Below are 57,671 nucleotides of genomic sequence, written 5' to 3' on the forward strand. Positions count from 1 at the left end.
TAAGAAGCGTCGTAAAATCAAGGTTAAAGACGCCTTAAAATTACTACAAGATGAAGAAGCAGGCAAGCTAGTTAATGAAGATGATATTAAGCTTAAAGCCATCGAAGCTGTTGAGCAAAATGGTATTGTATTTATTGATGAAATTGACAAGGTTTGTAAAAAGTCCGACCAACGCGGTGGAGATGTCTCACGCGAAGGTGTCCAGCGTGATTTATTGCCATTAGTCGAAGGTTCAACCGTCAGCACCAAATATGGCATGATCAAAACAGATCACGTGTTATTTATCGCCTCAGGCGCTTTCCATGTTGCCAAGCCATCAGATTTAATTCCTGAGTTACAAGGACGCTTGCCGATCCGTGTTGAGCTAAGATCACTTGAAGTTGAAGACTTTGTACGTATTCTCACAGAGCCTGATTATTCATTGATTAAACAGTATGTTGCTCTATTAGGCACCGAAGGTGTCGAGATCGTCTTTGAAGAAGAGGCCATTAGACGTATTGCTGAGATTTCATTCCGCGTTAATGAGGAAGTTGAAAACATCGGCGCACGACGCCTGCACACGGTACTTGAACGCTTATTGGAAGAAGTTTCTTTTGATGCTTCTGATCGCACTGAAAAAACCTTTAGCGTCAGCAGTGATTACGTCAATGAAAAACTGGGGAATTTGGTCAAGGATCGTGACTTAAGTCAGTACATTCTGTAGCGCATTTGTACACTTCAGAAAAATTCGTCAATAAACGTATGAAAACTCAAAAAATACAATTGACATTAGGGGTTTAGCCCTTATAATCTGATCCTGTTCTGCGGGAATAGCTCAGTGGTAGAGCACAACCTTGCCAAGGTTGGGGTCGCGAGTTCGAACCTCGTTTCCCGCTCCAGTTGGCTGGGTAGCAAAGTGGTTATGCAGAGGCCTGCAAAGCCTTGGACACCGGTTCGATTCCGGTCTCAGCCTCCAGAACAAGTCTTTGCCCGGGTGGTGAAATTGGTAGACACAAGGGACTTAAAATCCCTCGAGACTTAACTCTCGTGCCGGTTCGACTCCGGCCCCGGGCACCATCAAATTTTCCCAATGCAAAATATTAAAAATCAACATCTTGTTATATACATTTAGAGCATGATCTCATCGAGACAATAATTCATTTATATTTATCGGGACAAATTGAGATTGTAACAATCATTGTTAACTCTATATCACTATCTATCGCAACCTCTTTTGCGATAGATAGTGATCCAAAAAAGTCCTTAAGAAACTACGACTTAAAATAATACGGATAATACTTTGGCTCCCAAATCACTTGATCTATCTTACGCCAAATATCGTCAACATCTTGAGCGACACCATCCTCAATTGCCTGACGTGCAACAGCAAATGCCACCTGACGACTGACGCTGTATGCCTCACTTAGTTTTGGTAATAACGCATCATCTTGGGTTGAATAATTTGCTAGCGCCTTACATGCCGCCCATAACATATTATCTGTAAAGCGCTTCGCAGCGATCGCAACGATACCTAAACCAATACCTGGGAAGACCAAGGCATTATTTGATTGCGCAATACGATAAACTTTACCTTTATAACCAACATCATCAAATGGGCTACCTGTAGCAATCAGCGCGCGCCCTTCCGTCAAGCGAATGATATCCTGCGGCACACGCTCACAACGACTCGTTGGATTGGATAGGGTAAAGATAATCGGCCGATCATTATTCTCAGCCATAGATAAAATAACATCATCCGTGAAAGCATTAGCAACACCTGAGCAGCCAATCAAAGTTGTTGGTTTCGCTTGCTTGACCACTTCAGCAAGTGCAATGCGTCCTTGCTCATCCGCACTCCACCCTTTAACCGACTCACGTGTACAAGCATAAGGGCGTTGAAAATCCATCATATCCTGATCATCGATCAATAGACCATCTTTATCAATACACCAGAAGTGCTGATAAGCTTCTTCTTTTGTCAAACCTGAATGCACAAGGGCTGCAACAATCTCATCAGCAATACCCAGTCCTGCCGTTCCCGCACCAAAGATCACAAATTTCTGGCGATTAAACTTCAAGCCTGAGCGTTTTGATGCTGAGATCAAGCCCGCTAGCGCAACTGCAGCAGTTCCCTGCATATCATCGTTAAAACTGCAGATTTCACTTTGATACTTTAATAAATTTTTACGCGCATTATCACGTCCAAAGTCTTCCCAATGCAGGAATGTCTCAGGCATTTCTTCTTTAACCGCTTCAATAAATAACTGCACCATTTCATCATATTGCTCACCACGCACACGCTCATGACGCCAGCCAAGATACAAGGGATCTTCTAAAAGCTTTTTATTATTAGTTCCAGCATCTAGGAATACCGGCAAATAGCGCCCAGGATTAATGCCCGCACATAGTGTATACACCATAAGCTTAGCAACTGGTATCTCAATACCACCAACACCTTGGTCACCAATTCCTAACACACCTTCCGCATCACTAACCACAAGAATATCAACATCTGAGTTAGTGCGATTACGTAATATCTCACGCATTTTATAGCGATCTGGATAAGCAATATAAAGCCCTCGAGGTGATAGAAATTGCTCGCTATAGCGCATCACTGCCTCACCAACTGTTGGCGTATAGATAATCGGCAGCATTTCATTGAGATTATCGCGCACTAAACGATAAAACAATGTCTCATTGATATTATGCAAGTTCTTTAAAAAACTATAGCGCCCAATGTTGCTTCTAAAAGATTTATACTGCTGATAGGCACGCGTTTTTTGCTCTTCTAAAGATTCGATCTGGAAAGGCAATTTACCCAGCAAGCCAAATTCTTCACGCTCACGCTCGCTAAAGGCCGTACCTTTATTAAGAGATGCAAGTGTTAATAAACTCTTACCATGCAAACCAGTTTCAACCCACATTTCATTGCTTTCAGGGTTGCGTTTAAATTCAAATCTTTTTATTTTTTTCATCATTATGCTTCTATCATTATTTTTTATATTTATACCTTTCGGCTAAAACTAAATATTCATCCACAAGTACTGACCGTACTCTGAGCATCAGTCGAAGTGGGTAAGCTTAGGCAAATCACACTTCATGAAGGCTTCGACTTACGCTCAGCCGACGCTTACACAATCAAAGGGAGCAGGAATATGGTCATAGCCTATCTTTACTAACTTAAATTTCTAATCTCTAATTCATTTAGTCTTTAGCACCAAACTCACGCACGGCATCAACCATGACCTTAACTTTATCCGGTGAAATATCCGGATATACACCATGACCTAGATTAAAGACAAAGCGACTATATGGCGCTTGACTTGTAACAATGCTTTTTACCGAGTCGATAATACTTTGATCACCACCATAGAGGGCTGCAGGATCTAAATTGCCTTGCAACGCAAATTTATTGCCAACGGTTTGTCTTGCACGCGCTACATCAATACTCCAATCAATGCCAATACCATCACAGTCGGTTTTAATCAGCTGATCTAACCACAACCCACCGCCCTTGGTGAAAAGTGTCACCGGCACATGCGGATGACGTTTTTTAAGCTCAGTTGTGATCGTTTGCATATAGTTTAGTGAAAAGGCTGCATAATTGCTTTCTGCCAACATACCACCCCACGTATCAAAGATCATCACAGCATCAGCGCCTGCTTTGATCTGTTCATCCAGATAATCAATAATCACAATACTTAGATCAGACAATAATTTATGCAAAAGCTCTGGCGCGCTATAAAGCATCTTACGCAATTGCGTAAACTGTTTTGAGCCCTGTCCTTCAACCATGTAAGCCGCTAATGTCCAAGGACTACCAGTAAACCCAATTAATGGCACGCGATCTTTAATCGCCTTTTTAGTGGTTGAAACCGCATTAAACACATAATGCAATTTATCAATAGCACCTTGAGTATCTAAGCGCTCAACGTCTCTTAAAGTTGTCAATGGCGCGGAAAAAATTGGACCCTTACCACTGACAAATTTAAGATCCATCCCCATAGCTTCTGGAATGGTTAAAATATCTGAAAAAACAATGGATGCATCTAAATCATAGCGATCTAAAGGTTGCAAAGCCACTTCACAGCAAGCTTGAGCGTGACGGCACATCTGCATAAAATCACTAAACTTGGCGCGTGTCTGGCGATACTCTGGCAAATAGCGTCCAGCCTGGCGCATGATCCATAGTGGCGTTTGTGTCACCGGCCTGCCTTGTAAGGCATCTAAAAACAATGTTCTCATTTCTTATCCTTTTTATAATAATCGATCCCGTCAGGGTGATATTTAAATCGCTTGTATGTCCACTGATATTGCTCTGGATATTGGCGAATAATTTCTTCAAACCGCTTGGTAAAAGCGTAAGCTACTGGATCTTCAATGCCATCAATTGCTTGATAGCGCTTAATCAAAGGCTCCAAGTCCTCATTAAACAATGTCAAGCCTTTGCCATCAGCATTTCTAACGGCATAGCTTAACACAACCGCAGGCTTGTAGCGCTCATATAATTTCCCAGCAAAATTCATCGTCTTGGCAGGATTGCCAAAGAAATCAATATAATTACCGCCCGCATCAACCGGCACTTGATCGGTTAGCATCGCAATCACTTCCTTTCTTGCTATGGCTTTAAATAGCATTTTCACCCCTTTTTGATTGGCAGGTGACATGTTTTCGCATAAGCGTGAGCGCGCACGCAGAATAAGCTTATCCAGCGTTTTTATCTTAGGTGGTGTGTATAACATCGCCGAAGGATATTTACTTGAATAATACATCGAAGCAATTTCATAACTTCCTAAATGAGGTGCGACCACCATGACACCACGCCCTTCTTCATACAAGCGCTGTGAAACATCCCCGCCATGCACCACTTGAATTTGTTTCAATAGTTTTTGCGGATTTTTGAATAAGATTCCCGGCATTTCAGCCCCTGTCATGCAGGTTTGTTGCAAAGTTTTCTTAACCAGTTTACGTTTATGATAGTCACTTAACTCAGGAAAACATTTATCAATATTGATACGTGCTATGCGACGCATATCGCTTTTACAATAATAAAGCAATACCCCAATCATCGCACCAATGCGCTGCGCTGTTTTAAAACTTAACTTCCCCCACAGAAACAATATTAATATAAGGGCTTGAGCACCTATTTTCTTCATCGCATTTTACCGTTTTTTATTTTATTGCTGAAAGCGTTCAAATTTACGATAGCTTAATGCCTCTTGAATATGATGCTTTGCAATCATCTCTTGTGCTGCCAAATCAGCAATCGTCCGCGCAATTTTAACCACTCGGTGATACGCTCTTGCCGATAAACCGAGCTTTTCAATAGCATCTGCCAACAATAGCCGCTCATTATCCCCTAAAATGCAAAATTGATCAATTTCCTTGCCCTGAAGTTCGGCATTAATTTTCCCTTGGCGCTTGATTTGTAGATCTCGTGCGTTAATCACACGTGCTTTGACATCATGACTTGACTCGCCTTGCGCGCCAGAAATCAAATCATCATGCTCAACCTCAAGTACCTCAACTTGCAGATCAATGCGATCTAATAAGGGACCTGAGAGCTTTTGTTGATAACGCTTTATTTGCATATCCGTGTCTTTACACGCTTTGCGCTGTGAGCCTAAAAACCCACAAGGACAAGGGTTCATTGCCGCAATTAATTGAAATTTAGCCGGATATTCCACCTGTGCACTTGCCCTTGAGATCACAATCTTGCCAGACTCAAGTGGCTCACGTAAAACCTCTAATACTTTGCGATCAAACTCTGGCAACTCATCTAAAAATAACACACCATTATGCGCTAAAGAAATCTCTCCTGGTTTTGGGTTTGATCCACCACCAACAAGAGAGACCGCGGATGATGTATGGTGAGGGGCGCGAAATGGGCGCTGATAGAAATGCTCTGCAACATCCCGTGCACCTTTAATAGATGCAACCATTGCCGTTGCTAAAGCTTCATCCATCGAAAGTTTAGGTAAAATTGTATTAAAGCGCGATGCAAGCATCGTTTTACCTGTACCAGGGGGGCCGACAAACAAGAGATTATGCCCTCCTGCTGCGGCAATCTCTAATGCACGCTTAGCTTGAAACTGACCTTTGACATCGCTTAAATCTAATTCAAATGCATTATTTGGCATCACACCTTCAGCTTGTTGTGCCTCTTTGATAAATTGTGTTTTTGATAAGTGCAAAACAACATCCATCAAACTCTTAGCTGCATAAGCATGAAGATCTGGCAATAAGGCAACTTCACTTTCATTTTTCACCGCAATGATGAGATTACGTTGATGCTTTAGACTTTGAATGGCAAACGGCAAAATACCCTTTACCGGTCTTAATTTGCCACTTAGGGATAGCTCAGCAGCAAATTCGTAATCCTCAATATCGGGTGCGATAACTTGTTGAGATGCAATTAAAATACCAATAGCAATCGGCAAGTCATAACGCCCACCTTCTTTGGGCAAATCAGCAGGAGCGAGATTAATGGTGATGCGTTTACTTGGGAATTGAAACCCTGAATTAATAATCGCACTTCTAACGCGATCTTTACTTTCTTTAACAGCTGCTTCAGGTAATCCTACGATCGACAAGCTCGGCAATCCATGCGATAAATGCACTTCTACTGTTACTTGTGGTGCATTCACCCCCAATTGCGCGCGACTAAAGACCGTAGCTAGCGACATAACAGCTACTTACTTATTTCCTTGCTTAGCAATAAGCTCATCAACTTTCTTCTCAAGTGCCTCGAGCTTTAAACGTGTTTTTGCTAACACTTCTTTTTGGATATCAAACTCCTCACGCGTGACGAGATCTAGCTTCTCAAAGCTTGCTTTTAACACACTTTTACAGTTATTTTCAAATTCACTCGCCATTGTTTTGAAGCCACTTGGAATACCATTGGAAATCTTACTGGCAACATCATCGATTATTTTATTGTTTAGTTTCATGCTCAATCACTTAAATGCTTTACTAATAGATAGTGCATAATGTAGCATAGACAGCCAAATTGACAAATCAATTCGCGCATGAAGCTAATTACCGCCTACATCAAACCGCATCTACTTGACCGCACACGCGAGGCTCTGCTAAGCACTGGTGCAACTGGCATTACTATCACTGAAATCAAAGGCTTTGGGCGTCAACTTGGTCACACTGAGCTTTATCGCGGTGCTGAATATGCTGTTGATTTTTTGCCTAAGATTAAAATGGAAGTTATCTGCAAAGATGAGCAGCAACAAGATTTTATCAAGGCGATTATTGACACCAATAAAGCCGATAAAATTGGTGCCGGCAAAATCACCATCACCCACCTTGAAGAAGTCATTCGCATCCGCACGGGTGAAACTGATAATGAGGCAGTTTAAAATCATCCTTAGTCTTTAGTCCACGTGCCATGCCCAAATATCCCTGCTGGATCATAGGCATTTTGATTACACCATCCTTCATGCCCCGTACAGGTGTAAGTTACACCATTTCTGATGACTTTACTGCCTATGCGGTAGCTACCAATAGCATTTGACCATTCTGGCAAATCCGGTGTTGGTTCAGGTGAAACCTGTCCTTTATTCTCCAAAAGCCAAGTGTATTCAATATGATTACTCTGCTCGATCTCCGTATTGATATAAACGATATTAATGCCACCTTCAACCGGTTTAACCGTATCATCATCTTGCAAGACACCAATCACAACACCAAACGCCTGTAATTCATCATTTAATTTAGCAATATATTGTGACTTCCATGTCGCTAAATGATCAATCACCATAGGCACTTCGATTGCTTCTTCATAACCACCTAAACGCCCAGAATCAAAGACATCGCTACGCCATAATCTGAAGTTAAGCTGATCATTTTGTTTATAACTGTTCTCTGACTGAGCGCCAAAGACGGCACTACCCTCTTTACCTGCAAGTGGCGTCCACACACTTTCAATTGGTTCTGGCGTTACTGCATGATGTTCGATACGCCATTGATAATTTACTGGCGACGTTTTTGTCTGATAAACACTGTAACCTGAAGGTAGATTAGTTTCGATCTCTTTACCGTCACGACTAAGTACCCCAATTTGAACATCTTTGTGATCATGACTTTGGTTAAATTGCTGTGCTAGCTTTTGTTGCCACAATTTTGCGTCATTATCGGATTTAGGTTGATAAGAAGCTGTATAACACTGGCTATGCGCATCCACTGTACAGACGTCAACAGTCACCGTATCTTCTGGTTTAATATCTAGACTAGGCAAAGTACTTTCGCCAGAAAAACCATTTACTTTTTGCCATGCAACATCCTCAGGCGGTGTAGGAATATCACTTCCAACAACAACATCGGAACAAGAATAAAAAGCTTCCGCACTATCATCACGCTGCCACACCGCATAAATAATATGTTGACCTGCTTTGGACTCAGGAATCGTGCATGAAAAACTCTCAAAACCACCTAATCCTGGTGATTGCAAAGCTGATTCATTCGTATTCGGCACATAATGACAAATGGGCTTTTCTTCCAGATCATTCCAAGTCAACGCTTTATTAATTTGCCAATCATCACGCGTAATATAAATGTCTATATAGCCCTTACCATAAGTCTTATGTGGCGCGGTTACTGCATAAGTAAATTGATTCTCACCTGCTTCAAGCTTAACAGGATAGCGATTACCACCTTGGTCAATCGTCCACTGATCATTCTCTAGACTACGATATTTGTCTAAATTTGCAGAACAAATGGGCGCATCTTTGCCACCCATAATAGCAATATGCGCGCTACGTGGATCATTGAGATATGCTGGATCATTTGACCAACCTGCTGCCGCACCTTGAGCAACCCCACTCCAATCAGTAATTACCTGATTGATGCCTTCACCATGTAAATCAACGCTACATACATCCGCACCATTGTGACCATTCCACCACACACCATTATTAGGTGTCGCACCACCTGAGCAAAGCCATTGTCTACTATCAGGGAAAGATAATGCCCCGTGCCCAAAAACAGCACCTGAACTTAACACCAAACTCGATACTGAAAAAATAGCACGTAATTTCATCTATAACTCCTACAAAGTAATTTTGCAGTAGTGTATGAAATTCGCGCTAACATGTGAAATTGAAAGAGTTAATAGTACTATAAGAGATATTTATTCTCGCATTTTACAAATCCAGTTTACGTGAGTTAAAACATTAGAAGATATAAGAAATCCCCACTTGGAAAGTATTGACAGATAGTACTTTTGAGTTTGAGAAAAGGTGATCATATTCCAGATTTAAACCGATACCATTGGTAAATAGATAACCGACCTCGGCACCAATGCGCGGAGCAATGCTATTGCCGATACTGTTTGTCGCTTGACCAACCGGTGTTGATTGGCTGTTTTTAACATAAGCAACCCCTGCCTTGCCGGTGACATTAAATCCAGATTGGAATAGATATTTGGCTCTAAGCATCGCATTTATATCCCAGCTTTTATAATCCACTGAGTCTTTTGAAACTTTACCATCATAGTTATAACCAAACTCAAAACCAGCTAAGAAACCTTTGGTGAAATGCCAGTCATAACCGAGCTTTAAGCCACCTGAAGCTGAGTTACCTTTGCCACCAATATTGGACATCCCAACCGTGGCACCCATAAAGAATCCGGCAAATTCATAAGGCAAAATTCTTGGTGAAGGCGCGACTTTACTATAGTTAAACTGATCAGGGAAAGTCAAATCATAAATAAGCTTCTTCGTACGCGGGTTATAGATCTTAACATGCGTTGATGGCTGATTAATGACAACATAGCCTTGATCCCATGAAATAATCGGTGCATCGCCATCGCCCAACTGATCCACCAGAATCAATGGCATATTATTGCTTGTCACCGTTGGTGGAAATTTAATATAGGTTTTCCCTTGATCGACAAAGCCCAACATCGGTTTATAGGTCGAATCTGAAGAGACCGTTTTAACATCAAAATTAAAATTTGTCGAAGGGAGAGAGACATCATCAGCCAACGCCGCGCCCAAGCACGAAGTCATTAATAATGAAGTAACAATGCTTTTTTTCCACATAATTAAGATAGCTTCCATATCGCATAATTTTCTAGAGTATATACCCATCACAAACCATTTTACAGAATTTTTTGCTTTGTATTTTGCGTGCTTTTGGCAAGTTGAATTTTGACAATAGTCCTAGCTATTACCTGCAATCCAACTTGCCAAAATCTTCACAAACTATTTTGCAACTAGACACTGCAAAATGATCTATGATGGGTATGGACACAATAGATAATGAGCTCAAACGGATTATGCAGAATTTCTAGATTATTTAGTTTTATAAATTTGTTTTAATAGGCTTAAGCAGTACAACGAGGCAAGACCGATAATCACATAAGCGATTTTTTGCCACGTTGGTGAACTATGGAAAACGCTGGTAATAATATTGAAGTTAAAAACCGATGAAGTAAACCAGTTAAAGCCGCCGATAATCGTCAGCAACATCAGTAATGTGTTTAAAAAGCGCATAATATCTCCTTATGGCATTTATTAGTAAAAAACAAACAGGTTTTTGTTTTGAAAACAACCTAACCTGTTTGCGATTTTAGTTCAATTGATATATAAAAAACAGTGCTTCATTGCTTTAGCTGTAGAAGTTTATTGCGAATCCATCTTCAATCTTGCAAATAAATCATGCTCATTAGCAGCAAAAATCTCAACATTTACAAACACACCTTTGGCAATACCTTTGTGATCATTAACATCTTCAATAATGACAACACCATCAACTTCTGGCGCGTCGTATTGTGTGCGTGCCAATGCGATATTCTCATCATGACGGATCTCATCGATAATGACTTTCTGAATAGTTCCAACATGGCGTTGTAACCGTTTAGCGCTGATTTTTGATTGCACTGCCATAAAGCGTTCAAGGCGTTGTTGTTTAACCTCTTCTGACACAAGATTTGGCAAATCATTGGCTTTAGCGCCTTCAACTTCAGAATAAGTAAAGCAACCAACGCGATCAAGCTCCGCTTCTTCCAGAAAGTTTAATAGCGTCATAAAGTCTTCTTCGGTTTCCCCTGGAAAGCCGACGATAAATGTACTACGAATGGTAAGCTCTGGACAAATCGCACGCCAACGTTTGATGGCCTCAAGCGTGTTTGTCGCATTTGCAGGACGCTTCATCAGCTTTAAAATGCGTGGTGAGGCATGTTGAAAAGGAATATCCAAGTAGGGTGCAATTTTACCTTCAGCCATCAGTGAAATTACTTTATCAACATGCGGGTAAGGATAGACATAATGCATGCGAATCCAAACACCTAAGGTTGATAGGGCACGCGCTAAATCAATAAAACGACTCTGGTAAGTTTCATCATTCCATTTAGCCTCAGCATATTTGATATCAACACCATAGGCACTGGTATCTTGTGAGATAACTAGTAACTCTTTAACGCCTGCATTAACAAGACGTTTTGCTTCAAGCATCACATCATCAAGCTTTCGTGAGCTTAGCTTGCCACGAATATCGGGAATAATGCAGAAAGTGCAGCTGTTATTGCAGCCTTCAGAAATTTTAAGATAAGCATAGTGTCTTGGTGTTAATTTAATTCCCTGAGCAGGAACCAGTGAAGTAAAGGCATGATGTTCAATCGGCAGATTATCATGCACGGCTTTGACAAGATTTTCATAATCTTGAGGTCCTGAAATACCCAAAACATTGGGGTACTTCTCACGAATCATATCTGACTTTTTACCCAAGCAGCCCGTCACTAAGACTTTACCATTTTCATCAAGGGCTTCACCTATTGCCTCAAGCGACTCTTCAATAGCCGAGTTTAGAAAACCGCAGGTATTTACAACCACCAAATCAGCATGGCTATAATCGGCAGCTATCTCATAACCGTCGGTTTTTAATTTTGTAATAATACGTTCAGAATCAACTAAATTTTTAGGGCAGCCTAAGCTGACAAAGCCAATTTTTGGCATGGTTACCTGCATATAAATACCTTTAGGTTAATTTTACCTGCGGTATTGTAACTGGAATGGATTTTGATCAAAACAAATATTTTTAAAATATTTTGTATCAATCTCAGCATAGAGTAATTGCTCTCCCATTTCGATGCGTTGTGCAAGTTGTCCATTGTGATCGACAACCATACTATTGCCATGGAAAAGCAAATTGGCATCCTCATGAATGCCACTTTGATTGGCAGCAAGAATCATACTACTGTTTTCAAGCGCACGTGCTCTAAGAAGCGTCATCCAAGCATGCGCACCCATATCCTGAGTAAACGCCGCGCTCACTGCGAATATATCGGCACCTTGTTTCTTCAAATAGCGAAAAACTTCAGGCAAAAATAAATCATAAGTGGAAATTAGACCAATATTAGCAAATGGCGTTTTAATCACTTTAACCATTTCACCATACTCTTGATCTTGAAGTAAGCTGTGCGTCCATTGAAAGGCACAAGGCAAAGTGGGTGCCAAGTGATAATAGACTTCATACAAATCACCAGCGCTATTATAAACGACACTTGCTAAATAGTATTTTTCTTTGCTGTACTCAGACACAATGGGAATGCCGCTGGCGATAATCCAGATATTATTGTCACGGCTTAACTTCTGCAAATAATCTTGAATACGTCCTTCGCCTAAAATCTCTTTATTAATTTCATAGTCTGATGAGTTCATCGAAAACAGTGCGCAGCGATCAGGAAAGATAATCAGTTTGGCACCACTATCAGCTGCGCGCTCAATCATCCGTTTCAAGCAAAGCAAGTTAACGCCAACTGCCATGCATGCATTGATTTGAGCGATTGCAATCTTTGTCATCATATCCCTGCTGTCCTTAAAGCTATGGGGTTAGTATATAACTCAATCAAGCAACAATAAAGCAGTAGTTAAGCACGCATTAAGATATTTTTTTGTGAAAAAGTAAAAAAAGTAAAAAAGATAAAAAAGGGGGTTGCGTATTTTAATATGCTGCTATACTAAGGATAGGTAAGGTGTTAGCTGCGCTGGAAGCATAGGGCTAACGGCGGCGCAGGGCCATGCGGCTAACCAACAATAGGAGGATGCGCTATGACTACGTCAATCGATCAATTGTTTACCAAACAACAACGCATTCATTTCGACAGTTGCTGTCAGTATTTTGAATTAGCTTTATCTTATTTCGGCTATAACGTACAGGCGCAATGCTGTATTGATGACAAGAAAAAAGTTGTCCTTTATGCAGTGAATATCTTTTATCAAGGGCAACAACGTCAGGTGTTTACCGCATTGACGCTTGATGAATTCTACAAAAAAATGGAGTTAGTCTATCAGTTATACATGTACGCTAAAGACCATCAAACCGATCTTGATGAAGCCTTGGATTATTACCTTGACGAATATCAACAGTTTATTGCCGTTCAAGGTGAAATCGATGATTTACTTAACTGGCAAGATTTCATTGATGAAGAGCTCGGAAAAACCAATAGCTATAGTTACGATATGGTGCTAAGTAGTGAGAACAGAACGCTACATTAGAGTGTTGGCAATACATTAAATAACGTTAATATTTCAAGCAGGATCATCACGCCAGCGATTAGTAAAATAATACCAAGATAAGTTTTACTTAGGAGGTGGTTTTTATTTTGACGCGCACGAATAACCCAGGTCATTGCGGCAGGCAATCCAATTAATAAAATTGCAACAAAAATGCTGGCGTAGCCTAATGCCATAATGAAGCCCTGAGGATAAAAAACAGCAAATAAGAATGGAGGCAAGAACGTAATCACGAAAACAGCTATTTTATTGATATGTGTTGGTCTTTGCAGCCGATATGTATCACGGTTAAAATCAAACAGTCCCAAAGTGACACCCAAAAAGGAGGTGGTTATTGCAACTGATTCAAATAGATAGGCAAAGCTACCAATATGTGTACTGTGGTAGCTGCCAACAATCCCTGCCGAGGTATTGCCACTTTGAATGATGCTCTGGAAGCTTTCAGCACCATAGATAGGAATCGATCCAAGTGTGCATAATACCCATATAAGATAAATGACTAAGGGAATAAAACTGCCAAAAATAATGGCTTTACGTAAAGTTGCGCGATCAGAATTAAGATAACTGCGCAGTGTTGGAATGATATGATGAAAACCAAAGGAGGTGATTAAAATCGGGAATGTAATCCAGATAAAATTAAATGAACGTGTTTCAACATCAAGCAAAGTCTGCTGAATGCTTGGCACGATCGCAACAACAAAGGCAAAGAATGCCAGGAACTTAATAAGCATTAGCGCCTTGTTGGCATGATCAACGGCGCGCGTGCCAATATAGACAAAAAAACCAAGAATCAAAATAAAAAGCGCGCTATTTACTGCATCAGGTAAATATAGTCCCACTCTATTTAAGCCACTGGCAATAAGATTGCCACCACCTGCACTATAAGCAGCTGTTAATGAATAAAGTAATAATAGGTATGAAACCCATGTAATAAGCTGTCCCGCTTTACCTAAAGTCGCATGTGCCATACGGCTAAAGTTCGTCCCATTCGGCATGGCAAGATTAACTTCAGCTAACAGCAAGGCTGTGAGCATCATAACAAACCAAACAACAATCAATAGCAAACTTGCCAACCAAAAGCCGCAAGCAGCAACCGTAGCAGGAATAGCAAGCATCCCAGCGCCGACACTTGTGCCTGTGATAATCATAGCAGAGCCAAATCCGCGTGAAGATAACGACATAATTATTTCTAATGGATAATCTAAGGTTCAGGCATTGTAACGATGAATGAAAACTTCAGCAATGCTGTTAGTCAGTGATTAATTACTCGCGACAGAAACTGCAACGCCACTGGTGCTTAAACTACAACTTAAATCACCGCTGTCAGCAACCGTACAGTTAGAGACTGGAAACGAAAAGCTGATATTTGTTGTTGTGCTTGAGCTATTGGTGATTTGAGCATAAAGACGCGCCACTTGGTAATTCACAGCTGTCCCATTAAAAGTAAGGCTTGTTAATGAATAACTAGAGCTACCGCTCACCAGTTGATCACTGGTGATATTTGTCGTATTGCTTGACATGCTTAATGCCGAATTGCATGTCGTAAAATTGGAATTACAAAATTTAATTGAAGTGTACGTCGAGCTAGAGCCGCTTGAGTTACCAGTGATTTTAAGACTAACCGCATTACTGTCTGAGATGTTAGCAAAAGGATTAATAAACGCATTACCCTCTTTAGCAATGCCATAGCTGTAACTGCTATTGACTGAGCTAAAAGTCGCTTGGAACTTAGTGGATGTGCTAGGAAAGTATGATCCACCAGAATAGTTGTTGTAATTATTGCTATAAGGGTTGTTGTAATTGGATGAGCTACTACTTGTGCTGTCATTATTTTGACTTTTTGTTTGCGCATCATCATCTGCAGATTTGTCTTTGTTATTGTCAGTTGCTGCTTGAGCTAGCTGTTGCTGATTGTTATAGCGATCATTATACCCTTCTGGCATTGGCGCGCCACCTGGTAAGAAAATTGGGCTATTCATCGCCTCACGATCCATTGGTGAGGCTGTCTGCTCCGCTTTTTTAGGGACTACAGGAGTATCTTGTTGCCTTGATTTTTTAAGCGCTTGCACCTCACCTGTCAAACGATTAAGCGTTTGCTGATTTTGCATAAGAAGATCTTTAAGCAACGGCTTGATCGACAATGGATCATTTTTATCTAATGACTTGGATGAATCACCATTAGCAAATACGCCGTGGGTAATCGCTAGACTCAGCAACAAGATTAAATATTTTCTATTCATGGCAGCAATGCAGCAGATTTAAATTAAAAGTGATTGTATAAGAAAAACCCGACAGGTTAAAGTTTTGATGCCGATACACTTGTAAATAATAATGCAAACGATGAAACATAAATACTCTCAACAAAAGGATTATCCACTTTTTTGGTAAATTTTTTCACGCATAGCATCTGCTGTTTATGCAATGCAATCAAAGGCTTAAGCTGCTTTATTTGCGCCGCTGTCAGGTTTAAATTTTGTTTTAAAGTATGAATATATTGCATTAATTCATTCATTACTTGATGAAAGCTTTCTTTCGTAATTTGCGGTGTTAGCGTGCTATCCAAAATAATATTGCGTGAAAAATGTTTGCCGATCATCAATATGTGACGCAACAACTCATCGATGTGATTTAAAGTTTTGATTTGCTCTAGTTCATTAAACTGAAGTGCATGTGCTTTAAGTTTAGCAATGCCAAGGAAGCTCTCACTTAGATCCAATGAATCTTGATAATTACGCCCTTCAGCAATCGTTTGTAAGGCATAATCCAAGTCACTTGATAAACATTCTTGCAACGCATCAAACTCAAAACTCTGATACAAAACAGTTAGCAATGGATGGTCACGACGCTCCTTTAAATCGGTTAAAGCCTGTTGCCACCATTGTAGTTTTTGCAGACTAGGGTAGGGTTCTGAATATAGCTCAGATGCTTTAAGCCATTGATATTTTAACTGATCCAAGGCATAAAGAACTTTTGTCTTATCTTCCGAGCAATGGCGATAAGCATAATAATAAATAGATCCTGATTCTGGGTTTTTTTCGCTTAGACAAGCGTATAGATAATCCACTGGCGTAATTGCTCCAAGTTTGAAATTTTCAAATCATAGTCATCATCATTCATCGTATTTGCTTCATAACCATAATCCGCAAAAATGCGATAGCAATGTGCGTGTTTGGCAGCCAACATATCTGGCTTGGTATCCCCGATATAAGCTGCATGTTGCGGTATTTTATCAAGCGTTTTAAGCGCATGGATAATCGGCATAGGGTGTGGCTTTTTATAAGATAAATCATCCGCACAAATCACGATTTTAGCCTCCTGATATTGTGGTACTTTCGCAATCACAGCTTCAGTTAATTTACGCGTCTTACTGGTAACAATTCCCCAGCTAAGCTGTTGCTGATGTAAAGTATTCATTAACTCATGTGCGCCAACAAAGGAGTGTGTCATATCAGCGGCATGCTGTTGATAATGTACAAACGCATCATGCTTTAACGTATTCAATTGCTCACGAGTAAGCTGCTCATTAATTTTCTTTAGCAAAAATTCAACACCGCGACCAGCATGTTGCCTTAGTGTATCTGCGTTAAAGTCAATCTCTAGCTTATGCCGAATAAACGCATGCCTAATCGCATCAAAGATGCCATCGGATGAGTCAAGTAAGGTGCCGTCAAGATCAAATAACAACAAATCAAGTGGGTATTTAGGACTCCTTGGTAAATGCAGCGATGTAGTTAACATCAGCATTACCTCCTAAAGATAGGTTTTTAGTCAGGGGGTTATAATGCAAACCTTTGATTTTGGTGACTCGAAGACCATATTTTTTTGCAGCATTAATCAGCTCCAGTGGCTTAATATACTTACTGTATTCATGCGTGCCTTTAGGAATAAGTCCCATGACATATTCCGCCATGACAATGGATAATGCAAAAGATTTGAGATTGCGATTTAACGTTGAGAAAAACACCCAGCCACCTTCTTTACAGAGTTCTGCACATGAGCGAATCACACTCTCAGGATCAGGCACATGTTCAAGCATTTCCATACAGGTAACGATATCAAAGCTTTGCGGTTCATTTTGTGCGAGGTTTTCAACGGAATCTTTTAAATAACGAATAGAGAGATTTGACTCTAATAGATGAAGTTTGGCAACACTCAAAGAGGCTTCAGCAAGATCTAAGCCCGTAACATTTGCATTTTTCTGAGCCATTGCTTCTGTCAAAATGCCACCGCCAGAACCAATATCGGCAATACTTAATTGCGCCAAGTCGCCTGCACATTCTTCAATAAACTGCACACGCAAAGGATTGACTTGATGTAATGTGCGAAACTCACCATCCTCACACCACCATTGGTGCGCCAATGCACTAAATTTATTAATTTCAGCTTGATCAACATTCATGATAATTTATTGCTTCTATGTCGCTGTTTTAAAACTTATGCCATCATAACAAACCGCGCTATTGTTGCGATATAAAAAATTACCAAATCACCAAATAGCTTACAACGAGGAAATTAGCTATGTAGATGATAAAAAATAAAGTGGGATTCAATTACCCCTCACCCGCGCAGCTCACGCTGCACGACCTCTCCCGCATGGGGGAGAGGTAATCGTTGCTGCAACTTAATTTTTCGATTATTAGTATATATGAAATGTTCAGCTGATCGCTCGAAAAATAAATTATTAGCGCTATACTGGGAAAACGACACAGATAATGGTAGTTGATAGCGACAAGGATGACCGATTTTGAAGATATTTGAGAAACTCAAAAAAGCCAAAAAAGCTAAAAAAGCCAACAGAATGAGTGAAGCCCGCAAGGTTAATAAACTCATCGGTAAAAAAATATTTTGGCGTGTGTTGATCAGTACTATTATTTTGCTTACCCTCGCATCTTTAACCGTTTTTGTTTTGTCATTTTATCCTTTTTATCAACAAACACAGCGCACAATTAACCATTATTATGAAGAAGTATTAGACGGCTATAAAACAGAGATTCAATTGTCTTTATCAGAAGCGCGAAGCGTTGCATTACAGATAAGTAGCCGCACGCAAGCCGCATGGTTGACGGAAGAAATCGAGCGCAAATACCAATACGGTGATGCCATTATCGATGAGGTGAATGCCTTAAGGCAAATTTTGGCATCCGCCCTTGTCTCAAGTGCTGCTTTACAATCTATACAGCGTTTTGAAAGTAATGGACATTTATTGGTTGAAGTGGGCACCAAGCAACATCAACGATTTGATAAAAAAGCGCTTACATTTGCCATTGGCAATGATGGACTTACTGCAGTGCTAACCAGTCCAATTTATACACAAATTGGACAAGATCGAAAGATTATTGGTTATGATCGGCTCTATTTTGACTTAAGCAAGCTCTTGAATAAGTTTGAATCTGAAAGCCTGACACAAAAGCGTGACTTTTATTGGTTTATCAAGAGTGGTAGCTCGTGGCAAGCAATAAGCTCAGGTTTTGCCAACAATCTCACGACGTTGCCAAGCGAAGTATTAACGCAATTAAAAACGCAAGAACATTCCAATCTTTTGATCCAAGATAAAAAATACTATTTTGAGCGCATTAATGGACAACAAGTTTTAGCTTTAGGTGTAGATAAAAAAACAGTTGCTTCAAGCGTTTGGCGCAACTTATCACATATCCCACTAACAATCCTTGGATTTGTTATCATTTTTATCTTATTGATATACCTTTTGTTGCGTCCTATGCTCAATAAGGTCATGGTTGAGAACAATCAATTTTATCAATTATTGAACGAGGATGAGCATACTGCATTGCCAAGCCGCAGATACTTTGATACCGTGTTTGAAAAAATACTCATAGACGAATCCACCAACAATAAGAAGGTTGCCTTATTGCATATTGATATCGATCATTTTAAAAATATCAATGACAGCTTTGGCTACTATTTCGGTAATATTGTATTGCGTGAGATCGCCACACGTTTAAAGTCCAGTGTACGCAAAAGTGACTTTGTCGCACGTATTGGCGGTGACGAATTTGTCGTTGTCCTTAAAGATATTCGCACACTCGATGATGTTAAACTTGTGATCAATCACTTGTTTGCGGTTGTTCACCAGTCAATTTTAGTCAACGATTACCCGATTAGCCTTAAGGCAAGTATAGGTGCAGCAATATCGCCAGAGCATGCGAGTGATCGTGAGACATTAATGCAATATACCGATATGGCAATCAGAGATTGTAAAAAAGCCGGCGGCAATAGTTACTGTATCTTTAATGAAAATATTGGCGCACGTTATTTCCGTCAACTTGAGCTCGGTAAGCATTTAGCGAATGCGATAAAAAACAATGAATTTTACCTTATGTTTCAACCGATCATTCATTTGAATGATAAGCAACAAATGCATTTTGAAGTGTTGCTGCGTTGGCATAATCGTTATTTGGGCGAGGTCTCACCTGGTGAATTTATTCCTGTTGCTGAGGAGCTTAAGCTAATTGTTGAGCTAGGTGCTTGGGTTATTCGCCAAGCATTTTACCAACTTTATCAATGGCATGAAGATGAAACAATCATCCATAAACCAAGCATTTCAATCAATCTCTCCGCCGTACAAATCAATAACCCTTCGGTTTTATTGGCATTCTTAGAGCACTTAATGGCACAAATGACTATCCCCAGTGAGTATGTTACCTTTGAGGTCACCGAGACGGTGATTATGGAAAATTTAGACAATACATCGCAAGTGCTAAATACTCTTAAAAATATGGGTTTTAAAATATCCATTGATGATTTTGGTACGGGTTTTTGCTCGCTAAGCTATTTGATTCATGCACAGATTGATAACATTAAGATTGATAAAATTTTTATTGATGACATGTTAACCAATATCAACAGTAAGCTTATTGTTGAAAGCATTATCGATTTGAGTCATCGCTTAGGGAGTACTGTGGTTGCTGAAGGGGTTGAAACCATTGAGCAATATCAACTATTAAAGAAAGTGCACTGTGACTACATTCAAGGCTACTATTTCAGCGTGCCGTTGTCAGCCTATGATGCAACCCACTTTATCGAACACAAACCGCATCATCAATTGTTTTAATTCTCACTTAACAATGCTACGATAATTGCCTATATAAAAGCAGCTTTGGAAACCAGTAAATGGCAATCTCGCAGCAGGAATTAAAGCATATTCTCATGCTTTCAAAACTCAGCGCCAAGCCGGAAGAGTTGGCACAGTTTGAATATGATCTGAATAATATTTTTAATCTATTTGATAATCTTAAGTTGGTGGATACGCATGATATTAAACCAATGATTTCACCATTGTTAAGTCATTATCCAGCGCGTGAAGATGCGCCTCAAATGCAAAATCATACAGCCGACTTTGAGCGTATAGCACCTGAGTTTACTAATCAGCATTTCATTGTGCCAAAAGTGATTGAATAAGAGGAATTCTCGTGAGTATTTTAAAAACATTACGTCAAAAGCTTGATAACAAAAATATAAGTGCTGTTGAGTTAACAACAACGTATTTAAAAGAGATAAAACATAAAAACAACTCATTAAACGCCTTTATATCAGTCAATGAAACCAAGGCTTTAGCACATGCCAAAGAAATGGATGATTTAATTACCAAAGGCAAGGCAACACTGCTAACTGGAGTTCCTATCGCACACAAAGATAATCTGTGCACTGATATTCTGACCACCACTTGTGGCTCCAAGATATTAAGCAATTATCAATCCCCTTTTAATGCCACAGTAGTCGATAAGCTTAAAAATCAAGGCATGACACTGCTCGGTAAAACCAATATGGATGAGTTTGGTATGGGCTCAACCAATGAGCATAGTTTTTTTGGCGCGGTGAAAAATCCTTATGATTTAAACCACATCCCAGGCGGGTCATCTGGTGGCTCAGCCGCGGCAGTTGCCGCAGGGCTCACACCCTTTGCCACAGGCAGTGACACTGGTGGTTCGGTAAGGCAACCGGCAAGTTTTTGCGGTATCACGGGAATAAAACCAAGCTATGGCACGTTGTCACGCTATGGTTTAGTGGCGTATGCTTCATCCTTTGATCAGGTTGGCATATTGGCGCATTATGCTGAGGATTGCGCCTATTTACTGCAAGCGATGGCAGGTAAGGATGAGAAAGATGGCACAAGTATCGCAACCGATCCGGATTTTTTCACTAAATCACTACAGCAAGATTTGGCAAATCTGACCATTGGTGTTGATGGGCAGTTATTATCAAAGCTCTCAACTGAGGCACAAGCACTATTTCAAGAATGTATTGCCATTTATCAAAAGCAAGGTGCGAAGATTAAAGATATTCAACTACCTGATTTACAAGCTGCTGTGTCAAGCTATTATGTATTGGCACCGGCTGAAGCTGCCACGAACTTAGCACGCTTTGATGGAGTGCGTTATGGCTATCGCAGTCAGCATGCAAATACGTTAGATGAATTGTACATTAATAGTCGCACAGAAGGGTTTGGTGCCGAGGTCAAACGCCGCATTGTCATTGGCAACTACGTATTAGCCGCGAGTCAATACGATGCCTACTATCACAAAGCCCAACAGGTGCGCGCCAAATTAAAGCAAGATCTTGATATGATCTATCAAAGTGTTGATATGATTTTACTGCCAACAGCCGCAACGACTGCACCCAAACTTGGCGCACAAAAAGATCCTGTAACGACTTATTTGTCGGACATGTATACATTAATTGCCAATTTAACAGGGGCGCCTGCAATTTCATTTCCTATTGGACGAATTGCGCATATGCCGTTTGGCGCACAATTGATGGCAAATAATTTCCAAGATCATTTATTATTGCAAGCAGTCTGTGCATTTCAGCGTCAGACTACCTTTCACCTACCACAGCAATTATTACAAGGAGTCGGTGCATGAGTTATGAAATGGTCATTGGACTTGAGGTGCATGTCCAACTTAAAACACAAGCCAAAATCTTCTCAAATGCGGCGACCCTTTATGGTCAAGAGCCTAATACACAGGTGAGTTTTATTGACATTGCCTTACCAGGAACGCTGCCCGTTGTTAATAAGCAAGCCATCGATATGGCAGTGATGTTTGGTCTAGCGGTTGATGCAACAATTTCAAAAAACAGCTTTTTCGCGCGCAAGAATTATTTCTATCCAGACTTGCCCAAAGGCTATCAAATCAGTCAATCCAATAATCCAATTGTGCAAAACGGTCAGCTTGAGATTGCAACAAATAAGGGTATTAAAACCATTCGCATTGAACGCGCCCACCTTGAGGAAGATGCGGGTAAATCAGTGCATGATTTTATTGGCGATCAAACCGGTTTAGATTATAACCGTGCCGGCACACCACTATTGGAAATTGTGACACATCCTGATTTTCGTAGTGCCGAGGAGGTGATTTGTTATCTTAAAGACCTTCATCAACTGGTGCAGCATCTCGGGATTTGTGATGGCAATATGCAAGAAGGATCATTTCGCTGTGATGTTAATTTATCAATTCGCAAACCCGGTGAGGATCTTGGCACAAGAGCTGAGCTTAAGAATATCAACTCATTTCGTTTTATTGAAAGTGCCATTCATTATGAGTATCAGCGTCAAGTCAATGTCCTTGACAAAGGTGGCGTAATCACGCAAGAAACAAGGCTTTATGATCCAGATAATAATGAAACGCGAAGTATGCGCAGTAAGGAAAATGCCTTTGATTATCGTTATTTCCCTGATCCTGACTTATTGCCCATTATCTTATCTAATGAAGAAATTGAAAGCATACATGCACAGATGCCACCATTGCCAAAAGTGCGCCGTGAAACCTATGCCAAGGCGCTTAATGCTGATGAGGTCAATTTTCTAATGGATAACCCGACAGTCGCGGATTACTATGATACATTAACAAAAAGCATTCCGGCAAAAACCGCATATAACTGGGTTGCTGTTGAGTTGCAAGCCGTGTTTAATCGTGCGCAAAGCACATTTGATGCCAGATATGTGCCTGTTCATGTATTACTTGAGCTAATTGCATGCGTTGATAAGGATGAGATTTCTTTAAAATCGGCTAAAGCTGTATTGCAACACTATTATGATCAGCCGCAAGCGATACAAAGCATTATTGATCAATTAGGCGTGCGCCAAAGCAATGATCTTGGATTCGTTGAAAGCTTAGTTGATGAGATACTCGCGCAAAACCCACAACAAGTGCAAGATTACCATGCCGGAAACAAGAAACTCTTGAGCTTCTTTGTCGGTCAGATTATGAAGAACAGCAAAGGCAAAGCAAACCCTAAGCAGGTGAATGAAATATTGAATAAGAAGTTGAATGGATAACTTCCGTATTTAAGGATATAAATGTGCGTATAAAACACTGGATACTATTGATCTTAATCATCGTTTTATTTGTGGCATTGGTGCTATGATGCGTATTTTTTCTAAACTCATCCTACTTGTGATTTGTATTGTATTAGGAGCTAGTGGTGCTTGGTTTTATCAGCATTATAATACGAGTAATAATGCAAAGTTTTACCCAAGTGTCACCCAAGTCAAAACGATTAGCCAACTGGCGAGTCTGAGATTAGAACTTAGCCAGATTGAACAGTTTGAAGATAAAGGCTGGTTTGTTGATACTCGAGCATCTTATTATATTTATGCTTCGGTTTTATTGGGTGTTGATCTTGAACATCTACAAATAAATATCGATAAAACCCGCAAAATACTAACAATCAAACTACCTTTACCAACTGTATTGAGTATTGACATTAACCATCAACGCTCGCACTTGATCACCAAACAAGACTACACCTTTGGTGTCATTCCGCGTTTAGGGGTGATCAATACCGATCCTAAAGACCAAGTGCCGGATAAAGCCTATTTACTTGCGCAGCAATCAATGCGCCATTTGGCAATGAGTGATCAATATATCGCACAAGCGCAGACGCAAATCGCACAAATATTGAAGGATATGTATCAGCCATTTAATTGGCGGGTCGATATCACTTGGTGTCGAGGTAATATATGCTAATAAAACAAAGGCTCGTCAAACATCAAATTATCAAAACATTTATCATTTATGTCATTTTATATGGCTTGATTGCCGCATTAAGCGCGTGGATACCTTTTATGGGCTTTGGCGTGTTGCTTGGTGGTATCTCAATTGCAATCGCAGCAATTGTTGTAGCCACCTTGCGTGTTATTGATCACTATCATGCTAAAGACTATAGGATTGGAGTCAGGAAATTTGCTATTGCCATTGTGATCTTGGTGTTAATTGATGTTATATACACCCTGATTGTTACCATAAATTGGAGTTAATTTATAATGGACAAACAAACGATATTAATTACCGGCTGCTCACATGGCGGCATCGGTTATGCCACGGCGAAATACTTAAAAACACAAGGTTATCGTGTTTTTGCCTCCGCCAGAAAGCCAGAGGACGTTGAAAAACTCACTGCTGAAGGTTTTGAAACTTACTTGATTGATGTATTAGATGATGCGCAAATAGATGCAGCATTGGCTGACATTCTGCACAAAAGCGGCGGAACATTAGATGTGTTATTTAATAATGCCGGTTTTTCACAAGCAGGTGCCCTAGAGGATATTCCGACAAAACACGTCAAAGAGCAGTTTGATACGAATTTTTTTGCGCTTCACAATCTCACATGCAAGGCACTCAAAATTATGCGTAAGCAAGCTCATGGTAAGATTATTCAGCATGGCTCTGTCTTGGGATTAGTATCACTTAAATATCGAGGTGCTTATAATGCTAGCAAATATGCCATTGAAGGCTTGGTCGATACAATGCGTCAAGAATTAAGAGGTTCTAACATCCATATGACGATACTTAACACCGGACCGGTAACCAGTAAAATCCGAGAAAATTCGATGAAAACCGTTAAAAATATTGAGCTTAAAAATTCGGTGCATTTAAGTGACTATAAAAAACTGATGTCAGGTAACCATAAACCCGTACCATTTAACGAGGAAGCAATCGCTGTAGCCAAGGTTGTTGAGAAAATTCTTAAAGCAAAAAATCCCGCACCGCGCTATAGCATCACCAAGTTTACTAGTATTGCTAAACTCTTAAAATGGATGTTATCTAGTCGCGCACTTGAGCGTGTCTTAAGCAGATATTAATAAAGGAATACCATCAATGTCACCACAACGCGCTTTTTTGCTTAACTGTATACGTCACCCGAGTATTTTATATTTCTGTATTTTGCCGGTATATGTCCCTATTCGCGCATTAGCAGAAAGCATCTCCAGCTTTAACCAAGTTTTTAAAGATGACTTTGAACGTCTATATTTCTTCTCGGATATGCTGATTATTGGTGCGATTTTAGGACTCATTACTTGGCTTACCGTCATCCTGACTGAAAAACTTATCAAAGACGTCAAACAAAAATCAGACGCGCTGACAATGGTTGGTTTCTTCTGCCCATTTTTATTGATGTTAACCACCTATATTTTACTCTCCGGACGCTTTGGCGGTGGTACTTTGTACATGACGATGGGGGTACATTTCTTTTTACTATCGTATCTTGGCAATCAAGTCGTATTACATACTAAACGTTATCAACTTGTCGCAGAAAACTCACTTTCCAATGAGATCAAAAATAACCTAATGTCATTTATCGTCAACACCCTTGGCATTATCGTCACCATCTTGTTTGTTGGCTTTTCCTTTTTAAATCTGCTGTTACCTTTTACTTTGGCAACTTCAATTTGCGGCGCTATTTTTTATTACTTCCGTTTTGTGCGTGGCATTGAGTCCTTCAACATACAGGTGTTTTTAAAATGCTTATTATCCTTTGCCATAGGCGCATTATTAGCACTGTTGTGTGGTGCATTAATGTATCGTTGGCATAATATCGCTGACGCACTTGTCATTGTCATTATTGCTTTTCTAAGTATTGCCATTGCGATCAAAACCAAGCCACGCTATGTCATGCTCTGTATCAATGGCGCAAGTCAATACAGCATCGTTGTTTATGTGCTGATGTCATCGGTACTGTTGTTTTTATTCAACAATCAACTTGCACAAATCTATCAGGCGGTTTATCCATTAGAGCCTGTGTTTTCATTAATTGTCGTAATCATTGGCTTGCGTCTTATTTTGCGTAAGAAAAGCCAAACGACTGATGCAGCCATCCGCCAGAATATCTTTTTATTTGGTATGTTGATGTTGCCGCTATTGTGGTGCTTTTACACCATTGGCTCTGCCAATATAGCTTGGGTGTTGCTTGCCGTTATTGTATTTTTTGTTATTTATGCAATTGTTGAATATGTTGTGATGTTTAACCTAAGACAAATCATCTTTACCAATCAATATTCAAACCAAACAAATACCCTATTAAGCACATACCTTAATATCTTGTATCAAGGGTTTATTCCGGTGATTTATTTAAGTATTACCTCATTGCTACATCGCTACTCAATGATGGCTTTTAAAGAGGTATTGTTGTCTAGTTTGCTTATTCTTGTGCTATTGGTGATCATCTTTAATTTCATCACACAGCTATCTTTACGAAAGTGCTAATGCATGCGTTGACAATAGGCTTGATTTAGCCAGAATGAAATTGCTCTTAAAAATCTAAGGAATATTTATGAAAGAAGTCGTACAAACCAATAACGCACCACAAGCGATAGGTCCATATGTACAAGCAGTTAAGATCAATGGCATGCTCTATACCTCAGGACAAATTGCCTTAAATGCAAAAGGCGAATTAGTTCAAGGCGATATTAAAGTGCAAGCAAAACAAGTCATGCAAAACTTAAAAGCCGTTGTCGAAGCTGCCGGAAGTAGCATGGATAAACTGATCAAGACCACTTGTTTTATTAAAAACATGGATAACTTTGCTGCTTTTAATGAAGTTTATGCCTCATTTTTTCAAGGGATAACCCCACCAGCACGTTCATGTGTTGAAGTCGCACGCTTACCCAAAGATGTGTTAATTGAAGTTGAAGCAATTGCTGAGATTTAATCATTCGACTTTGTTTTTACCTCACTCAAGCCACCTAATATTCAATTAAAATCGCCCATATCTAGAATGCATTACAATCAATACCACGTATTTATTACGCGTCACTTGCTATTTGTTATACTCTATACTGCTCATGGAAAAATCAAGATAGGATATAGATATGCTAAATACGACGCTACAACCAAAATCACTTGCCCTAAGCATTCTCTTAAGCTTAGGTGCTTTTAGTTATGCAATGAGTACCCCGCAGCCAATTGACTGCATTAGCGCCAACATCAACATCGATCAACCCAATGTAACTGCATATTACAAAGCAGTTAAGATTCAATTTACCAATCACTGTGGTAAGCCAGTTAATCTCAAAAATGCGTTGGTACAATTTCAAGCTAATAGCACGGTACAAAATGTTTGGGGCACTTGGAATTTCGTAAACTCCGATTCAAATCCACCAAGTAATCACAACGGCTTAGTAAGTTTTACTATCGCTAAGAATAAAAATGAAAGCTTAAATATTAATCAATCATTTTCTGTTCAGTTTGGATTAAATTTCCCATTAGCCGAAATAGCTAAAATCACTGATGCACAGGTTTTTAGCAATGATGCCCCAGTAAGTGAAAATGGGAAAATACAGTTTACCTTTAAATCCAACGCCCAACTTCAAGGAACATCCAAAGTGACGCTTAGCCGTGCTGGGGAGCTGATCAAAACGCTAAATAATAGCAATTGGACAGCCGATCAAACCAGCTTAATTGATCATCTAGATTATGGTGACTACACTTTGAATGCCAACAAAATTGGCAATTGCACTGCAGTATTTTCACCAAGCAATGCGTTAAACATTAATAGTGACAATATCAACTCGCTAAGTTTAAGTTATCAATGTACAACGCCTAGCGAACAAGGAAGCATCAAAGTTTCTCTACCGCCAGCTCCTTTAAGTGGCATAGGTAGTGATACAACAGTAACGCTTACACACGATGGACAAGCACAAACTAAAGCACTTAACTGGAATAGCAATTATACTTTTCAATCGCTAAGTTATGGTGATTATACCTTACAATTTCAGTCCGTTAGCGATGGTAAAAATGTTGCCAATGCCGCTGATCAAAACATCAATATCAGCCAAGATCAAAAGCAGGTTAGCGTGACACCTCATTACCAAGTTTCGCCACTTGTTACAGTCATTACACCTTTTACGGTTACTAGCGATCATGAAACCACCTTAGAACTCACGCTCAAAGATAATAACTACAAAACGACGTTCAATTTCACGCGTCAAATCCCATCAGGCAACTCCACACAAACCCTTGAGCTTCCTGCCAATGACAGTTTTACTTTGTCAGTTAATGCTGCAAGTGGTACTGCTAGCACCGATAAAACCCAGTTCAATACCTCTTCAGGCACCCAACAAAATGCCTTTAATGTCAATATTGTCAATCAACAGTCAAACTACGGGAAACTCACCTATCACGTTGGTTTCCCAGTGAGTGATTATGCGCATAGTGCAGAATCAATTGAGCTTAGTGATCCTAAATTTGCACCACTGATATTATCTAATTACGTTGCCGGAGAGTTGCTAAATTATATGATAAAAGCACATTACCCACAGTGGTCTGTCGATAAGGATTATATTGCAGGATCTTTATTTGCACAGCTTCTACAGGAGAATATCAGTACTAGTAACTATCCCGGTGGATTGTTTATCAATAATGAAACAGCGAGAAAACAATTACTTAATGCAGGTCAAGGTGGCCCATATCAACTCAATGACTACTCTAAGCGCCTACCAAGCGTTGATGTCCCCGGATCCCTTGGGCTCATTAACTATACAGTTCTACAGAAATCTTTAGGCTATAGTATTGCATCACAAGACAATGGTACGCAAACTGGCTCAACAGGACCTGAAACACTCGATAATATCTATTTTGGTCCACTTGCAGCGGCTTATTTTCATTTAAATGATATAAATCGCATTGAGGTCAATAACAGCACAACGTGGGGACCACAGGCACATAGCTGGAGCAAATGTGTACAAGCATTAAATGCCAATCAATTTGCCTATTTTGATATGATTCTTAATGCCGCATATAATGCGGGGACTTACTCCGATATTCTAGGCACACTCATTGATCTTTGTGCGTATCCACAAGAATTAAGTCAATATTTGCCAAATCTAGCAAACTTCAGCTTAAATGACAGCGCATATATCAATGCTTTCCAACTACCTACGCTAGCAGATGGCTACAAACCAAAGAGCTTACCACAGTGGTATAAGGGCACGACATTCATTCTATATCCACGACAAGTGCAATACTACATTGATCAACTAACTAACAATAATCAAACGCTGGCACAATATGGCTTACAGGTGAATAACTCTTTCGCTTTTAGCATTGCACAATTACAAAAAGTCTTTGCGGAAAGTATGCACACATTAGCTTATGGTCAAACGGCAAGTAACTATCAATTTATCAGCATTGACAGCGCCAATGCAGCATTTGCAAAAAGTATGGAGCAAAATGGGCTATCAAGTGGCATAATTCTGAACTTAAACAACAGTAATGATCGCAAAGAAATGTATCAGCTGCTGAATGATGCTTTTGCCTCATTAGAGCAAACGCTAGGATTTAAGTTTAACGCCACAACAGAAGAAAACTTTAACCAAGTGTCATAATCCGCCCGCTATATGGTGATCTATAACCAAGTTGCAGCAGCCAATACCTCTCCCCTTGTGGGATTGCTCGTTCAGCTTAAGCTTAAGCTGCACGGGCGAGAGGGAATTAAAGCACGACTTACTCTTGATTCATGACTACCCATGCAGATTTGCCATTAAAATAATCTGCTTGCGTGCCAGCCATATGCCAAAGGTGACAATGCAGCCAAGAATAAAACTTAATAAAAACAACATCTCCCAACCGTAGCCTGCTTGAACATTGCCCGCTAATGGCCCTACTAATACACGTCCTAATGAGTCAATCGAGCTTAATACTGCAAACTGTGTCGCTGAGAAGCTTTTATTGACAAGGCTCATAATCATTGCCACTAATACGGCAGTACCCATTGCACCAACCATATATTCAACCGCAACGGAGATTACCATTAAATAATAATTCTTCCCTTCAAATGCTAACCACATATACATTAAGTTTGCCGCTGCCATCATAAAGCTAAATAGTAAAAACGTACGAAACAAACCAAATCCTTTGGCTAACATACCACCCAATACTAGACCAATAAAGGTAAATATTAAGGCATTGGTTTTATACGATACGGCAATCGTGACTTTATCAAAGCCAAGTTCAGCAAAGAAAACGGTATTAAGTGAAAATGCCAACGCATCACTAAACTTGTAGAAAACAATAATCAACAGCATAACAACAGCTACCGCAAAGCCGCGACGCGTAAAGAAATCATAAAATGGTAAAACAACCGCATCAGCAAAAGTTTTCGGGCGATTATCCACTGTGGTTTCCCGCGCTAGAAAGGTGCCGATCATTGCCACTGCAAAAAATGGAATCAATGCAAAAATACCGGTTTGCCAGTTATTATCAAAGTATTTAACCATGATTAATAGAAAGGCACCTGTGACCATCATTGCCACGCGATAACCTAATACTGAAATAGAACTACCTAATGCCCGTTCATCCTCATCTAACACTTCTGTTTGATAGGCATTAATCGCAATATCTTGCGTTGCCGAGAAAAAGCAAATTGCCAAGGCAATACCGGCGATAATTAACGGTGATTGCGCAGGTGAGAATTGACTCAATAAAAACACACAGACAATTAATAATAGCTGCATTAATAAAATCCAGCCCTTGCGTCTGCCAAAGTATTTAAAGCTTATGCGATCAATCACCGGTGACCATAGATATTTTACTGTATACGGCAATGCCACTAGTGTTAATAAGCCAATATCTTGAATGCTAACCCCTGCTTCGTGATACCAATAGGTTAATGATGATGCCGTAAGCATCAAGGGCAAGCCTGACGAGTAGCCTAAAATAAACATCACCAGCATTTTGCGACTTTTAAATAACCCGGCAATGCTGTCTATGGTTGCCGCTTTTAACTGTTGTGAAAAACCGCTCATTGTTATCCCTCCAAAATCTAATTTCACGTTGCACTAGCAAGCATGATAACTTCCTGCAATAAAGTCTTTTTTGCTTCCTGTTGTCGCTGAGAATGGTATTTTTATCTTATTGATATGGCAATAAGCAAACCACGCAAAGGCAATTGCTTCAATCCACGCTTCATCAACGCCCAAAGCATTAATTGCCTGCACGTTGATAGCTGGCAAATATTCTCGAAGCAAGTCCAATAAGAACTCATTACATGCGCCACCACCTGCGACATAAAGCGCTTTAGTATCTGCTTGATAAGCTAAAACAGCCTCCGCAATCGAGCGCGCTGTTAAATGATGCAGCGTTGCCTGCACATCTTGTATATGTTCATCGGTAGACAACTGATTCTCTAGCCACTTTAAATTAAAATACTCAAGCCCCGTACTTTTAGGAGCGCTTTGCGCAAAATAAGGATCTTGCATTAATTCATCTAACAACTCGGGCAACAATATACCACCGCGCCCCCACTGACCTGCTTGATCATAAGCTTCACCACGATGCTTATGAATCCATTGGTCGATCAAGGTATTGGCGGGACCCGTATCAAAACCAACAAGCGCTTTTTTAGGGTGTAGACAAGTAATATTAGCGATGCCGCCTAAGTTTAGAATGACTCGCGGCATATCTTTATCCGCAAAAAATGCTTGATGAAATGCCGGCACGAGAGGCGCGCCTTGCCCACCAAAAATCATATCTTTATTGCGAAAGTCATTGATAACAGGAATACCTGTCAGTGCTGTGAGCACATTACCACTGCCTAACTGAATACTGAATTTACGCATGCCCTGCGGCTGATGATAAACTGTCTGCCCATGGCAACCAATGGCAATAATATCTTTTGCATTGAGGTTATTTGCTATTAGCATTTGTTTAACGCACTGCGCATAACTTTCGGCTAATTGATAGTCTAAATCACCAAAATCGAATAATGATAATTGATAGCTGTGCGCAAAAATATTTTTAATTCTCGCCTTAATCTCAGCAGAATAGGCGAAGCTTTGCTGTGCTTTGAGACTAAATGAGTCACCTGTAAAATCAACGACAACACAATCAATCGCATCCATACTAGTGCCAGACATAATGCCAATATAATACTTAGCACTCATGATTTATTACGCTTCTTATCTTTTAGGTAATTAGCCAACGGTAGCGCAAACATACCAACAAACAATACAAGTGCAATAAAAAATAATAACTGCAACCACCAAGAAAAAGAGAGCATTACCTGCCACGCATGATTAAGCTGTGAGGCTGTATTTGCAAATACTTGTTTTTCTGTCGGCATATAACGTGCTGACACCATTGAAACCGATACCAGATAAAATAACGTCACGATATACAACAACCCATATTGCTTATAACGTTTGATCTTAAGATATTTTTTCTCGAGAAAGTAATTGATCTCATGATCATCATCACTGGCGCAACTTGAGGTTAAGGTTTTAATCCAGAAAAATGCCAACACAACAGCATAAATAACAAAAACAATCATCGATTTACCAACTTTTTGCAACGCTTTTTATAAACAAATCTACTTTCTGTTCATTCTCTGTCAACGCAGCACTATCGGCTTTTAAGGGGAGCAATGCACCACCACTGACTCTTGCTTGACCTGCTGCATTTTTATATACCACGACAGGCACTGAGTTGATTAACCCTTTTAGAATCGTCATATTGTGATTAAATTGCTCAATTTCTTTGCTTGTCGGATTGATCACTGGTGTGATACCACCTTCTTCCTCGGCATAATTAAAACCATTTTCATTTTGCTTTAATGCCTCAAGCGGTGATTTTGCACTTAAAATAGCCATTGTTTTTAACGGACTTGAACGTTTGATAATGCCAATAGGCACCCAACGAATCGCTAAATTGCCAGCCTCTACTTGCTTTTGAGTTGCCTCAAATAATGCATGGCAAAAAATACAATTAGGATCAAAGATCACATATATATTGCGCGCTGCCGTTTTTGCACCTTGCTCAATGAAATTTGCCGTTTGCAGTGCTTGGTATAATTCTTCAGCTGCTGGATCAGTTGAATTTAAATCCATCTTTTGTGCTTGGCTACTTCCTTTATCATGCGCACCAAAAAAGTAATAAGCACCACCCAAAATAATAATCAATGTAACCAATAGCAGTAATACACGTCTTGCCATAAATTCAGTCCATTTCATCCAATCAAAAGTAAGCTAAAGCCTAGCGAATTTCGTCAATTTTAGCCACTTTTTATTGCTAGATTTATTCTAAGCAAACCAATTGGCTATAAGCTAAATTTATTGATATAGTTAATTTCTTATTGAGAGTATAGGGTTAAGAGATGTTTTCTACTATTTTAAATGCGTTAATTCCCGTAGCATTTGTCATTTTTCTTGGGTGGTTAGCGGGCTTTTTTAAGATTATTGATAACAAGCACAGCAAAAGTTTTGCCACCTATGTAATGAACTTTAGTTTTCCGTGTTTGCTATTTATCATTACTGCAACTACCAAACTCGACACACTACTTAATATCAAATTTGTCATTGCTTTTTTTATTGGCTTAATGGGTATGTATCTTATTAGCTTTTGTACGCATAAGTTCTTATTAAAACGTTCGCCACAAACGGCTGCGCAAGGCGCCTTTGTCTGCTCATTCCCCGATATGGCGTTTATGGGCATTCCCATTTTTATCGAATTGATTGGCTCTAGCGTACTTGTCTCTATTGTGATTGGTAATATTATCTCCAGCGTTGTTATGATCCCAGTCACGGTGATCCTGCTTGAATTAAGATCTGGAAATAAAGCCAATTTATCTCAGCTTTTTATCAGCAATATCGTTGAAGTTCTTAAAAAACCTTTGGTTTTCGCGCCAATTCTAGGGATTATTTATGCTGTTATTGGTGTACCTTTACCTAAAATTATTGAAGATAGCCTTAAGCTCATTGGTAACACCACCTCGGGCGTATCCCTTTTTGCACTAGGTCTTATCATGTCCAGTTTTGTGATTAAATTCTCCAAAGGTGCTGTGATCAATATCTTCTTAAAGAATTTAATCCATCCACTTATTATGATCGCATTGGTCTATGGCTTTGGCATTACCGGCATTCTTGCGAAAGAAGTGATTCTACTTTGCGCGATGCCCACGGCAACAATGACAACAATGTTTGCATTAAGGTATAACACGCTCACTGAGGAAAGCACTAGCAGTACCATTCTGGGTACATTGATTGCAATAATTACACTACCTGTTTTTATGCTTTTCGTTGGTTTTTAAGCACGTGGCAGCTCGATAGTAAAGCATAGACCTGGATAGGTGTTTTTTACTGTCACTTTGCCTTTGTGAAAACGAATGATTTTCAGTGCAATTGCAAGCCCCAAGCCATAACCCGTACTATTACCTGCTTGATGAATGTTTTTAACTTGTGGTTCAAAAATGCTCTGTATTTTTGCCTCAGGCACACCTGGGCCTTGATCTGATATTTCAAGCACCACATGTTGACCTTGCTGATAGCAATGTATCGTACATCCTCCAGCATATTTCTCGGCATTATTACAAATATTTGCCAATGCACGATACAGAAGCCCTTCATTACCAGCAACAAGCAAATGCTCATCGGGATTCTCCATTACACTACACTGTGTTGATGATTCGGCTATCCGCTTAATCATTTTATTTACATCAACCCGCTGATCACCAGAGTTACCTTGATAATAAGTAACTGTTGAATCAATGATTTCATTAATCTCCATCAAATCTGAAGATAGCTTCTCAAGAAAGGGCGTTTCTTTTGGCATTACTTGCAGATAAAGCATCGTGCGCGTTAGCGGTGTTTTCACATCATGAAAAAGTGTTGATAATAGCATGACGCGCTCAGAAATAAGCTCTTCAATATTCGCCTTAAGTTGGTTGGAACTCTTGCGAAAAAAGAGTGATTGCAGCGGAAATTTATTGGGGGCATAAACGCTACGCATGGTTTTATCGATTAAAGTAAAGCCGTACATAATAATGCTAACCACCACCATAACGAGAATAAAGAAATCTAAGAGCATATATAAGATAAGTTCTTTATGCATAAAGAAAGTATGTTTTTCAAGACTAAAACACACCCCAAGCTGCGCTTTTTGATAATACTGGCAACTTGTCACACTATTTGCTTTATTAAATTCATTTAAGGCTTGCGTTAAAGTTAGTGGGCGGTATTGTGCCAACTGATCAGCTACTACACCTTCCTTTATCTCGGCAGACAAGAACTTTGATGCGGTTTTATTATAGTTGTCGACAAACTTCAGTAATGACGCATAATCAAATTGAGCGATGTTCTTTTGAGTATCGAGCATCGCCTCCAATACCTCCCCTTGCTGTTCATGACTTTTCACCGCATTATGCAACGAGCCAACATACACCCAAAACTGTATGGCAAATAATATAATTGTTAAGGTAATCGCAGCAATAATCATTTGCTTTTTTCGCTTGAGCGTCATTTCTTTTGTCACTTACAAGTACACCTCATTGGTTCAGTATAACCAAGCCATCAAAACAAAAACAGCGACTTAGGTCGCTGTTTCTGATATTTATCGATTTAACTTAGCGCAACATTGCCACATTAGTATCACCAAGTTGGTATGCATAGCAGACCATATTTTTTGGTGATAAGTGCGTAAATTGCGTACCTATCAGCTGTGTGCCCGTTAATAAATCCAATACAACTTGTAGTCTTGGCAAGGTGATTAATGACATTTGATCAACGCCTTGGTCAATTTGCGTAATTAAGTCATTTAACTCATCTGCTTGCGCCTGATAGGATGCATCAATCATCATATTATTTACTTTCATTTGTGCATCACTATAGTAGGCAACTGGCACCTCTGCACTAAAAGTAAATTTATTGTCTTTACAATTTAATGTGACATCACTAGGAACATGTAAGGCTGACCCAGGCGCCACCAACTTAAACTCCATAACACTTTGTAATAGTTTGTTTAATGCACCCTCAATCTCTTGGGACATACTTGCTTCTTCAGTTTTTTCCACATACTCACTCTCTTGCTGTGATCCCCCGCTTTTAATGAGTGTATCCAAGTGATCTAGCACGCTACCTAAACTGCAATTCTCATCTACCAATTGAGCTTTTTCTAATAGTGATTCATTACTTGTAATTCTCGCTTCATCAACATTGGTTTGCGGGTGGTAAATCTCAGCATATGAGCGTACATTAATATTGCCTGCCAGCTGAATTGGTTGATCCAATAGTAAGCGACTAATAATATCCGCAGCCCAAGATTCAACCTTATCCTCATCCGGAATCTCAACCATATATGCCGCAACCGTATATTTATCGGCGGCAACTAACGCTTCTCCATCACTATTTTCACGCTTCTCCGTCAATTTTCTCTCGAACTTAGACACCTTTTCTAAAACTTCATCAAAATACAAGCTAACTAAATAGTTATCACGATCATTGCTTTCACTATTTAGACCTCGTCTATCAATATAAGCGATAGTCATGGGCGCTACCGCAATCGGTGCCAATGGTGCTTCACTCATCCCTTTTGAAATTGATACACTACCTAGATCTTCTTGCTTAATCGTATTGTTCTTTACATCATAAAATAGCGCAAAAGCCTCCTCGTTATCATTGTTATAAGCCACTGTATGTTGAGCCGCAATAACTTCACCCATACTTAACAACTCTGAAGTTTTATCAATGCCGCGCTCTGGGCTAATCATATGCACAAAAGTTCCATCGTATGATTGGGCAATTAAAGTATCATTTTCTGACAGATCTAAACTAAAATACGCTGGGTAGCCATTCTCTAGTTCTTCTGGGTAATTAACCTCTATAACCCGATTGTTAGCAAGATCAAAATAGAACACACGCTTAAATCCCTCATGCATCAACTTTTTACCACTATATTTAACAAGCTGATGAACAATCGCAATATTTTGCCCAATTTTTGGCATGTCAATCAGACTAAAATCACCACCTTCAAGCGTCTTCCACTCAGACAATATGCCATTATGTACAAAAGCTAATCTCATTGAGTTGTCCTTTGTTATCATAATTGCATTTTGGGTTAGCTTAATATCGTTAGCGCCAGCAAGATCACCTAAATCAACTTTTGTGTGCGTTTGTGCATTTCTTTGATAGACACTGCTATTACTTCCTGTATCAATCACCACAAGATTTGACTCTTTGTCTGCCTTAAATTTCTCTTTGTTACCTGCTGAGAGCTCGGCAATATCCACGGCAAAATTCATTGGTTTTTGCGCTTGATCTAAGCCAACAAAATGCATTTTTTCATCTGTTGGATCAAAATAATAAAAACCACCTTGAGTCATCCATTGATCCAAAATTTCAATGCCTTTGCCTTGATCCAAGCATAGCCACTCACTGTCTTGAAATTTGTAGAAATAATTTTTCTCAGCTGCAGTTAACTCCTCGTATTGCTTGGTTTGGTCACTACCACCATTTTCAACCACCAGAATATATGAACCCATATTGTAGGTTTTAACAATCTTGCCAAATAACCCTGGGATAACTTCAACATTGACGGTTTTACTATTGATTACACCATCGCCACTAACTTCTAGCTGGTGCGTACCTACTGATACGGCTTTGCTTTTAGAGCCAGAGCCATCATTAGCAGCTAAAGCGAAGTCACAGCGATAATTATTAGCTGCATTTACTTCACATGTTTGCGTCGCAAAGCGATTAGCTTTATCTTCTGATTTGTCGCGAAGTGTTAAGGTGAAGCTATGACTCGCCCCTACCGCAAGCGCTTGTGGTGTTACCTGTGCAGTTAATGCGGTACTATTATCCGTTTGTGTAACAGTTGCTGCCGATAATTGCGCGCTACTAATCTCTGCTTGGACACCAACAGATTGCGGGCTGCCTTGTGGTGTACCCGGGGATGAGCTACACGCTGCCAATGTTGCAACCATCGCACTTAATGCACTTACTCTGTAGGCTAATGATAATTTATTGCTCATGGTACTATCTCCTCTTACATTAATCTTAACTTTGTCAGCAAATCCTGTTTTGCTGTTCTTGTGTTAAGTTTGACGCAAGCAATAAATAAAAACAGAGCCTTTGAGTAAACCATCAAATTGATATAGTATATGACCTTGGTCTATTGTCTCAGTCATTTACATTTCTGCCTTTTCATATACATAAGTGCCAAACAAAGACGACAATGAAGCCACTAAAAGTCTATAATGAGATCATATAAACATGCAAAATGGGGGTATCACATGCATTACAAAGTTTTATATGTCGAAGATGATTTAACAATTGCCGAAATTGTGAAATCATTTATGCAACAAAAGCTCATTGACATCAAACACTTCAACAAGGCACAACCAGCGCTTATTGATTTTGAGCAAAACAGCTATCAGCTTGTTATTCTTGATTTAAACTTACCTGATATCTACGGTTTAGATGTTTGTAAGCAAATGCGCCTATTAAGCCCGAAAACACCAATATTGATACTCTCTGCCAATATTGGCGAAACCAATCGCATCATCGGTTTAGAGTCTGGCGCTAATGACTATCTAGAGAAGCCTTTTAATCTGCATGAGCTATATGCGCGCATTAAAAACCTTATTCAATTCTCAAGCAAGGCACCCTCCCAAAAGAAATATCAATATGCCGTTTTTAATTGTTTACAATTTAATTTGAATCATAAAACGCTAAGTGATGAACAAAGCAAAAAAGATATTTCACTAACCAAAGCTGAGGCTTCAATTCTGGATTTACTGATCTCACGCCAAAATCAATTGATTAGTAAATACGATATTGCTGAGATATTAGGACTTACTGATCAAGCGGATAGTCGCAGTGTTGATCAGCTTATCGGACGTATCCGCAAAAAAATCAATGACCCGACAGGACAAATCATTCGCACCATTCGTGGTCATGGCTATATTTTCTTAGGCTCGATTCAGTTTAAATAGCTTTTGTCTTAGATACGCCTATGAACCTAAAGGTCTAACGCATATCCCAACTTGCTATTTATTTTTTATACGGCAAGATAGCGCCTAACATTTATAGCGCATTTAAATTTATGTCTTACGATAAAACACTGACGGTGTCGAAATTGACACTCATGAACATCACCGCAATCATTAGCCTAAGCTCCATCGCCTTTATGGCAACCATTGGACTGGGCTCTATTTTCTTTTATCTTTTAGCTGCGATCTTTTTTCTGATTCCGAGCGCTCTAGTCTGCGCTGAATTAGGCGGCATGTTAGTGAAAGATAATGGTGGCGTATACACTTGGGTGAAGCGCGCATTTGGTGAAAAAACCGGCTTAATCGCAATCTGGATGGAGTGGTTTAATAACGTTATAAGCTTCCCAGCCAGTCTCTCGGCAATTGCTGCCACGATTGTTTATATCGGCTTTGATCAGATCGAACATAGCAAGCTGACCCTGTGCCTTACTATGCTTGCCATTTTCTGGTTATTAACACTGTTTAACTGTTTACCGATGCGTCGCGTTGTCATTCTCAACGTAATTGGCGCACTCTTAGGCATGATTTTACCTGGGGTATTATTACTTGCTGGCGCGATTTATTTTCTAATCATGGGGCAAAACCATGCTCATTTTAGCAACTTCCATAATTGGTTGCCTGAATTATCATTTGTGACTTTCGCACTCTTTGTCAAAACTTTGGCGAGCTACTCAGGCATTCAAGCAACAAGCTTTCATGTTAAAAATGTGCAAAACCCCAAGCGCAGCATCCCTAAGGCAATGATCTTATCAATTGTGATTATTGTGCTACTGTCGATCATCTCAACACTTGCCTTAGTGATTATTACACCTCAAAACTCAATTAATCCGATGAGTGGATTAATTCAAGGAATTAGTGCTGTACTTAACCTTGCCGGTCTTGGTGAATTTCAAGGGCTTATTGCCTTACTTATCGTCATTGGTATGATCGCAGCCCTTAGCACTTGGATGTTGGGACCCGCTCGCGCCATGCAAGAGGTCGCTCAACAGAAACTTTTACCTCAAGCTTTTGCTAAGCTTAACAATAATCACATGCCAACCAATGTGCTTTTGATTCAAGGTGTTATTGGCAGTCTGCTATCCTTTGTATTTTTTTTTATGCCAACAATTCAATCTGCCTTTGCATTATTGATCGCATTAACATCACAGTTTACGGTTTTTATGTGGATCCTGGTGTTTGCTGCTGCCATGCGTTTGCGTTATAAAGAACCGCATATTGAGCGAATTTTTCATGTTGGATCAAAAAACAATCTACTTTTAAATATTATTTGTATTTTTGGTATCCTAGCTTGCTTGAGTGGCATTTTCTTAGGGATTTTTCCGCCCGCTTTTTCACACATCCAAAACATTTATGCTTATGTTACCATCATTATTATTGCTGACATTATCATTATTCTTATTCCCTTCTTGTGGATCTGGTTACGTAGGTATCAACCATAGCACTTCCTTGCATTAGAGCAGGTTTACACTATAGTGCTATAAGGAAGCATCAAGATAGCAAGGAAATCTCATGACAAACAAGAAACTTACTCGCAACATCTTAATCGGCATTGATCGTATTCTTGATATGGTCAGAACGGCTGTTAATGTCACAGGTGATGTTTCTGTGACTGCTGTTGTTGCCAATAGTGAAAAGCAGATTGATCGTGATATCTATTACCAATAGAGGATATTCTAATGCAAAGAAAGCTTGAACATATTCGTAGTATTGAGCAAATGAGAGCCCGTTACCATAAAAAAGTACCTAAGATGTTTGCGCAGTATTGCGATTCAGGCTCTTGGAGCCAAACTACTTATCATGCTAATGAAAAAGATTTTCAGAAATATTGCTTTAGACAACGCGTTCTTGTCGACATAAAAGAGCGTACACTTGCAACAAACATCCTTGGAAAAAACTACACAATGCCTGTCATTTTAGCCCCGACGGGGCTTTTAGGTATGCAGCATGCCGATGGCGAAATTCTAGCGGCAAAAGCAGCCGAGCGCTTTGGCATCCCTTATACGCTCTCCACGCTGTCCATTTGTTCTTTAGAGGATGTTGCCGAAAAAGTCAGCGCACCATTTTGGTTTCAATTATATGTCATGAAAGACAGAAACTTCACCCGTGAGCTCATCAATAGAGCCAAAGCAGTCGGGTGCTCAGCACTTGTTTTGACTGTTGATTTGCAAATGATTGGTGAGAGACATGCTGACTTTAAAAATGGTTTATCTATCCCCCCAAAACTTACTTGCAAAAACCTTCTCAATATGGCTACAAAATTTAGATGGTGGTCTAAGATGCTTACAACGTCTCGCAGAAATTTTGGCAATATAGTAGGGCATGTTAATAATCTTGATAATCTATCCTCTTTAAGCAGCTGGGTATCAGACCAATTTGATCTTTCTCTCAATTGGAACGATATAGCATGGATCAAAGATCAATGGCAGGGTCCAATTATTATTAAAGGCATTCTGGATGTTGATGATGCGCACAAAGCAGTTGCCTTTGGCGCTGATGCGATTGTTGTATCTAATCATGGTGGTCGCCAACTTGATGGCGCTCTATCATCTATATCTATGCTCAACACGATTAATCAAGCAGTTGGCAATAAGCTTGAAATTTTGCTTGATGGGGGCATTCGCTGTGGACAGGATTTATTAACAGCAAAAGCACTGGGCGCTCGCGCTGGAATGATTGGACGCGCTTTTATCTATGGGCTTGGCGCATATGGCGAAGATGGCGTTCGACGTGTTTTAGAAATTCTTTATGATGAGCTAGACAAAACCATGGCATTTTGTGGTCATACAAATATTAATTACATTAATCAAAATATCCTAGCCCAATCAACTTTTTAATCTCATTTTCTTGACTAAACGCCAAAGTTTTACTTTTTTTACTTATATGCAGTAAATTTATTAGTGATCGATTATTTTTTATGATATAAAAACGCCCTAATAAAAAACTAACTCGTTAATGGAGGCACACTATGCTGACAGAGAAAGAACTACTGAATATGCCTGAAGATGCATATATGAATGAAGAGCAGTTGGCTTTTTTCAAGGAACTATTACTTCAGCAAAAACAAGAGTTAAGTGAAGCAATTGATGATGCAAAGAAAAGCTTGGCTGAGTCTGAACGCAACACCGATTTAAATGATGTTGCTACTTCTCAGGAAATGCAACAGCTATACTTACGCACGGTTGATCGTCAAAGTAAATTACTGCGCAAAGTTAATGAGTCACTAAAGCATATTGAAAATGGTGAATACGGTTATTGTGAGCTAACTGGTGAGCCCATTGGCGTGCAGCGTTTACTTGCACGCCCAACAGCGACTTTATCGGTACAAGCAAAAGAAATTCAAGAACATCAAGAAAGGACGCAAGGCATTATCAAAGCCTAATTACGGTTATTTTTTATCAGGATGATCCCCTTTATTAGCTATATGATTTGGATCATCACTGATCTCTTTGTATTTTCCTTTTTCAATTTTATCATCGACATACAGTGTAAAGCGGTAACCAACATACATTGAAATCGCCAGCATAATTATAATTGTGATATACCACATAATGGTTCCTCTATTAACTTAGTAGAATGTATGATTGTTTTGCTCTAGGTCGCTTTTATCAAGCTTAGACTTACCGCGCCATGCAGCACTAAACCCCCAAAACTTATAAACAACAATCAATACCATAAAGGCAAACGTAATATACAGCATGCCCATTAAACTATATTCAGATGCTGATACATTCCAAATCGTTAAACTTTGGCTACCAAAACCGCCTGCGCCTACCCAGTTAGAAGGGACAACAAATGGAAACAAAGCAAATGCTGCAGAGCATAGAATTGCAGTAATAGCCAAAGCCGAGCACCAATAAGCGATAGTTTCATTTTTCTCTTTGGTAATGGCAGCGAGTAACAACATCACATAACATAAAACAGGGGCTAACCACATCCACGGATGAAGAGCGTAGTTATGTAGCCATCCACCCGTAACCACATCGACCTGTGTGTTAAACGCAAGACTTGCTGGCGTGTCCGTGATAATCATCCCAGGGATAACATATGCCAACATAATCAAGCCAATGGTAACAAGTAGTAAATTAATGAGGATAAACAGATTAGATAGACGGCGAAAACGCAAGCCTAACTCACCTGCCAAGCGACGATTTAAATGTAAGCAAGCATGCATCAACACCATGCTTAATGCTAATAGCGCACACAAAATGGCAAAAGGTGATAACACACTAGCAAATGCATTGCCGGCATATACCGATCTTAATAAAAAGTCATCATGATAAAACGGTAAACCATGAAATAGCGCGCCAAGCACTAGACCAAAGATAAGCACCGGAATAAAGCTACTGATAAAAAGTCCCCAATCCCAGAATTTACGCCAACCATCGCCATCGAGTTTACTGCGATAATCAAACCCAGGTGGACGCAGGAAAAAGGTAAATAGCACTAACAATAATGCCGGATATAATCCTGAGAAAATCGTGCCATAAACGGCTGGCCAGATACCAAATAAAGCACCACCACCAATAACAATCCACGTTTGATTGCCATCCCACGTAGGGGCGATAGTATTTAACGCCAAACGTCTCTCAACATCATTTTCTTTAAAGCCTTTATGCTTAGACATAAAGGGCATCATAATCGTCACTCCAAAGTCGCAACCTGCGGTTGTCGCATAAAGGATAAGAACCAGAAGAATAATTGCCCACCAGATAATTTGTAAGGTCATATAATCAAATAACATTATTGATGCTCCTTATAATCATAATTACCATTACCTAAAGACCGTGGTCCCTTGCGAGCAACCTTGAGCATAACAATTAATTCCACAACAAATAGTCCAACATATAGCAATGCAAAAAAAGCAAGGCTCACCACAATATTCCACGACGCCAAGGTCGATGCGCCCATACTTGTTGGCAATATACCGTGTACCACCCATGGTTGACGCCCCATTTCAGCGATAATCCAACCTGCTTCAGCCGCAATATACGGTAATGGAATGGCAAAAACTGCCAACCATAAAAACCAACGATATTTAAGTAATGTGCGACGCAATACATGAACAGCGCCAAAAACCATAACAAAAAACACCATTGCCCAACAAGCTAGCATCACTCTGAAGCTCCAATACACTGGCCAAACCTCTGGAATAGTATCCTTGACAGCCTTAGCAACTTCTGCCGCACTTGCATTATGTGGGTCTTTGGCATGCGCCTGCAATATAAAGGCATAACCAATATTGTCACGATACTTTTTTGTCTCTGGATTTTTCGGGTCAAAGATATCAAAATCATGCGCAGTTCCTTGACCTGATCTAATTTTTTCCAGAGCTTTTAACGCTACCAATCCATCGTAAATACGATCTTTATTTTCACGCATAATAGGCTTAAGCCCTTCAACTGTTGCAGATAAGCTGTGTCCTGCAATTAAGCTCAACATCCATGGAATTTGAATCTCAAAATAATTTTTCTCATGCTCCTGTGATGGAAAAGACACAGCAGACCAGGCAGCAGGTGCCTTTTGTGTCTCCCACTGCCCTTCAATTGCTGCCATTTTAGCGGGTTCATATTTATCAACGGCAAGACCATTAGCGTCCCCCAAAAAGAAAATAAAAATTGAGGAACATAAACCAAAGCCAAGACCTACCGCAAGCGAACGCATTGCAAATCCAGTATTTCTCTTGCGCAACAAATACCATGCGCTAATACCAACAACAAATGCAGCCGATATCAAATATCCAGCGAAAGCAACATGACCAATGCGAATTTGTGCCAACTCCTGCATATAGATTTGCACAAAGCTCGTTAACTGCATCTGCATTGTCTCAGGATTTAAAAACGTCGCTACCGGATGCTGCATCCAACTATTGGCTACTAGGATATTAACAATTGATAAATTTGTACCCAATGCCAAGAAAAAAGTAATCAATAAATGCGTTTTTTTACCCACTTTATTCCATGTAAAGAAAAACAAACCAAAAAGTGTGGCTTCCGTCATAAATGCCGTCAGTCCTTCAATGGCTAATATTGTGCCAAAACTTTCACCAACAAAGCGAGAGAAATACGCCCAGTTTAAGCCAAACTCAAACTCCATGGTAATCCCTGTGACAACGCCCATCGCAAAGTTAATTGCAAAAAGCTTGCCCCAAAATTTGGTCATATCTTTGTATACTTGTTTACCTGTTTTGACATAGGCCGCCTCCATAATAAATAGTATCCACGACAAACCAAGTGTTAATGGTACAAAGACAAAATGGAATAGAGCTGTAAATGCAAACTGACCGCGCGATAAATCGACAAATAATTGTGTCATATCCATGCGTGCACACTCCCAATGTGTTAATAAAATTTTATTGCTCGATTGTAGAGATTTACCCACCTATTGCAAGTTTAACAGCAGTTTAATTTCTTATGCATTAAATAAAATGAATTTATTGCCATCCATAACAAGCTAAGTTTATATCCTATTAATTCTAGTGAAATTTTCAGATTACAAGCTGTAGTACATCTGAAACTCAACTGGATGCGGCGTCATATTAAGCTTCTGCACTTCTTCCATTTTCAAATCGATATAGGCATTAATCATATCATCTGAGAACACGCCACCTGCGGTTAAGAACTCACGATCCTCATCCAAAGCAGCAAGTGCCTCTTCTAGCGAGCCTGCCACTGTTGGGATATCAACAAGTTCTTCAGGTGGTAAGTCATATAGGTTTTTATCCATTGCTTCACCCGGATGGATTTTATTTTTAATGCCATCGATCCCAGCCATGACCATGGCTGAGAACATTAAATAAGGGTTAGCTGTTGGATCACCAAAGCGCACCTCGATGCGACGTGCTTTTTCACTATTAACAAAAGGAATACGTATAGATGCTGAGCGGTTGCGTGCTGAATATGCCAAAAGCACTGGCGCTTCAAACCCTGGGACTAAGCGCTTATAGCTATTGGTTGATGGGTTGGCAAATGCATTTAACGCCTTAGCATGTTTGATAATGCCGCCGATATAGTAAAGCGCTTCTTCTGAAAGCCCAGCATAACCATTGCCTGCAAATAAGTTTTTGCCACCCTTTGAAAGTGATTGGTGTACATGCATACCTGAGCCATTATCCCCCGGAATCGGTTTTGGCATAAAAGTCGCACTTTTACCAAAGCCGTTAGCCACATTGTGCACTACATATTTAAAGACTTGTGTTTGATCGGCTTTATCCACCAAGGTAGAGAACTTAGTGCCAATTTCACACTGACCTGCCGTTGCTACTTCATGATGATGCACTTCGACTTCTTGCCCTAATTCTTCCAAAATAGAGCACATCTCTGAGCGAATATCTTGCAATGAATCCACTGGTGGCACAGGGAAATAACCACCTTTAACACCAGGTTTATGCCCGTTATTGCGACCGCCATGGAGATCATTAGTGCTCCACGCTGATTCATTACTTCTGATTTTATACTCAGAACCTTCCATATCTGACTTATACGTCACATCGTCAAAGATAAAAAACTCAGGCTCTGGACCAAAGAATGCCGTATCAGCAATACCCGTTGATTTGATATAAGTTTCACAACGCTTTGCGATTGAACGCGGATCACGATCATATGCCTGCATCGTTGCCGGCTCCAAAATATCACAACGGATAATCAATGTCGGCGCTTCAAAAAACGGATCAATCAACATACTTGATGCATCTGGCATCAAAATCATATCTGATTCATTAATTCCCTTCCAACCCTCAATAGAAGAACCATCAAACATTTTGCCATCTGTGAAGAAATCTTCATCAACAGCGCGCACAGGAATGGTTACATGTTGCTCTTTGCCTTTTGTATCGGTAAATCGAAGATCGACAAATTCGATTCCATATTCACTAACCATGGCTTGATAATGTGTAAAGTCAGACATACTAATAACGCTCCTTGAGATTTGGTTGATAGTTTTACCGCGATCTATTCTATCAGAGTTTTTTTGCAAAATTTAGCAAGATTTTCAAGGAAAAGTTACCTGCTTTACGGTATGCTAAACAGCAGGATAGTACTAGGTTTGGAAATGATCGTGATAGATCAAGAAGGTTTCAGAGCAAATGTGGCGATCATTATTATGAATGATCAAAACAAAGTGTTCTGGGGTCGTCGCGTCAACCAAAGTTCATGGCAGTTTCCACAAGGTGGTTTAAATTCCGGAGAAACGCCGATTGAAGCAATGTATCGAGAGCTCAAAGAAGAAGTAGGGCTTATGCCTTATGATGTTGAGGTGATTGCTGCAACAAGAACGTGGTTAAGATATCGACTTCCCAGGTCGCTAATTAGAAGAAATTGCCCATTGTGCATTGGTCAAAAACAAAAATGGTTTTTGTTGCGTTTAAAATCTGCCGATAGCGCAATTAATCTCAACGCTAATAAAAAGCCCGAGTTTGATGAATGGCGTTGGGTAAATTACTGGTACCCCGCAGGAAAAGTCGTTGCCTTTAAGCGCCATGTTTATCAAAAAGCACTTGAGCATTTTTTCCCTGTGCTTAAAGACTGGTCACGCGAGTAAATATCATGTTATGGCAGCCTTTAGTCAAAATCATTGAGCTTAAGCATGAGCTTGATGTCGTCTTATCAATGTTTGCTAAAGAAGCATGCAAAGTGCTTAGTGTCGATGCGTGCAGTGTTTTTATTTTGGATGAAACAGAGCACACCTACACACTAAGCGCGTCAACGCTAGTGCCAACACTGCGATCTGGGATGATCTACATCAGCGCCAAAGATGATCTTTTGGGCAAGGTTGCTTTACGTGAAGAAGCACTCATTATTACCGATATGTCTAAAGCTTCAAGCTATAGTGTGCTACAAACGCTTTCACGCAATCGCCTACAATCTTTATTAGCAGCGCCCGTTGTGCACAAGGGTGAAGTGATCGCTATTATTGCGCTACAACTTAATGATAAAGACAAAATTACTGAAAGCTTGCAAACCGATGTTGCGACGCTATGCGCTAACTTGTCACTACCATTAAATCGCGCCATTCATATTGAAGATGTTTCTGAGCAAATTGAAGATAAACCAAAAAGTCCGATGTACTTTGATGGTGTAAGCGCCAATGATGGGGTACAAAAAGGCATTGCGGTTGCGCGTTATAATATTACTGATATTGAAGAGATTCCTGACAAACCTACGCAATCAGAGGATGAAGAGCGTTTATTTATTAGTGCGGTAAAGGATGTCAAAGAGTCATTGGAGGAAATGCTAGAGCGCGTCACCCTCCTTGCGGGCAGTGAAGAAGCACAATTATTTGAAGCCTATTTGCAAATGATCGATAGCAGTCGTTTTTATGACGCAATTATTGGCTATATCCGTCAGGGCATATGGCTACAAAGCGCGATCAAACGTGTTGTTATCGAGCAAGCCACACTTTTTGAGCAAATGGATGAGCCTTACTTTGTCGAACGCGCTAGTGATATTCGTGATTTAGGCAAACGCATCTTATTGGCACTTGAGAATAAAATATTAAAGAAAAGTCACTACGCTGTTGATACTGTTCTTGTTGCGAGCGAAGTCACCGCATCGATGATTGCCGAAGTGCCTAAAGGGCGCTTAAAAGCAATTATCTCAGAACACGGCTCCTCTTACTCTCATGCAGCTATTTTAGCTAAAGCCTTGTCTGTGCCTTTTGTTACAAGCATCAAAGCATTACCAATTAGCTTCATTGATGGTAAAGAGGTTATTGTTGATGCTTATGTTGGGCGCATATATATCCAACCTGCTAAGGGACTTAAATCAGCATATGAGCGCTTAATCAAGCATGAGAGTCAAAAAGCCGTTGAATTGCAAGCACTTAAAGACTTGCCAAGTACAACAATTGATGGGCATGAAGTAACACTTAAAGCAAATGTCGGTTTAATTGCTGATTTGGATCGCGCTTTAAGTCAAGGAGCAGCAGGCATTGGTTTATATCGCTCTGAAATTCCTTTTATGATTCGCGAGCGCTTTCCCAGTGAGGATGAGCAACGTATTATCTATCAGCAAATTTTATCAACCTTCCCTGATAAACCTGCTGTTTTACGCACCTTAGATGTTGGTGCGGATAAAACACTACCCTACTTCTACGAAGAAGAGCAGAATCCGGCACTTGGCTGGCGTGGCATTCGCATGCTACTGGATCAGTCCAACCTTTTTTTAATGCAAATAAGGGCAATGCTAAAAGCAAGTTTGCATCATAACAATCTGCATATTTTGCTGCCAATGATTACGACCATTGAGGAGATTAAAGAGGCCAAACAGCTTATTCGTCAAGCCTATAAAGAAGTCGTCGAAGAAGGCTTTGATATCGACAAGCCACGCATTGGCATCATGATTGAGGTTCCATCTGCCGTTGTGCTTGCCGAGCGTTTAATCGCTCTTATTGACTTCGTATCCATTGGCTCAAATGACTTAGCACAATACATTTTAGCTGTTGATCGCACCAATGAAAAAGTTGCTAATCTATACAATCAACTGCATCCGGCGATGATTCGCACACTTTACCACTTGGTCAAAGTAGCCAAAAAATACAACAAAGAAATCTCATTATGTGGTGAGCTTGGCGGCAACCCAATTGCCACCGCACTTCTTGTCGGCATGGGATTTGACAGCTTAAGCATGAACGCCTCAGCGCTTCTTAAAGTTAAGCAGGTATTACGATCTGTTACTAAGAAACAATGCCGCAATGTGTTAAAACAAGTGCTAAAACTCGCCACCACTGATGAGGTGCACACTTATTTAGAAAACTTCCTTGTTGAAAATGATTTAGGTGGTTTGATTCGCGCTGGGATTAATTAACACCCTTAGAAATAATGCACAAACCCAATATCAAATAAATTCATTGTTCCACCGGTTTTTGCCGGAATAATATTGCGATAGTTTGCGGTTAAAGCAAAATTTTGACTTAACGTATAAGCCACGCCAACACCAATATTTGATGCAAATTCAGTATGCGCCATACTAAGCTTACCTACGCCAAAAAGTACATAAGGGGTAAAAAGCGTTTGTGTTGGTAGTGAAAACACTACATCAGCCCGTGTATAGGTACTAAATTTTGTACTTTGCGCAGTGTCTTCACTCCGCGCGGCAAATAGAATACCACCCGCCTTAATCGAAAAATAAGGACTAAAGCTATAGCCAAAGCTAAGCGTTAATTCTGGTGATGTTTTATACCCCGTACCACTATTTGTTAATACACCAACGGCGGGTGCCAAAAAGAAACCGCTACGCGTTGCTTTCCCATCTTCTGCTGACTGACTATTTGCATAGCTATAACTTGTAACCGCTAATACACCAGCGAAAATATAGGCAAAACTCTTTGTGTTCATAACAATCCATCCTTGTATATTAATTTGAAAAACAGGCGCCATTGTGCATATAAAAATCCATTAAATCAAGCATGAATTGATCACTTGTTCTATATCATTGATCATTAGCGCCTTTTAACTCTTATTAAATCATAAGCGCCTATACACAATACATCGGCTAAAGTATAATTCCGGCACATTCATCCAAAATGCTCCTAGCATGAATATTCCAACAATAAGTCTTAACAGCAAAATCAAAAACTTCCATACTCGACAAATTTTCTATAGTAATGAGGTCAATCATCTAACTCCTGAGTTGCTTAACCCGCATGGCGCAGCTTTGGTTGAACAGCAAGGCAGACTAGCTCTATATAGCAAACATCAACTTGCAGCAATTAGAATGACACGCATTAACATGGAATCGATTAATAACCACGATATTGAATATGCGCTACGACAATTCCTAGCACAACTGCAGCATGATAAACAGCAACTTTATTTTGTTCAACAAGGAGAGGCCTTTCGCTTATGCCATGGCGATCATGATGGACTCCCTGGGATTACCATTGATTGCTATAACTCAGCTACCGTTGTCCAATCAAGCTCAGCTGCATCTGATTTACTCATGCCCTACGTTATTCAAGCATTGATAGCCCTCATGCCTGACACAGCTATTTTTGAACGAAGCACAGGGCAAATACGGGAGATCGAAAAACTAGGCAGTATTACTCAATGGCAATATTTATCTGGTGAATCAACTCAAACTACTCTGTTTGCTGGCAAGCGCATTATGTTTGATCTGATCAACGGTCAAAAAACCGGGCTTTTTCTCGACCAACGCCTAAACCTTATCGCACTACGCAACTATCTTCACAAAGGGATGACCAGCATGCTAGATATTTGCAGCTACATGGGCGCATGGAGTGTTGCCGCTGCAGATTTCATTGACCATTTTACGCTTATCGACCAAAGTAAAGCCGCCCTAGCTATGGCAAAAACCAATATTGAACAAAATCATCAAAACACAAGTAGCAGAGACATTGAGCTTGAGCATGGTGACATGTTTGAAACACTCAAAAAATTAAAAGCCGAGCAACAATACTTTGATGTCGTTGTAGCAGACCCGCCTGCTTTTGCTAAATCAAAAAAACATATTCCAGAAGCAAAACGTGCCTATCAACGCTTATTTAAATTAGCACTTTCGTGCCTGAATAAAGGCGGATTATTCATCGCTTGTAGTTGTAGTCGCCACATCGATGAGGCAACTTTCTTTGAGATACTTCAATCGCTTTCTTATGACTTGGTTTTGTTACACAAAGGGTACTCATCACCCTGCCACACACAGTCCATTCATGTCGATTATCACGATTATTTAAAATGCTATATTTTTAAGCTACGCTAACGCTGCTTATTATTTCTATTATTTTTTCTCGGCAGATGCGCCTTGTTTTTTCATCTGTGCTACGACTTGATCAGTCACATCGACTTTCAAATCAGGTGCGGCATATGCCACTGCTTGCGAGCTTAGGATTAGACTGTACTTACCTTCTTTGGCAACAGATTCGACAGCGGTATTAAAGCTTGCTTGGAAATCCTGAGCAATTTTTTGCTCTTGCTGCATCTCGCTTTGCTTAAATGCCGTCGCTTGTTGCTTAAAGCTATTCTGTTCATCAGTTAATGCTTTTTGCTGCTTATCCAGATCAGATTTTGTCAGCGTTGGCGCATTGGTTTGTAAGGTTTGCATCTTTTCTAGCAAGCCTTGTTGCTGCTTTTGTAGCTCATCTGCTTTGGGCTGTAATTTTGTTTGTAATGCCTGAATGCTCTGTTCACCTTGCGGCACGGATTGATAAATCTCAACTGGATTAACCAAGCCTATTTTTAAGCTACTCGCATCTGCGGCAAAAGCAGCACTCGTGACCGCCATTGATGCCAAACTAATCATTGCTAATTTTTTCATATTTACTCCTTAGATTTAACTAAATTTGAAATCTTATAATACTTTTCAACCCAAAAGATTAGAACGTTTGCCCCAGTGTGAACTGGAAAATTTGCGTTGAATCGCCAGGCTTCTCATTCAATGGTTTTGCCAAACTAAACGCCATGGCACCCAAAGGTGACAACCATTGGAATTCAACACCCACTGAGTAACGTAAATTAGAAAACGTTGGCGAGCTATCACCGGCAGTTCCAGGCCAAATCACACCGCTATTTGTACCTGAATTATATGTTGGGATATTGTAAGTGTTATAAACATTACCTGCATCAAAGAACATCCCTAAACGCATATTACGACTGTCTTTCAAGCCTGGAATTGGGAACAAAATGTCCACATTCGTGTACACATTTAAGTTACCACCTATCGAGTTACCTTGCTCTGCCGGACTACCGTTTGGTGTATAGGTATCAGAAGGTCCCATACCCCCTTGAGAGAAGCCACGCACTGAGCCCCAGCCACCACCATAGAAGTTCTGGAAAAATGGTAAATACTCAGTATCACCATAGCCATTACCATAACCCACACCCCCTTTGACTGAAAGTGTGACATCGCCAACAATTGGATGGAAGAAACCTGCAGATCCCGTGACTTTATACCACTGTAGATCACTAATTCCAGGTACTGACACAGTACCATTTAGCCCTAAGGTCGTTCCTTCTGTGGGGAAATAAGCACGGTTTGTTGAATTATGATTCCAACCCAGATTCACCGTAAATGTATTAAAGGAGGTTTGACCATCATTTTGCTTAACAAACCAATCTAAAATACTCGATGTACCTCCGGTCGGTTGTAGAACTTGCGTGTGATCAACACCACCGCCGACACTAATCGAGTCAAATGCTGATGTTGGAATACTGTAACCTAAATTCGCACCATATTGATTTAAGCGATAGCTTGCAATTGATGTATCATCATAGTCAGTACGTGATAAATATGTACTAATTGTCTGACTTATTCCTGATTGGGTAAAATATGGATCGGTATAAGACATATTCAAGCTTTGATAAACACTTGACAAATTCGCACCAATCGAGAATTGATTACCCGTACCTTGAATATTAGGCAACGCTAAATTACCGCCAATCATAAAGTTATAAAGCTGTGAGTAACCAATGCTGGCACTGACCGTATTGGCACTTCTTTCTTTAATATCATAATCCATATTGACTAGATCATCAGAACCAGGCACTGGCGTCTTTTTAACCGTTACATCTTGGACAAATGGCATTCTTTGTAATTTAATTTTTGATTGATCAATCATTGTCTGATTGTAAACACCGGATTCAAAATACTGCATCTGACGGCGGTAAACATAATCATTGGTAACATTATTTCCTAGGAAATTAATCTGATTAATATAGACTTTTTTACCGGGGTCAATATAAAAAGTTAACGCTACCGTTTTGTTATCTTTATCAACATTAGGCACTGGATTAACATTGGCAAAGGCATAACCTTTATCGCCCAACGCTTGTGTAATTGCCTTAGCGCTATCTAGCACTTTTTGACGTGAGAAAGTATCTCCTGCTTTAAAACTAATAAGCTTCTCAAGATCGGCTTTGGCAATAACGAACTTACCTTCTAATGATACTTTAGAGACTTTGTAAATCTCGCCTTCACTTACATCAAAGGCGATAAATGCATTTTCTTTATTCGGTGATAATGATGCCTGTTGTGAAGTCACTTTAAAGTCCAAGTAACCATTATTCATATAGTAATTACTTAGATCTTCCGTTGAAGACTGCATATTGGTTGGCGAGTAATCCGCCTTTGAGGTAAACAGTCCCCATAAATTCCAAATTGACGGTGTTTTAAACGTGATATTATCAATAAGCTCACTTTGTGAGAATGCTTTATTGCCAATCACATTAATGCGACGTACGGTTGCGGTTTTACCCTCAGCAATATTGATCTTTATCGCCACACGATTACGTGCTTCTTTAATCTCTTGTATATCAACCGTCGTTGAGTAATAACCCATCAACGCATATTGCATTAATAGCGATTGTTTAACTTGAAATAGAATTTCAGGGTTAGCGATATTACCAACATCAAGACCTGCCTCACGCAAGACTTTTTTCATATCATCATTTTTAATCTTATCATTACCATCAAAATCAACCGCGCTGATTGCTGGACGCTCGGCTACTTTCACAATCAGGCTATTGCCATCTTGATACAACTGTACATTTTTGAAAAACCCACTGCTGTAAAGCGATTTAATTGCCTCATTGGTTTCGGCTGCATCTATCGTTTCCCCTGCATGAATACCTAAATCATTCAGCACAGTTTCTTTTGAGATGCGCTCCAAGCCTTCAACTTTTATATTTTTGGCAACAAAGCTATTTTGTGCATAAGCACCAGCAAAAGGTGCGGCACCTAAAAGCGTAAGTAACAATGTTTTTTTCAATGATAAGCTCAAGCTAATCTTCCTTCATTTAAATTATTTTATTCAATCTTTATCTGTATTTAAAAGCACTGAAACATGCCTACGCGCCTTTAAATCAATAGCGACAACATCATCAATGGTTTCAGGTTTATTCAATTTTAATTCTTGCAAAACTCGTTCAATATACTCGATTATTTCCAAATATTGTATTTTTTCCGCCAAAAAAGCCTCAACCAGCACCTCATTGGCAGCATTTAACACAATTGTTGCAGCATAATCTTGACGTTTTAGCATGTCATACACCAATGGAATAAGTGCAAAACGCTGCCCATCCAGTGCATTAAAACTTAATGGTTTAGCAGTGAAATCAAGCTTTGGCACATTGATTTTGTGCCTTTGTGGATAATACATCGCATAACCAATCGGGGTTTTCATATCTGGGGACCCCATCTGCGCGATAAAACTACCGTCATGATATTCAACCATCGAGTGCACAATACTTTGTGGATGAATCAATACTTCAATTTTTTCGACTGGCACTTGAAATAACCAATAGGCCTCGATAACCTCTAGCGCTTTGTTCATCATCGTTGACGAATCAACGGATATCTTGCGCCCCATCTGCCAGTTTGGATGTGCGCAAGCCTCATCTGGCGTGATATCTTTAAGCTCATCCAGAGACTTTTCGCGAAAAGGGCCGCCTGAGGCCGTTAAAATAATTCTGGAAATTGCCTGTTGATCATAATGCTTATCTTGATCAGGCAAACATTGAAAAATCGCGTTGTGCTCACTATCCACAGGCAATATCATCGCACCAGATTGTGTTGCTGCACGCATGAAAATCTCACCCGCAGTGACCAATGCTTCTTTGTTCGCCAATAAAATGGTTTTGCCTTTATTCACTGCTGCAAACGTTGGCGCCAATCCTGCAATACCAACAATGGCAGCCATAACCATATCAACTTTCTCGGCACTAGCTACAGAAACAAGCGCCTCTTTGCCATATAGCACTATCGTTTGACAATCTAAAGCTTTAAGATCATTGCTAAGCTTATTTGCTAAGCTTTCATCTGCAACCACAGCATAGCGTGGCGAAAATTTAAGGCATTGCTGATATAACAGCTCGATATTACGATATGCAGTCAATGCATAAACTTCAAAATCAGCAGGATTATCGCGAATAATCTCTAGCGTATTAACACCAATTGATCCTGTCGCCCCCAAAATCGTGATGACTTTCACGAATTACTCCAGCTCACTGTCATCTTCGTTATTTTGCTCACCCTGTTCTAGCGCGTCATCTGCTATTGTGGCGTCATTTGTTTCATTATTGAGCACTTCATCATCAAAATCTTCTTCAGACTCATCCTCGCCAACGACTTGTACTGAGACCAGTTTTTCATCTGACTTCAAGTTGATCAACTTAACACCTTGAGCTGAACGACCTGTTTCACGCACTTCACGTACACGTGTTCTAATGAGCACACCTTGATCGGTCATTAGCATAATGTCATCTGTTTCTTCAACAAGTCCTGCTGCAACCACAAGACCATTACGGTCAGATGTCGAGATTGAAATCACCCCCTGCGAACCACGCGCCGTCTTGCGATACTCAGCAACTGGGGTGCGTTTGCCATAACCATTTTCAGTTGCCGTTAACACCACACCGTGATCAGGCTCGGTAACAATCACGCCAACAATCGTTTGATCTTCTTGAATGCGCATGCCTCTGACACCGCGCGCGGTTCTACCCACAGCGCGCACGTCCTCTTCGTTAAAGCGAATGGCTTTACCGGCATTTGAGAACATCATAATCTCTTGCTGACCATTGGTTAAATGCACATGCAATAACTCATCACCCTCATCAAGGGTTAAGGCATAAATGCCGCCCTTGCGCGGACGCGAAAAGGCGGTTAGATCAACTTTTTTAACCGTTGCTTGCTTGGTTGCCATAAAGACATTCCAACCTTCAGTAAACTCGGATACCGCCAACATAGCCGTAATGCGCTCACCTTGTTCTAATGGAAACACATTATTAATTGGTCTGCCTTTGGCAGCACGCCCTGCTTGCGGGAATTCATAGACTTTGCTCCAGTATATTTTACCCAAGCTTGAAAAACACAACATCATGGCGTGTGTCGAGGCAATTTGCAGTTTATAAACAAAGTCCTCTTCCTTCATTTGCGTCGAGGATTTACCACGCCCACCACGTTTTTGCGCATTATAATCTTTCAATGGCTGCGCTTTGACATAACCATCATATGAAAGTGTAACCACCATCGATTCTTCAGTAATTAAATCTTCGTAACCTAAATCAAGCTGAGAGGCAATAATCTCTGAGCGACGCGCATCACCGAACTGTGCTTTCACCTCTTGCAGTTCTTCACAGATCACTTCAAGCAAGCGTTTAATATCTTTTAA

General features: G+C 40.0%; 52 protein-coding genes and 3 tRNA genes (2 of these 55 only partly in view). 25 read left to right on the forward strand and 30 right to left on the reverse strand.

The features are described 5' to 3' along the window. From hslU to F3D68_RS02580, 4 genes are all read left to right on the forward strand, one after another. A protein-coding gene (gene hslU, locus F3D68_RS02565; protein WP_151192934.1) for an ATP-dependent protease ATPase subunit HslU crosses the window boundary here: on the forward strand, positions 1-703 show its 3' portion. 647 nt of this gene lie to the left of the window's left edge; the window shows 703 of its 1,350 coding nt (coding positions 648-1,350); its start codon lies beyond the left edge, outside the window; its stop codon occupies positions 701-703. A 100-nt stretch (positions 704-803) separates the two neighbouring features. Next, positions 804-878, forward strand: a tRNA-Gly gene (locus F3D68_RS02570). 3 nt (positions 879-881) lie between these two features. Further along, positions 882-955, forward strand: a tRNA-Cys gene (locus tag F3D68_RS02575). A 12-nt stretch (positions 956-967) separates the two neighbouring features. Then, a tRNA-Leu gene (locus F3D68_RS02580) sits at positions 968-1,056 on the forward strand. 194 nt (positions 1,057-1,250) lie between these two features. On the opposite strand, the gene F3D68_RS02585 is transcribed toward F3D68_RS02580, so the two are convergent. The 5 genes from F3D68_RS02585 to F3D68_RS02605 all read right to left on the reverse strand — a co-directional run bounded on the left by F3D68_RS02585 (position 1,251) and on the right by F3D68_RS02605 (position 6,929). Beyond that, entirely contained in the window at positions 1,251-2,957 is a 1,707-nt protein-coding gene (locus F3D68_RS02585) for an NAD-dependent malic enzyme (protein ID WP_224728210.1), read from the reverse strand. A 226-nt stretch (positions 2,958-3,183) separates the two neighbouring features. Beyond that, positions 3,184-4,224 carry a uroporphyrinogen decarboxylase gene (gene hemE, locus F3D68_RS02590; RefSeq protein ID WP_151192935.1) on the reverse strand — a complete coding sequence of 347 codons (1,041 nt, stop codon included), beginning with the start codon at positions 4,222-4,224 and terminating at the stop codon, positions 3,184-3,186. Then, on the reverse strand, positions 4,221-5,135 hold the full coding sequence (locus F3D68_RS02595; protein WP_151192936.1) for a lysophospholipid acyltransferase family protein: 915 nt from the start codon (positions 5,133-5,135) through the stop codon (positions 4,221-4,223). Before F3D68_RS02595 ends, hemE begins: the two co-directional genes overlap by 4 nt. A gap of 21 nt (positions 5,136-5,156) precedes the next feature. Continuing rightward, complete coding sequence (locus F3D68_RS02600; protein WP_151192937.1) at positions 5,157-6,665, reverse strand: YifB family Mg chelatase-like AAA ATPase; 1,509 nt, start codon at positions 6,663-6,665, stop codon at positions 5,157-5,159. A 9-nt stretch (positions 6,666-6,674) separates the two neighbouring features. Further along, positions 6,675-6,929 (reverse strand): accessory factor UbiK family protein, encoded by a 255-nt coding sequence (locus F3D68_RS02605; protein ID WP_151192938.1) that lies wholly within the window; start codon positions 6,927-6,929, stop codon positions 6,675-6,677. A 78-nt stretch (positions 6,930-7,007) separates the two neighbouring features. On the opposite strand from F3D68_RS02605, the gene F3D68_RS02610 reads away from it, so the two are divergent. Then, the gene (locus tag F3D68_RS02610; RefSeq protein WP_117001453.1) at positions 7,008-7,346 is read left to right on the forward strand and encodes a P-II family nitrogen regulator; all 339 of its coding nucleotides are present in this window, start codon (positions 7,008-7,010) and stop codon (positions 7,344-7,346) included. A gap of 8 nt (positions 7,347-7,354) precedes the next feature. Here the strand turns inward: F3D68_RS02610 and F3D68_RS02615 are convergent, their stop codons facing one another. The 5 genes from F3D68_RS02615 to F3D68_RS02635 all read right to left on the reverse strand — a co-directional run bounded on the left by F3D68_RS02615 (position 7,355) and on the right by F3D68_RS02635 (position 12,791). After that, positions 7,355-9,025 (reverse strand): lytic polysaccharide monooxygenase, encoded by a 1,671-nt coding sequence (locus F3D68_RS02615; protein ID WP_151192939.1) that lies wholly within the window; start codon positions 9,023-9,025, stop codon positions 7,355-7,357. Between the two features lie 133 nt (positions 9,026-9,158). After that, positions 9,159-10,028: a porin family protein gene (locus F3D68_RS02620; RefSeq protein WP_191092671.1), complete on the reverse strand. Its 870-nt coding sequence runs from the start codon at positions 10,026-10,028 to the stop codon at positions 9,159-9,161. A gap of 252 nt (positions 10,029-10,280) precedes the next feature. After that, the gene (locus F3D68_RS02625; protein ID WP_117001456.1) at positions 10,281-10,481 is read right to left on the reverse strand and encodes a DUF378 domain-containing protein; all 201 of its coding nucleotides are present in this window, start codon (positions 10,479-10,481) and stop codon (positions 10,281-10,283) included. A gap of 129 nt (positions 10,482-10,610) precedes the next feature. After that, on the reverse strand, positions 10,611-11,954 hold the full coding sequence (rimO, locus tag F3D68_RS02630; protein ID WP_151192941.1) for a 30S ribosomal protein S12 methylthiotransferase RimO: 1,344 nt from the start codon (positions 11,952-11,954) through the stop codon (positions 10,611-10,613). Between the two features lie 21 nt (positions 11,955-11,975). Then, complete coding sequence (locus tag F3D68_RS02635) at positions 11,976-12,791, reverse strand: carbon-nitrogen hydrolase family protein (protein WP_151192942.1); 816 nt, start codon at positions 12,789-12,791, stop codon at positions 11,976-11,978. A 246-nt stretch (positions 12,792-13,037) separates the two neighbouring features. Here F3D68_RS02635 and F3D68_RS02640 point away from each other — a divergent pair, with 246 nt between their 5' ends. After that, positions 13,038-13,484: a hypothetical protein gene (locus F3D68_RS02640; RefSeq protein ID WP_117001459.1), complete on the forward strand. Its 447-nt coding sequence runs from the start codon at positions 13,038-13,040 to the stop codon at positions 13,482-13,484. On the opposite strand, the gene F3D68_RS02645 is transcribed toward F3D68_RS02640, so the two are convergent. From F3D68_RS02645 to ubiG, 5 genes are all read right to left on the reverse strand, one after another. Next, on the reverse strand, positions 13,481-14,683 hold the full coding sequence (locus F3D68_RS02645; protein ID WP_151192943.1) for an amino acid permease: 1,203 nt from the start codon (positions 14,681-14,683) through the stop codon (positions 13,481-13,483). The two genes, F3D68_RS02640 and F3D68_RS02645, sit on opposite strands and share 4 nt — an antisense overlap. Before the next feature lie 78 nt (positions 14,684-14,761). Next, the gene (locus F3D68_RS02650; protein ID WP_151192944.1) at positions 14,762-15,742 is read right to left on the reverse strand and encodes a hypothetical protein; all 981 of its coding nucleotides are present in this window, start codon (positions 15,740-15,742) and stop codon (positions 14,762-14,764) included. A 56-nt stretch (positions 15,743-15,798) separates the two neighbouring features. Further along, the gene (locus F3D68_RS02655) at positions 15,799-16,566 is read right to left on the reverse strand and encodes a hypothetical protein (protein WP_151192945.1); all 768 of its coding nucleotides are present in this window, start codon (positions 16,564-16,566) and stop codon (positions 15,799-15,801) included. Then, on the reverse strand, positions 16,542-17,240 hold the full coding sequence (locus F3D68_RS02660) for an HAD family hydrolase (protein ID WP_191092672.1): 699 nt from the start codon (positions 17,238-17,240) through the stop codon (positions 16,542-16,544). The genes F3D68_RS02655 and F3D68_RS02660 overlap by 25 nt, the downstream gene beginning before the upstream one ends. Next, positions 17,203-17,904, reverse strand: coding sequence for a bifunctional 2-polyprenyl-6-hydroxyphenol methylase/3-demethylubiquinol 3-O-methyltransferase UbiG (gene ubiG, locus F3D68_RS02665; protein WP_151192947.1), 702 nt, complete (start codon positions 17,902-17,904; stop codon positions 17,203-17,205). The genes F3D68_RS02660 and ubiG overlap by 38 nt, the downstream gene beginning before the upstream one ends. Before the next feature lie 342 nt (positions 17,905-18,246). Here ubiG and F3D68_RS02670 point away from each other — a divergent pair, with 342 nt between their 5' ends. The 10 genes from F3D68_RS02670 to F3D68_RS02715 all read left to right on the forward strand — a co-directional run bounded on the left by F3D68_RS02670 (position 18,247) and on the right by F3D68_RS02715 (position 30,123). Next, positions 18,247-20,571: a putative bifunctional diguanylate cyclase/phosphodiesterase gene (locus F3D68_RS02670; protein WP_151192948.1), complete on the forward strand. Its 2,325-nt coding sequence runs from the start codon at positions 18,247-18,249 to the stop codon at positions 20,569-20,571. Between the two features lie 59 nt (positions 20,572-20,630). Then, positions 20,631-20,918: an Asp-tRNA(Asn)/Glu-tRNA(Gln) amidotransferase subunit GatC gene (gatC, locus tag F3D68_RS02675; protein WP_151192949.1), complete on the forward strand. Its 288-nt coding sequence runs from the start codon at positions 20,631-20,633 to the stop codon at positions 20,916-20,918. Positions 20,919-20,929: 11 nt separating this feature from the next. Then, positions 20,930-22,381 (forward strand): Asp-tRNA(Asn)/Glu-tRNA(Gln) amidotransferase subunit GatA, encoded by a 1,452-nt coding sequence (gene gatA / locus F3D68_RS02680; protein WP_151192950.1) that lies wholly within the window; start codon positions 20,930-20,932, stop codon positions 22,379-22,381. Beyond that, positions 22,378-23,796, forward strand: coding sequence for an Asp-tRNA(Asn)/Glu-tRNA(Gln) amidotransferase subunit GatB (gatB, locus tag F3D68_RS02685; RefSeq protein WP_151192951.1), 1,419 nt, complete (start codon positions 22,378-22,380; stop codon positions 23,794-23,796). Before gatA ends, gatB begins: the two co-directional genes overlap by 4 nt. Before the next feature lie 85 nt (positions 23,797-23,881). Further along, positions 23,882-24,487, forward strand: a complete 606-nt coding sequence (locus F3D68_RS02690) for a DUF4230 domain-containing protein (RefSeq protein WP_151192952.1) — start codon at positions 23,882-23,884, stop codon at positions 24,485-24,487. After that, the gene (locus tag F3D68_RS02695; protein ID WP_151192953.1) at positions 24,481-24,777 is read left to right on the forward strand and encodes a hypothetical protein; all 297 of its coding nucleotides are present in this window, start codon (positions 24,481-24,483) and stop codon (positions 24,775-24,777) included. The genes F3D68_RS02690 and F3D68_RS02695 overlap by 7 nt, the downstream gene beginning before the upstream one ends. A gap of 6 nt (positions 24,778-24,783) precedes the next feature. Beyond that, on the forward strand, positions 24,784-25,602 hold the full coding sequence (locus tag F3D68_RS02700; RefSeq protein WP_151192954.1) for an SDR family NAD(P)-dependent oxidoreductase: 819 nt from the start codon (positions 24,784-24,786) through the stop codon (positions 25,600-25,602). 16 nt (positions 25,603-25,618) lie between these two features. Beyond that, on the forward strand, positions 25,619-27,004 hold the full coding sequence (locus F3D68_RS02705) for a hypothetical protein (protein ID WP_151192955.1): 1,386 nt from the start codon (positions 25,619-25,621) through the stop codon (positions 27,002-27,004). Between the two features lie 67 nt (positions 27,005-27,071). Further along, the gene (locus F3D68_RS02710) at positions 27,072-27,449 is read left to right on the forward strand and encodes a RidA family protein (RefSeq protein ID WP_151192956.1); all 378 of its coding nucleotides are present in this window, start codon (positions 27,072-27,074) and stop codon (positions 27,447-27,449) included. 160 nt (positions 27,450-27,609) lie between these two features. Further along, positions 27,610-30,123 carry a hypothetical protein gene (locus F3D68_RS02715; protein ID WP_151192957.1) on the forward strand — a complete coding sequence of 838 codons (2,514 nt, stop codon included), beginning with the start codon at positions 27,610-27,612 and terminating at the stop codon, positions 30,121-30,123. 135 nt (positions 30,124-30,258) lie between these two features. On the opposite strand, the gene F3D68_RS02720 is transcribed toward F3D68_RS02715, so the two are convergent. Genes F3D68_RS02720 through F3D68_RS02735 form a run of 4 tightly spaced genes read right to left on the reverse strand, consistent with a single transcriptional unit; the run spans position 30,259 to position 33,726 of the window. Further along, complete coding sequence (locus tag F3D68_RS02720; RefSeq protein WP_224728211.1) at positions 30,259-31,542, reverse strand: AmpG family muropeptide MFS transporter; 1,284 nt, start codon at positions 31,540-31,542, stop codon at positions 30,259-30,261. Between the two features lie 33 nt (positions 31,543-31,575). Next, positions 31,576-32,679, reverse strand: a complete 1,104-nt coding sequence (locus F3D68_RS02725) for an anhydro-N-acetylmuramic acid kinase (protein WP_151192958.1) — start codon at positions 32,677-32,679, stop codon at positions 31,576-31,578. Then, the gene (locus F3D68_RS02730) at positions 32,676-33,065 is read right to left on the reverse strand and encodes a hypothetical protein (protein WP_151192959.1); all 390 of its coding nucleotides are present in this window, start codon (positions 33,063-33,065) and stop codon (positions 32,676-32,678) included. The genes F3D68_RS02725 and F3D68_RS02730 overlap by 4 nt, the downstream gene beginning before the upstream one ends. A 4-nt stretch (positions 33,066-33,069) precedes the next feature. Continuing rightward, positions 33,070-33,726, reverse strand: coding sequence for a hypothetical protein (locus F3D68_RS02735; RefSeq protein WP_151192960.1), 657 nt, complete (start codon positions 33,724-33,726; stop codon positions 33,070-33,072). A 161-nt stretch (positions 33,727-33,887) separates the two neighbouring features. Between F3D68_RS02735 and F3D68_RS02740 the strand changes: the two genes are divergently transcribed. Beyond that, positions 33,888-34,820 carry an AEC family transporter gene (locus tag F3D68_RS02740; protein ID WP_151192961.1) on the forward strand — a complete coding sequence of 311 codons (933 nt, stop codon included), beginning with the start codon at positions 33,888-33,890 and terminating at the stop codon, positions 34,818-34,820. Here the strand turns inward: F3D68_RS02740 and F3D68_RS02745 are convergent. Both F3D68_RS02745 and F3D68_RS02750 read right to left on the reverse strand, forming a co-directional pair. Continuing rightward, a complete protein-coding gene (locus tag F3D68_RS02745; protein ID WP_151192962.1) occupies positions 34,817-36,040 on the reverse strand; it encodes a sensor histidine kinase in 1,224 nt (407 codons plus the stop codon). The two genes, F3D68_RS02740 and F3D68_RS02745, sit on opposite strands and share 4 nt — an antisense overlap. Before the next feature lie 91 nt (positions 36,041-36,131). Continuing rightward, positions 36,132-38,537, reverse strand: coding sequence for a hypothetical protein (locus tag F3D68_RS02750; RefSeq protein ID WP_151192963.1), 2,406 nt, complete (start codon positions 38,535-38,537; stop codon positions 36,132-36,134). 261 nt (positions 38,538-38,798) lie between these two features. Here F3D68_RS02750 and F3D68_RS02755 point away from each other — a divergent pair, with 261 nt between their 5' ends. The 5 genes from F3D68_RS02755 to dksA all read left to right on the forward strand — a co-directional run bounded on the left by F3D68_RS02755 (position 38,799) and on the right by dksA (position 42,936). Continuing rightward, on the forward strand, positions 38,799-39,500 hold the full coding sequence (locus F3D68_RS02755; protein WP_191092675.1) for a response regulator transcription factor: 702 nt from the start codon (positions 38,799-38,801) through the stop codon (positions 39,498-39,500). Positions 39,501-39,610: 110 nt separating this feature from the next. Beyond that, positions 39,611-40,996 (forward strand): APC family permease, encoded by a 1,386-nt coding sequence (locus F3D68_RS02760; protein ID WP_151192965.1) that lies wholly within the window; start codon positions 39,611-39,613, stop codon positions 40,994-40,996. Positions 40,997-41,066: 70 nt separating this feature from the next. Beyond that, positions 41,067-41,222 carry a cation:dicarboxylate symporter family transporter gene (locus tag F3D68_RS02765; RefSeq protein WP_117001481.1) on the forward strand — a complete coding sequence of 52 codons (156 nt, stop codon included), beginning with the start codon at positions 41,067-41,069 and terminating at the stop codon, positions 41,220-41,222. Between the two features lie 11 nt (positions 41,223-41,233). Beyond that, entirely contained in the window at positions 41,234-42,391 is a 1,158-nt protein-coding gene (locus F3D68_RS02770) for an alpha-hydroxy acid oxidase (RefSeq protein WP_151192966.1), read from the forward strand. Positions 42,392-42,522: 131 nt separating this feature from the next. After that, the gene (gene dksA, locus F3D68_RS02775; RefSeq protein ID WP_117001483.1) at positions 42,523-42,936 is read left to right on the forward strand and encodes an RNA polymerase-binding protein DksA; all 414 of its coding nucleotides are present in this window, start codon (positions 42,523-42,525) and stop codon (positions 42,934-42,936) included. A 6-nt stretch (positions 42,937-42,942) separates the two neighbouring features. On the opposite strand, the gene F3D68_RS11190 is transcribed toward dksA, so the two are convergent. From F3D68_RS11190 to glnA, 4 genes are all read right to left on the reverse strand, one after another. Continuing rightward, positions 42,943-43,104 (reverse strand): hypothetical protein, encoded by a 162-nt coding sequence (locus F3D68_RS11190; RefSeq protein ID WP_191092676.1) that lies wholly within the window; start codon positions 43,102-43,104, stop codon positions 42,943-42,945. An 18-nt stretch (positions 43,105-43,122) separates the two neighbouring features. Next, positions 43,123-44,298 carry a cytochrome d ubiquinol oxidase subunit II gene (gene cydB, locus F3D68_RS02780; protein WP_151192967.1) on the reverse strand — a complete coding sequence of 392 codons (1,176 nt, stop codon included), beginning with the start codon at positions 44,296-44,298 and terminating at the stop codon, positions 43,123-43,125. Continuing rightward, complete coding sequence (locus tag F3D68_RS02785) at positions 44,298-45,875, reverse strand: cytochrome ubiquinol oxidase subunit I (protein WP_151192968.1); 1,578 nt, start codon at positions 45,873-45,875, stop codon at positions 44,298-44,300. Before F3D68_RS02785 ends, cydB begins: the two co-directional genes overlap by 1 nt. A 171-nt stretch (positions 45,876-46,046) precedes the next feature. Beyond that, a complete protein-coding gene (glnA, locus tag F3D68_RS02790; RefSeq protein ID WP_117001486.1) occupies positions 46,047-47,459 on the reverse strand; it encodes a glutamate--ammonia ligase in 1,413 nt (470 codons plus the stop codon). Positions 47,460-47,609: 150 nt separating this feature from the next. On the opposite strand from glnA, the gene F3D68_RS02795 reads away from it, so the two are divergent. Further along, a complete protein-coding gene (locus tag F3D68_RS02795; protein ID WP_170137166.1) occupies positions 47,610-48,092 on the forward strand; it encodes an RNA pyrophosphohydrolase in 483 nt (160 codons plus the stop codon). Positions 48,093-48,097: 5 nt separating this feature from the next. After that, positions 48,098-50,356, forward strand: a complete 2,259-nt coding sequence (gene ptsP, locus F3D68_RS02800; protein WP_151192969.1) for a phosphoenolpyruvate--protein phosphotransferase — start codon at positions 48,098-48,100, stop codon at positions 50,354-50,356. A 5-nt stretch (positions 50,357-50,361) separates the two neighbouring features. On the opposite strand, the gene F3D68_RS02805 is transcribed toward ptsP, so the two are convergent. Beyond that, on the reverse strand, positions 50,362-50,886 hold the full coding sequence (locus F3D68_RS02805; RefSeq protein WP_191092677.1) for an outer membrane beta-barrel protein: 525 nt from the start codon (positions 50,884-50,886) through the stop codon (positions 50,362-50,364). A 199-nt stretch (positions 50,887-51,085) separates the two neighbouring features. On the opposite strand from F3D68_RS02805, the gene F3D68_RS02810 reads away from it, so the two are divergent. Then, entirely contained in the window at positions 51,086-52,267 is a 1,182-nt protein-coding gene (locus F3D68_RS02810; RefSeq protein ID WP_151192971.1) for a class I SAM-dependent rRNA methyltransferase, read from the forward strand. An 18-nt stretch (positions 52,268-52,285) separates the two neighbouring features. Here the strand turns inward: F3D68_RS02810 and F3D68_RS02815 are convergent, their stop codons facing one another. The 4 genes in view from F3D68_RS02815 to gyrA are tightly spaced (at most 58 nt apart) and all read right to left on the reverse strand, a layout consistent with a single transcriptional unit that may run on beyond the window. Continuing rightward, positions 52,286-52,822, reverse strand: coding sequence for an OmpH family outer membrane protein (locus F3D68_RS02815; RefSeq protein WP_151192972.1), 537 nt, complete (start codon positions 52,820-52,822; stop codon positions 52,286-52,288). A 58-nt stretch (positions 52,823-52,880) separates the two neighbouring features. Beyond that, positions 52,881-55,283, reverse strand: coding sequence for an outer membrane protein assembly factor BamA (bamA, locus tag F3D68_RS02820; protein ID WP_224728212.1), 2,403 nt, complete (start codon positions 55,281-55,283; stop codon positions 52,881-52,883). A gap of 30 nt (positions 55,284-55,313) precedes the next feature. Then, complete coding sequence (gene ispC, locus F3D68_RS02825) at positions 55,314-56,492, reverse strand: 1-deoxy-D-xylulose-5-phosphate reductoisomerase (RefSeq protein WP_151192974.1); 1,179 nt, start codon at positions 56,490-56,492, stop codon at positions 55,314-55,316. A 3-nt stretch (positions 56,493-56,495) separates the two neighbouring features. Continuing rightward, positions 56,496-57,671, reverse strand: partial view of a DNA gyrase subunit A gene (gene gyrA / locus F3D68_RS02830; protein ID WP_151192975.1) — the final stretch only. Its footprint extends 1,476 nt past the window's final position; 1,176 of the gene's 2,652 nt are visible here — the last part of the coding sequence; its start codon lies beyond the right edge, outside the window; its stop codon occupies positions 56,496-56,498.

Origin of the sequence: Cysteiniphilum sp. JM-1 (assembly GCF_008711525.1) — a bacterium.
Lineage (GTDB): Bacteria > Pseudomonadota > Gammaproteobacteria > Francisellales > Francisellaceae > Caedibacter.

Excerpts from the sequence above, each read along its gene's own strand:
- F3D68_RS02785 (WP_151192968.1), bottom strand. The coding sequence starts at position 45,875 with ATGGATATGACACAATTATTTGTCGATTTATCGCGCGGTCAGTTTGCA.
- F3D68_RS02660 (WP_191092672.1), bottom strand. The coding sequence starts at position 17,240 with ATGTTAACTACATCGCTGCATTTACCAAGGAGTCCTAAATACCCACTT.
- F3D68_RS02605 (WP_151192938.1), bottom strand. The coding sequence starts at position 6,929 with ATGAAACTAAACAATAAAATAATCGATGATGTTGCCAGTAAGATTTCC.
- gatC (WP_151192949.1), top strand. The coding sequence starts at position 20,631 with ATGGCAATCTCGCAGCAGGAATTAAAGCATATTCTCATGCTTTCAAAA.
- F3D68_RS02610 (WP_117001453.1), top strand. The coding sequence starts at position 7,008 with ATGAAGCTAATTACCGCCTACATCAAACCGCATCTACTTGACCGCACA.
- ptsP (WP_151192969.1), top strand. The coding sequence starts at position 48,098 with ATGTTATGGCAGCCTTTAGTCAAAATCATTGAGCTTAAGCATGAGCTT.
- F3D68_RS02740 (WP_151192961.1), top strand. The coding sequence starts at position 33,888 with ATGTTTTCTACTATTTTAAATGCGTTAATTCCCGTAGCATTTGTCATT.
- F3D68_RS02720 (WP_224728211.1), bottom strand. The coding sequence starts at position 31,542 with ATGAGCGGTTTTTCACAACAGTTAAAAGCGGCAACCATAGACAGCATT.
- F3D68_RS02600 (WP_151192937.1), bottom strand. The coding sequence starts at position 6,665 with ATGTCGCTAGCTACGGTCTTTAGTCGCGCGCAATTGGGGGTGAATGCA.
- cydB (WP_151192967.1), bottom strand. The coding sequence starts at position 44,298 with ATGTTATTTGATTATATGACCTTACAAATTATCTGGTGGGCAATTATT.
- F3D68_RS02760 (WP_151192965.1), top strand. The coding sequence starts at position 39,611 with ATGTCTTACGATAAAACACTGACGGTGTCGAAATTGACACTCATGAAC.
- F3D68_RS02765 (WP_117001481.1), top strand. The coding sequence starts at position 41,067 with ATGACAAACAAGAAACTTACTCGCAACATCTTAATCGGCATTGATCGT.
- F3D68_RS02640 (WP_117001459.1), top strand. The coding sequence starts at position 13,038 with ATGACTACGTCAATCGATCAATTGTTTACCAAACAACAACGCATTCAT.
- F3D68_RS02625 (WP_117001456.1), bottom strand. The coding sequence starts at position 10,481 with ATGCGCTTTTTAAACACATTACTGATGTTGCTGACGATTATCGGCGGC.
- F3D68_RS02810 (WP_151192971.1), top strand. The coding sequence starts at position 51,086 with ATGAATATTCCAACAATAAGTCTTAACAGCAAAATCAAAAACTTCCAT.
- F3D68_RS02715 (WP_151192957.1), top strand. The coding sequence starts at position 27,610 with ATGCTAAATACGACGCTACAACCAAAATCACTTGCCCTAAGCATTCTC.
- F3D68_RS02755 (WP_191092675.1), top strand. The coding sequence starts at position 38,799 with ATGCATTACAAAGTTTTATATGTCGAAGATGATTTAACAATTGCCGAA.
- F3D68_RS02710 (WP_151192956.1), top strand. The coding sequence starts at position 27,072 with ATGAAAGAAGTCGTACAAACCAATAACGCACCACAAGCGATAGGTCCA.
- F3D68_RS02595 (WP_151192936.1), bottom strand. The coding sequence starts at position 5,135 with ATGAAGAAAATAGGTGCTCAAGCCCTTATATTAATATTGTTTCTGTGG.
- F3D68_RS02735 (WP_151192960.1), bottom strand. The coding sequence starts at position 33,726 with ATGGCAAGACGTGTATTACTGCTATTGGTTACATTGATTATTATTTTG.
- F3D68_RS02730 (WP_151192959.1), bottom strand. The coding sequence starts at position 33,065 with ATGATTGTTTTTGTTATTTATGCTGTTGTGTTGGCATTTTTCTGGATT.
- F3D68_RS02650 (WP_151192944.1), bottom strand. The coding sequence starts at position 15,742 with ATGAATAGAAAATATTTAATCTTGTTGCTGAGTCTAGCGATTACCCAC.
- F3D68_RS02770 (WP_151192966.1), top strand. The coding sequence starts at position 41,234 with ATGCAAAGAAAGCTTGAACATATTCGTAGTATTGAGCAAATGAGAGCC.
- F3D68_RS02695 (WP_151192953.1), top strand. The coding sequence starts at position 24,481 with ATGCTAATAAAACAAAGGCTCGTCAAACATCAAATTATCAAAACATTT.
- F3D68_RS02690 (WP_151192952.1), top strand. The coding sequence starts at position 23,882 with ATGATGCGTATTTTTTCTAAACTCATCCTACTTGTGATTTGTATTGTA.
- F3D68_RS02725 (WP_151192958.1), bottom strand. The coding sequence starts at position 32,679 with ATGAGTGCTAAGTATTATATTGGCATTATGTCTGGCACTAGTATGGAT.
- glnA (WP_117001486.1), bottom strand. The coding sequence starts at position 47,459 with ATGTCTGACTTTACACATTATCAAGCCATGGTTAGTGAATATGGAATC.
- F3D68_RS02635 (WP_151192942.1), bottom strand. The coding sequence starts at position 12,791 with ATGATGACAAAGATTGCAATCGCTCAAATCAATGCATGCATGGCAGTT.
- F3D68_RS02585 (WP_224728210.1), bottom strand. The coding sequence starts at position 2,957 with ATGATGAAAAAAATAAAAAGATTTGAATTTAAACGCAACCCTGAAAGC.
- hemE (WP_151192935.1), bottom strand. The coding sequence starts at position 4,224 with ATGAGAACATTGTTTTTAGATGCCTTACAAGGCAGGCCGGTGACACAA.
- F3D68_RS02815 (WP_151192972.1), bottom strand. The coding sequence starts at position 52,822 with ATGAAAAAATTAGCAATGATTAGTTTGGCATCAATGGCGGTCACGAGT.
- F3D68_RS11190 (WP_191092676.1), bottom strand. The coding sequence starts at position 43,104 with ATGTGGTATATCACAATTATAATTATGCTGGCGATTTCAATGTATGTT.
- F3D68_RS02705 (WP_151192955.1), top strand. The coding sequence starts at position 25,619 with ATGTCACCACAACGCGCTTTTTTGCTTAACTGTATACGTCACCCGAGT.
- F3D68_RS02620 (WP_191092671.1), bottom strand. The coding sequence starts at position 10,028 with ATGTGGAAAAAAAGCATTGTTACTTCATTATTAATGACTTCGTGCTTG.
- F3D68_RS02700 (WP_151192954.1), top strand. The coding sequence starts at position 24,784 with ATGGACAAACAAACGATATTAATTACCGGCTGCTCACATGGCGGCATC.
- F3D68_RS02750 (WP_151192963.1), bottom strand. The coding sequence starts at position 38,537 with ATGAGCAATAAATTATCATTAGCCTACAGAGTAAGTGCATTAAGTGCG.
- F3D68_RS02615 (WP_151192939.1), bottom strand. The coding sequence starts at position 9,025 with ATGAAATTACGTGCTATTTTTTCAGTATCGAGTTTGGTGTTAAGTTCA.
- dksA (WP_117001483.1), top strand. The coding sequence starts at position 42,523 with ATGCTGACAGAGAAAGAACTACTGAATATGCCTGAAGATGCATATATG.
- gatB (WP_151192951.1), top strand. The coding sequence starts at position 22,378 with ATGAGTTATGAAATGGTCATTGGACTTGAGGTGCATGTCCAACTTAAA.
- F3D68_RS02805 (WP_191092677.1), bottom strand. The coding sequence starts at position 50,886 with ATGAACACAAAGAGTTTTGCCTATATTTTCGCTGGTGTATTAGCGGTT.
- rimO (WP_151192941.1), bottom strand. The coding sequence starts at position 11,954 with ATGCAGGTAACCATGCCAAAAATTGGCTTTGTCAGCTTAGGCTGCCCT.
- F3D68_RS02645 (WP_151192943.1), bottom strand. The coding sequence starts at position 14,683 with ATGTCGTTATCTTCACGCGGATTTGGCTCTGCTATGATTATCACAGGC.